This is a genomic window from Streptomyces sp. NPDC041124 (genome assembly GCF_055592385.1).
Genome location: NZ_JBVIYR010000009.1, coordinates 49,179 through 106,849, shown reverse-complemented (window position 1 = coordinate 106,849; position 57,671 = coordinate 49,179). Strand labels below are relative to the sequence as shown.

34 protein-coding genes, 1 pseudogene and 2 riboswitches (1 of these 37 only partly in view) are annotated in these 57,671 nt (G+C 73.1%); of the genes and pseudogenes, 9 read left to right on the top strand and 26 right to left on the bottom strand.

Annotation, left to right across the window (positions count from 1 at the left end; all coding sequences use genetic code 11):
- The 5 genes from ligA to ACZ6A9_RS24130 all read right to left on the bottom strand — a co-directional run.
- Positions 1–671: the 5' end (the start) of an NAD-dependent DNA ligase LigA gene (gene ligA, locus ACZ6A9_RS24150; protein ID WP_468988840.1), read on the bottom strand. It extends 1,525 nt beyond the left edge of the window; 671 of the gene's 2,196 nt are visible here — the first part of the coding sequence; it begins with the start codon at positions 669–671; the stop codon falls past the left edge of the window.
- A 14-nt stretch (positions 672–685) separates the two neighbouring features.
- Complete coding sequence (locus ACZ6A9_RS24145) at positions 686–1,693, bottom strand: methionine synthase (RefSeq protein WP_468988838.1); 1,008 nt, start codon at positions 1,691–1,693, stop codon at positions 686–688.
- Positions 1,694–1,878: 185 nt separating this feature from the next.
- Positions 1,879–2,577: an SDR family oxidoreductase gene (locus ACZ6A9_RS24140; RefSeq protein WP_468988835.1), complete on the bottom strand. Its 699-nt coding sequence runs from the start codon at positions 2,575–2,577 to the stop codon at positions 1,879–1,881.
- Positions 2,578–2,595: 18 nt separating this feature from the next.
- A complete protein-coding gene (locus ACZ6A9_RS24135) occupies positions 2,596–3,135 on the bottom strand; it encodes an LOG family protein (protein ID WP_468988832.1) in 540 nt (179 codons plus the stop codon).
- Positions 3,132–3,935: a class I SAM-dependent methyltransferase gene (locus ACZ6A9_RS24130; protein WP_468988830.1), complete on the bottom strand. Its 804-nt coding sequence runs from the start codon at positions 3,933–3,935 to the stop codon at positions 3,132–3,134. The genes ACZ6A9_RS24135 and ACZ6A9_RS24130 overlap by 4 nt, the downstream gene beginning before the upstream one ends.
- A 73-nt stretch (positions 3,936–4,008) precedes the next feature.
- Between ACZ6A9_RS24130 and ACZ6A9_RS24125 the strand changes: the two genes are divergently transcribed.
- Both ACZ6A9_RS24125 and ACZ6A9_RS24120 read left to right on the top strand, forming a co-directional pair.
- Positions 4,009–4,332 carry a DUF427 domain-containing protein gene (locus ACZ6A9_RS24125; RefSeq protein WP_468988827.1) on the top strand — a complete coding sequence of 108 codons (324 nt, stop codon included), beginning with the start codon at positions 4,009–4,011 and terminating at the stop codon, positions 4,330–4,332.
- 89 nt (positions 4,333–4,421) lie between these two features.
- Entirely contained in the window at positions 4,422–5,201 is a 780-nt protein-coding gene (locus tag ACZ6A9_RS24120; protein WP_468988825.1) for an alpha/beta fold hydrolase, read from the top strand.
- Here ACZ6A9_RS24120 and ACZ6A9_RS24115 read toward each other — a convergent pair.
- Positions 5,191–6,459 carry a globin domain-containing protein gene (locus ACZ6A9_RS24115; protein WP_468988822.1) on the bottom strand — a complete coding sequence of 423 codons (1,269 nt, stop codon included), beginning with the start codon at positions 6,457–6,459 and terminating at the stop codon, positions 5,191–5,193. The two genes, ACZ6A9_RS24120 and ACZ6A9_RS24115, sit on opposite strands and share 11 nt — an antisense overlap.
- 287 nt (positions 6,460–6,746) lie before the next feature.
- Positions 6,747–7,883, bottom strand: coding sequence for a tRNA 2-thiouridine(34) synthase MnmA (gene mnmA, locus ACZ6A9_RS24110; protein WP_468988820.1), 1,137 nt, complete (start codon positions 7,881–7,883; stop codon positions 6,747–6,749).
- 59 nt (positions 7,884–7,942) lie between these two features.
- On the opposite strand from mnmA, the gene ACZ6A9_RS24105 reads away from it, so the two are divergent.
- A complete protein-coding gene (locus tag ACZ6A9_RS24105) occupies positions 7,943–8,632 on the top strand; it encodes an N-acetylmuramoyl-L-alanine amidase (RefSeq protein ID WP_468988817.1) in 690 nt (229 codons plus the stop codon).
- 23 nt (positions 8,633–8,655) lie between these two features.
- Here ACZ6A9_RS24105 and ACZ6A9_RS24100 read toward each other — a convergent pair whose 3' ends face one another.
- From ACZ6A9_RS24100 to ACZ6A9_RS24090, 3 genes are all read right to left on the bottom strand, one after another.
- Positions 8,656–9,825 carry a cysteine desulfurase family protein gene (locus tag ACZ6A9_RS24100; protein WP_468988814.1) on the bottom strand — a complete coding sequence of 390 codons (1,170 nt, stop codon included), beginning with the start codon at positions 9,823–9,825 and terminating at the stop codon, positions 8,656–8,658.
- A 69-nt stretch (positions 9,826–9,894) separates the two neighbouring features.
- Entirely contained in the window at positions 9,895–10,161 is a 267-nt protein-coding gene (locus ACZ6A9_RS24095; RefSeq protein WP_468988812.1) for a DUF4190 domain-containing protein, read from the bottom strand.
- Between the two features lie 72 nt (positions 10,162–10,233).
- Positions 10,234–10,401, bottom strand: a complete 168-nt coding sequence (locus ACZ6A9_RS24090) for a hypothetical protein (protein WP_468988810.1) — start codon at positions 10,399–10,401, stop codon at positions 10,234–10,236.
- A gap of 113 nt (positions 10,402–10,514) precedes the next feature.
- Between ACZ6A9_RS24090 and ACZ6A9_RS24085 the strand changes: the two genes are divergently transcribed.
- A complete protein-coding gene (locus ACZ6A9_RS24085) occupies positions 10,515–11,165 on the top strand; it encodes a TetR family transcriptional regulator (protein WP_468988808.1) in 651 nt (216 codons plus the stop codon).
- A 297-nt stretch (positions 11,166–11,462) separates the two neighbouring features.
- Here the strand turns inward: ACZ6A9_RS24085 and ACZ6A9_RS24080 are convergent, their stop codons facing one another.
- Positions 11,463–12,332, bottom strand: coding sequence for a thioesterase family protein (locus tag ACZ6A9_RS24080; protein WP_468988805.1), 870 nt, complete (start codon positions 12,330–12,332; stop codon positions 11,463–11,465).
- A gap of 98 nt (positions 12,333–12,430) precedes the next feature.
- On the opposite strand from ACZ6A9_RS24080, the gene ACZ6A9_RS24075 reads away from it, so the two are divergent.
- Positions 12,431–13,663 carry an alpha/beta hydrolase gene (locus ACZ6A9_RS24075; protein ID WP_468989299.1) on the top strand — a complete coding sequence of 411 codons (1,233 nt, stop codon included), beginning with the start codon at positions 12,431–12,433 and terminating at the stop codon, positions 13,661–13,663.
- Here ACZ6A9_RS24075 and ACZ6A9_RS24070 read toward each other — a convergent pair.
- The 9 genes from ACZ6A9_RS24070 to ACZ6A9_RS24030 all read right to left on the bottom strand — a co-directional run bounded on the left by ACZ6A9_RS24070 (position 13,569) and on the right by ACZ6A9_RS24030 (position 23,531).
- Positions 13,569–14,228, bottom strand: coding sequence for a trimeric intracellular cation channel family protein (locus ACZ6A9_RS24070; protein ID WP_468988803.1), 660 nt, complete (start codon positions 14,226–14,228; stop codon positions 13,569–13,571). The two genes, ACZ6A9_RS24075 and ACZ6A9_RS24070, sit on opposite strands and share 95 nt — an antisense overlap.
- Before the next feature lie 96 nt (positions 14,229–14,324).
- A complete protein-coding gene (locus tag ACZ6A9_RS24065) occupies positions 14,325–15,707 on the bottom strand; it encodes an ABC transporter ATP-binding protein (RefSeq protein ID WP_468988800.1) in 1,383 nt (460 codons plus the stop codon).
- A complete protein-coding gene (locus ACZ6A9_RS24060; RefSeq protein ID WP_468988798.1) occupies positions 15,704–16,705 on the bottom strand; it encodes an ABC transporter ATP-binding protein in 1,002 nt (333 codons plus the stop codon). Before ACZ6A9_RS24060 ends, ACZ6A9_RS24065 begins: the two co-directional genes overlap by 4 nt.
- A gap of 6 nt (positions 16,706–16,711) precedes the next feature.
- Entirely contained in the window at positions 16,712–17,671 is a 960-nt protein-coding gene (locus ACZ6A9_RS24055; protein ID WP_468988796.1) for an ABC transporter permease, read from the bottom strand.
- Positions 17,671–18,675 (bottom strand): ABC transporter permease, encoded by a 1,005-nt coding sequence (locus ACZ6A9_RS24050; RefSeq protein ID WP_228967201.1) that lies wholly within the window; start codon positions 18,673–18,675, stop codon positions 17,671–17,673. The genes ACZ6A9_RS24055 and ACZ6A9_RS24050 overlap by 1 nt, the downstream gene beginning before the upstream one ends.
- A 110-nt stretch (positions 18,676–18,785) precedes the next feature.
- Complete coding sequence (locus ACZ6A9_RS24045; RefSeq protein WP_468988792.1) at positions 18,786–20,456, bottom strand: ABC transporter substrate-binding protein; 1,671 nt, start codon at positions 20,454–20,456, stop codon at positions 18,786–18,788.
- Positions 20,457–20,888: 432 nt separating this feature from the next.
- Positions 20,889–21,638 (bottom strand): enhanced serine sensitivity protein SseB C-terminal domain-containing protein, encoded by a 750-nt coding sequence (locus ACZ6A9_RS24040; RefSeq protein WP_468989296.1) that lies wholly within the window; start codon positions 21,636–21,638, stop codon positions 20,889–20,891.
- A 395-nt stretch (positions 21,639–22,033) separates the two neighbouring features.
- Entirely contained in the window at positions 22,034–22,810 is a 777-nt protein-coding gene (locus tag ACZ6A9_RS24035; protein WP_468988790.1) for an enhanced serine sensitivity protein SseB, read from the bottom strand.
- A 52-nt stretch (positions 22,811–22,862) separates the two neighbouring features.
- The gene (locus ACZ6A9_RS24030; RefSeq protein ID WP_468988787.1) at positions 22,863–23,531 is read right to left on the bottom strand and encodes an AAA family ATPase; all 669 of its coding nucleotides are present in this window, start codon (positions 23,529–23,531) and stop codon (positions 22,863–22,865) included.
- 221 nt (positions 23,532–23,752) lie between these two features.
- Positions 23,753–23,852, top strand: a riboswitch (glycine riboswitch).
- Positions 23,853–23,976, top strand: a riboswitch (glycine riboswitch).
- 41 nt (positions 23,977–24,017) lie between these two features.
- On the opposite strand from ACZ6A9_RS24030, the gene gcvT reads away from it, so the two are divergent.
- The 4 genes from gcvT to ACZ6A9_RS24010 all read left to right on the top strand — a co-directional run bounded on the left by gcvT (position 24,018) and on the right by ACZ6A9_RS24010 (position 28,446).
- Complete coding sequence (gene gcvT / locus ACZ6A9_RS24025; protein WP_468988784.1) at positions 24,018–25,145, top strand: glycine cleavage system aminomethyltransferase GcvT; 1,128 nt, start codon at positions 24,018–24,020, stop codon at positions 25,143–25,145.
- A gap of 111 nt (positions 25,146–25,256) precedes the next feature.
- Entirely contained in the window at positions 25,257–25,634 is a 378-nt protein-coding gene (gene gcvH, locus ACZ6A9_RS24020) for a glycine cleavage system protein GcvH (protein WP_468988781.1), read from the top strand.
- Between the two features lie 14 nt (positions 25,635–25,648).
- A complete protein-coding gene (gene glyA / locus ACZ6A9_RS24015; RefSeq protein WP_468988778.1) occupies positions 25,649–26,905 on the top strand; it encodes a serine hydroxymethyltransferase in 1,257 nt (418 codons plus the stop codon).
- A gap of 173 nt (positions 26,906–27,078) precedes the next feature.
- The gene (locus tag ACZ6A9_RS24010) at positions 27,079–28,446 is read left to right on the top strand and encodes an L-serine ammonia-lyase (RefSeq protein WP_468988776.1); all 1,368 of its coding nucleotides are present in this window, start codon (positions 27,079–27,081) and stop codon (positions 28,444–28,446) included.
- A 75-nt stretch (positions 28,447–28,521) separates the two neighbouring features.
- Here ACZ6A9_RS24010 and ACZ6A9_RS24005 read toward each other — a convergent pair whose 3' ends face one another.
- The 6 genes and pseudogenes from ACZ6A9_RS24005 to ACZ6A9_RS23980 form a co-directional block, all read right to left on the bottom strand.
- Positions 28,522–29,760 carry a DUF6236 family protein gene (locus tag ACZ6A9_RS24005; RefSeq protein ID WP_468988774.1) on the bottom strand — a complete coding sequence of 413 codons (1,239 nt, stop codon included), beginning with the start codon at positions 29,758–29,760 and terminating at the stop codon, positions 28,522–28,524.
- A gap of 41 nt (positions 29,761–29,801) precedes the next feature.
- The gene (locus ACZ6A9_RS24000; protein ID WP_468988772.1) at positions 29,802–30,392 is read right to left on the bottom strand and encodes a type VII secretion system-associated protein; all 591 of its coding nucleotides are present in this window, start codon (positions 30,390–30,392) and stop codon (positions 29,802–29,804) included.
- Between the two features lie 29 nt (positions 30,393–30,421).
- Positions 30,422–54,964 carry a lonely Cys domain-containing protein gene (locus ACZ6A9_RS23995; protein ID WP_468988769.1) on the bottom strand — a complete coding sequence of 8,181 codons (24,543 nt, stop codon included), beginning with the start codon at positions 54,962–54,964 and terminating at the stop codon, positions 30,422–30,424.
- Complete coding sequence (locus tag ACZ6A9_RS23990; protein WP_468988766.1) at positions 54,965–55,312, bottom strand: hypothetical protein; 348 nt, start codon at positions 55,310–55,312, stop codon at positions 54,965–54,967.
- Between the two features lie 2 nt (positions 55,313–55,314).
- Positions 55,315–55,785, bottom strand: a complete 471-nt coding sequence (locus ACZ6A9_RS23985) for a YbaB/EbfC family nucleoid-associated protein (protein ID WP_367422303.1) — start codon at positions 55,783–55,785, stop codon at positions 55,315–55,317.
- A 16-nt stretch (positions 55,786–55,801) separates the two neighbouring features.
- Positions 55,802–57,671: pseudogene (locus tag ACZ6A9_RS23980) on the bottom strand (hypothetical protein); the annotation flags it as partial.

Below are 57,671 nucleotides of genomic sequence, written 5' to 3'. Positions count from 1 at the left end.
CGCGGGTCCTTCTGCCGCAGCGAACCGGCCGCCGCGTTGCGCGGGTTGGCGAAGGGCTTGTCGCCGGCCGCGACCAGCCGGGCGTTCAGCTCCTGGAACTTCTCCATCGGGAAGTAGACCTCGCCGCGGATCTCCACCAGGCCGGGCACCTTCTCGCCCGTCAGCCGGTCCGGGATCTCGGCGATGGTGCGGACGTTGGGCGTGATGTCCTCGCCGGTGCGGCCGTCGCCGCGGGTCGCCGCGCGGACCAGCCGGCCCCGCTCGTAGGTGAGGTTGACGGCGAGGCCGTCGACCTTCAGCTCGCACAGGAAGTGGAACTTCTGCTCGCCCAGCTCCTTGTGGATGCGCTCGGCCCAGGCGGCGAGGTCGTCGTCGTTGAAGGTGTTGTCGAGGGAGAGCATCCGGGAGACGTGCCGCACGGAGGTGAACTCCGTCTCGTACGCGCCCGCGACCTTCTGGGTCGGCGAGTCCGGGGTGCGCAGTTCCGGGTGCCGGTCCTCCAGCGCCTCCAGGTCGCGCAGCAGCGTGTCGAAGTCGGCGTCGCTGATGACGGGGGCGTCGTTCACGTAGTACCGGAAGCGGTGCTCCTCGATCTGCTCGGCGAGCCGGGCGTGCTGCTCCCGCGCCTCGGCGGGCACGCTCGTCGTCTCCGCTTGCTTGTCGCCGGCCACCGTGTGTCCTCCCGTTACTCTGGGTTGTCCGCGAGGGATCTCGCCGCCCTGACGCAGTGTGCGTAGGCCGCGCGCGCGTACGCGGGAGAAGCCCCCGCGAGTCCGCACGCCGGAGTGATCGTGACCGCCTCCGGGAGGAGTCCCGGCCGCAGCCCCAGCCTGCGCCAGAGCGTCCTGACACCCATGACGCTACCGCCCGGGTCGGACAACGGTCCGTCCGTGCCCGGGACGACACCGGCGAACAGCCGCATCCCGCCCTCCACCGCTTCCCCGATCGCCTCGTCGTCACGCTCGGTGAGGAGGGAGACGTCGAAGGAGACCGCCGCCGCGCCCGCCCGGCGCAGCAGGGCGAACGGGACGTCCGGTGCGCACGAGTGGACCACGACGGGGCCGCCGTCGTGAACCCCGACGACGCCGCGCAGTGTCGCCTCGACGATCTGCCGGTCCACCGCGCGGTGGGTGCGGTAGCCGCTCGCGGTGCGCACCTGTCCGCGCAGTACGGCGGTGAGGGAGGGCTCGTCGAGCTGGAGGACGGGGCGGGCGCCGGGGATGCGCCGCCGCAGTTCGTCGAGGTGGAGGCGGAGCCCTTCGGTGAGGGAGGCGGCGAGGTCGCGGCAGGCGCCGGGGTCGGAGAGGGCGGACTCGCCGTTCTTCATCTCCAGGGAGGCGGCGAGGGTCCAGGGGCCGACAACCTGGACCTTGAGCGGGCCCTGGTAGTCCTGGGTGAACTCCTCCAGCGCGTCGAGGTCCTCGCGGAGCCAGGAGCGGGCGCGTCTGGTGTCGCGGCCGGGGTGGTCGCCGATGCGCCAGCCGCTGGGTTCGACCCGGGCGTACAGCTCCACGAGCAGGCCGGCGGTGCGGCCGATCATGTCGGCGCCGGGGCCGCGGGCCGGGAGTTCGGGGAGGTGGGGGAAGTCCTCGAAGCTGCCGGTGACCGTTTTGGCGGCTTCCCGGGCGTCGCCGCCCGGGAGGGAGCCGACGCCGGTGGCGGGGCCGAAGGGGGGCTGGCTGTTTTCGCTCACGCGAGAAGCGTACGGTCGGCTTCGCGGCGGGGGGGTCTCGCCCCCGCCGCCCCTTCCCGTCCCGTCCCCCGGGGGCTGCGCCCCGGAGCCCCTTTCGGCCCCGGACGGGCCTCGTCCTCACACGCCGGACGGGCTGGGTGACCTGCCCGCCCCGGACAGGGCTGGTGACCCGGGCGGGCTGGGGGTCACCGTCCCGGTCGTACGGTCAGGTCGTTGATCTCGGCGTCCCTCGGGAGGTCCAGGGCCGTCACGATCGTCGTGGCGACCGACTCGGGGTCGATCCACCTGCCCGGGTCGTAGTCCTTGCCCTCCTGCTGGTGGACCTTGGCCTGCATGGGGCCGGCGGTGCGGCCGGGGTAGACGGAGGTGACCCTGACGCCGTTGCCGTGCTCCTCGTGGCGCAGGGAGTCGGCGAGGGCCTTCAGGCCGTGCTTGGAGGCCGCGTAGGCGGACCAGCCGGCGTGGGCGGCCAGGCCGGCGCCGGAGTTGACGAAGAGGACGTGGCCGCGGCTCACGCGGAGCTGCGGCAGGAAGTGGCGGGTCAGTTCGGCGGGCGCCACGAGGTTGACGTTGAGCTGGTGGCGCCAGGTCTTCGGGGTCAGCTCGCCGACCGGGCCGAGGTCGACCACGCCGGCGACGTGGAGGAGGGAGTCCACCTGCTCGGGGAGCGGCTGGTGGGAGAAGGCCCAGCTCAGCCGGTCGGGATCGGCGAGGTCGCCGACGAGGGTGCGGGCACCGGGGAACCGGGCCGCCAGTTCCTTCGCCCGGCCCGCGTCCCGCGCGTGCAGCACGAGGTCGTCCCCGCGCGCGTGCAGGCGGCGGGCGACGGCCGCGCCGATGCCGGAGCCCGCTCCGGTGATCACATGTGTAGCCATGCCCGCCATGCTCGCATCACCGGGCGCTCACTCCACGCCCAGGCTCTCCTCCAGGTACGCCAGCGCGCCCACCGGCTCCTCGGCGAAGAAGACCAGGTCGGTGAGGGGGCGGGGCAGGAAGCCCTCGGCGTCCATGCGGCGGAACTGCTCCTTGAGCCCGTCGTAGAACCCGGCGGTGTTCAGCAGCACCACCGGCTTCTCGGTGTGCCCGTGCTTCTTCAGTTCCAGGATCTCGGTCGCCTCGTCGAGGGTGCCGGTGCCGCCGACCATGACGACGACCGCGTCGGCCTTCTCCAGCAGCAGCCGCTTCCGCTCGGCGAGGTCCCCCGCGATCACCATCTCGTCGACGCCGTCGCGTGCCTTGGCCGCGAGGAACTCCACGGAGACGCCGCACAGCCGGCCGCCCGCCTCCTGCACCCCGTCGGCGACGACCTTCATCAGACCGGTGTCCGAGCCGCCCCAGACCAGGGTGTGCCCGCCCTTGCCGAGCAGCCGTGCGAAGTCCCGCGCGGGTCCGGTGTAGCGGTCGTCGAGGTCGGCGGCGGAGAGGAAGACGCAGATGTTCACGGCCCCACGGTACGGGCCCGGTCGGACATCACGGTCAGCCGCATCTTCGACTGCCGGTGCGGCAGCTCCTCCCAGTCGTCCATGAACCGCGCCGACAGGCCGTGTCCTGCGGCGAGCTCCGCCAGCGTCTCGGTCCGGTAGTAGAAGTCCTCGTGCAGCACCTGGTGCTCCTCGCCCTCGGTGCGGTCGAAGGTGAAGTCGAAGAACCCGCCGGGCGCCAGCACCCGGCCGACGTGCGCGAAGCACTCCTCGACGACGTGCCGGGGCGAGTGCGAGAAGACGCTGTGCGCGTGCACGACGTCGAAGTGGGCGTCGGGCAGGAAGGCGAGGGTGAGGTCGTTCGCCAGGGTCAGGTGGGGCAGCTTGGCCTGGAGTCCGTCGCGTACGAGGGTGTCCTGGGCGGCGAGCAGGATGTGCGGCGAGATGTCGATGCCGTAGTAGTGGCCGGGTGCCAGGTGGTCGATGAACAGGCGCCCCGCGCGGAGGTTGCCGCAGCCGATGTCCAGCATCCGGTGGTGGGGCCGCAGACCGTGCCCGACCAGGTAGTCGAACTGCATCCGGCCGATGCGCGCCCACTGCTCGCGCGAGGGGTTGTGGCCGACGGCGGCCTCGGCGCTGCGGGCGGCGTCGGAGGCCATGACCGCGCGGTAGTAGGCGATGTGGTCGCGGTGGAGCAGCCGCAGCCAGGCGTCCCGCAGGGCGCGGCGCGCGTGGGCGGGGACGCGCCGCGGGTGGCCCAGGGCGTAGCGGGCCCGGTGGGTGAGACTTCCCCGGTTCCTGCCGGTGTTCCTGGCTCCCATGGGACCTCCTCGGGAAGAACTCCGCTCCAGCGTGCGCTGTCATCTCCGAGTCGGCTACTCGTGAGGAGCGATCGTGACCAAGGGCCACCGCATCACCGTCGAGCCCAGTGACCGGCACGTGCGCGTCGTGCGCGACGGGCAGGTGCTGGCGGAGAGCGACCGGGCGCTGGTGCTGCACGAGACGGGCTGTCCCGCCCGCTACTACATCCCGCCGGAGGACGTACGGCTCGATCTGCTGACGCCGTCCGCGACCCACACGCACTGCCCGTTCAAGGGCACCGCCTCGTACTGGTCCCTGCCGGACGCCGCGGACCTGGTGTGGGCGTACCCGGAGCCGAAGGCGGACGTCGCGGAGATCAGGGACCACCTGTGCTTCTACGACGTGGAGGTCGGCTGACGGCGTCGCTCGCGTAGAAGGGTTGCGCTCGGCGGACGCGCCGCCCGCCTCCCCGACGAACTCCGCGCCGTGCGGCAGTCTGTCGAGACATGGACGAGAACATCTCTTCGCGCGACGGCACCTCGCTGGCCTACGAGAGCGCCGGCCGGGGTTCCACGATCGTCCTCGTCAGCGGTGCGATGTCGACGGGGGCCACGGTGGCGCCGCTGGCGGCTCCCCTGTCGGAGCGGTTCCGGGTGGTCGTGTACGACCGCCGGGGCCGGGGCGCGAGCGGTGACACGGCGCCGTACGCGGTGGAGCGGGAGGTCGAGGACCTGGCGGCGTTGATCGAGGCGGTGGGCGGTGAGGCGGCCCTGTACGGCGTGTCCTCGGGGGGTGCGCTGGCGCTCCGGGCGGCGGCGAGCGGGCTGGCGGTACGTCAGGTCGCGGTGTACGAGACGCCGTTCGCGATGTCGGCGGAGGATCGGGAGGAACGCGCCCGGTACACCGAGGAGTTGACGGCGGCGCTCGCGGAGGGGCGGCGCGGGGACGCGGTGGAGCTCTTCCTGCGGCTGACCGGGCTCGGTGAAGCGGTCATCGAGGGTGCCCGGCAGTCCCCGATGTGGGCCGCGATGGAGTCGATGGCGCCGAGCCTGGCGTACGACGACGCCGTGATGGGCGACGGGAGCGTGCCGCGCGAGATGCTGGCGGGGATCGGGGTGCCGGTGCTGTCGATCGCGGGGGACGCGAGTCCGGCGTGGATGCGCGAGGCCGCGCGGGCGATCGCGGAGTCGGTCCCCCGGGGCGCGTACCGCGCCCTGGGGGGACAGACCCACATGGTGGAACCGGACGTCCTGGCGCCGGTGCTGGCGGAGTTCTTCAAGGGGTGAGGCCCGCCAGGGGGCGGTCGGGGACCGGGTCGTGCCGGACGCGGTCGGCGGGCAGCCCGAGTACGGAGAGGTGCCGGGTCACCGCGGTGACCATGGCGGGCGGGCCGCTGACGTACGCGACGTGCCCGGTGAAGTCGCCGTGCCGGGCGACCGCCGCGCCCACGGGGCCGTGCTCGCAGCGGCCGGAGCCGTCCTCGGTGACCCGGACCACCCGCAGCCAGGGGCAGCGGTTCTCCAGTCGGACGAGCGCCGGCTCGTCGTACAGGTCGTCAGCGGTACGGGCGCCGAGGAACAGGTGCGCGGAGCGGCCCGGGACGCGGCGCGCGGCCAGGTCCTCGAGCAGCGCCCTGGCGGTGGCCCAGCCGGTGCCGCCGGCCACGATCAGCACGTCCCGGGCGGGGTCGTCGTCCAGGGTCGTGGTGCCCTGGGCCGGTCCCAGCAGCAGGGTGTCGCCGGGGCCGGTGCCGGTCACCAGGGCGTCGCTCACACCGCCGGGGCCGGTGCGCCGGATGTGGAACTCCAGTTCGCCGTCGGTCCCCGGCCGGCCGGCCGGGGTGTACGGGCGCCAGGTGTGCGGGAGCAGCGGACTCTGCAGCCGCACGTACTGACCGGGCAGACAGGGGTACGGCTCGGACGGGCGGAGGCGGAGAACGGCGAGGTCCGGGCGGAGGCGCTGGTGGTGGGTCACCGTGCCGCTCCAGTAGGCCGGTTCGCCCAGCGCGTCGTTCGCGCCCCGCACCATGGCCGCGGCGGCGAACCGCACCATGCGCAGCCACGCGCCCGTGACGTCGCCGCCGAGCCGTCCTCCGGCCTGCCGCCGGAGCGCCTCCTGGAGCGACTCCCCGAACACCTCGTAGTGCACCGGGAGCACACCGAGTTTGCGGTGGTCGCGGCCGAGGCGGGTGAAGACGGCGGTCACCTCGTCGGGATGGTCCAGGTTCTCGATCAGGTACCGGAAGGCCCGCTCCAGGTGGGCCATCTGGAACTCCATCGACGCGGGGAACAGCTGCCGCAGGTACGGGTGCCGCTCGAACATGGCGTCGTAGAGGTGCTCGATGAGCGCGCCGAAGGGCGTGACCTGCGCCAGGTTCCGGACGATCGCCTCCTGGTCGGCGGGCCCGGTGGGGACGGCCGGGAGGCCGGCCGGCACGGGGACCGGGGAGGCGTGTGCCGGCGCGTGCCCGGCGGGGGCGCGCAGCCGGTCACGCAGGCGCATGGCCTCCTGCCGGGCGAGCAGACCGTGGTAGTCGGTGGTCACGCGCCCACCCGCCGCACGCTCCGGGCGGGGCACACCGGGGAGCCGGCACGCACCGGGCGGACGGCTGGGGCGGGGACGGCTGTGCGGGGCATCGCGGCGTTTCCTGTCGGCTCTGTGTCAGGGTGCGCGCGCTCCGGCCCGGTGCACGGTGGCCGTGCGCAGGCCAGAGGGCGCGTCCGCAGCACATCACGGCGAGGGGCGGGCGGGGCGCCGCCGGAGGTCCCCCGGCCTGGGGCCGGAGGTCCCTGCCGCAGAGGGCCGTTCGGCCGCACGGAGGCCGGACCGCGTCAGACCGCCGTGGCCGCTCCGGTGGCCCGCACCGTGGACGCGATGGTCGCCGAGCCGACCACACGGGTGCCGTCGTACAGCACGATCGCCTGGCCGGGGGCGACGCCGCGGACGGGCTGGCTGAAGGACACCCGGAGTTCCCCGTCGACGAGTTCCGCCGTCACCCCGGTCTCGCCGCCGTGGGCGCGCAGCTGGGCGGTGTAGGTGCCGGGGCCGGTGGGGGCGGCGCCGCACCAGCGGGGCTTGATCGCGGTCAGGGCGGTGACGTCGAGGGCCGCCGCGGGGCCGACGGTGACCGTGTTGTCGACCGGGGAGATGTCGAGGACGTAGCGGGGCTTGCCGTCGGGGGCGGGGGTGCCGATGCGCAGGCCCTTGCGCTGGCCGATGGTGAAGCCGTAGGCGCCCTCGTGGGTGCCGACCTTGGCGCCGGACTCGTCGACGATGTCCCCCTCGGCCTTGCCGAGGCGGCCGGCGAGGAAGCCCTGGGTGTCGCCGTCGGCGATGAAGCAGATGTCGTGCGAGTCGGGCTTCTTGGCGACGGCGAGTCCGCGCCGCTCGGCCTCCGCGCGGATCTCCTCCTTGGTGGTGACCGTGTCACCGAGGGGGAACATGGCGTGGGCGAGCTGGCGGTCGTCGAGCACGCCGAGGACGTAGCTCTGGTCCTTGGCCATGTCGGAGGCGCGGTGCAGCTCGCGCGTGCCGTCCTCGCGCAGGATCACCTGGGCGTAGTGGCCGGTGCACACGGCGTCGAAGCCGAGCGCGAGCGCCTTGTCCAGCAGCGCGGCGAACTTGATCTTCTCGTTGCAGCGCAGGCACGGGTTCGGGGTGCGGCCGGCCTCGTACTCGGCGACGAAGTCCTCGACGACGTCCTCGCGGAAGCGGTCGGCGAGGTCCCACACGTAGAACGGGATGCCGATGACGTCGGCGGCGCGGCGTGCGTCGCGCGAGTCCTCGATGGTGCAACAGCCCCGCGCGCCGGTACGGAACGACTGGGGGTTCGCGGAGAGCGCGAGGTGGACTCCGGTCACGTCGTGGCCCGCCTCGGCCGCGCGGGCGGCGGCGACGGCGGAGTCGACTCCGCCGGACATGGCGGCCAGGACGCGGAGGGGGCGGGGGCGCTGCGGGATGTCAGTCATAGCCCTTCAAGGGTACGGGGCGCGGGAACCAGGGCGGCCGGGTATCCGTTCACGCTCACATGGGGGAGAACAAGACTTCCGGGGACACGGACCGGCGCATCGGGCGGCGGGCCCTGATCGTGGGCGGGGCCGCGGCCGCGGCCGGCACGGCGGTGCTGGCCCGTGACGAGCTGGCGCGGCTGTGGTGGCGCGTGCCCGGCGTCGAGAAGCCGCGCGAGCCGGGCGCGGTCGACTTCACGGGCGCCCGCTGGGTGGCGGCCTCGGACGCGAACTGGCGGCGGGCCGACCGGCCGGACGACTTCGGCATCGACATGGTGATCGTCCATGTCACCCAGGGCAGCTTCGACAGCGCGGTGCGGGCGTTCCAGGACCCGGGACACAAGGCGGCGACGCACTACATCGTGGGCCAGGACGGCCGGGTCACGCAGATGATCCGCGAGCTGGACGTGGCGTACCACGCGGGCAACCGCGACTACAACGAGCGCAGCATCGGCATCGAGCACGAGGGCTTCGTGGACCGCCCCGGGGACCTCACGGACGAGATGTACGAGGCGTCGGCCCGTCTGACGGCCCGCATATGCGCCCGCTATGACATCCCCGTGGACCGGGAGCACATCATCGGCCACGTCGAGGTCCCCGGCACCGACCACACCGACCCGGGACCGCACTGGGACTGGAACCGCTACCTCACACTCGTCCGCGCGGCCCGCACCACACAGGCGACACCGGACGCCAAAGCACTGTCCTAGGGGCGGAGGGGCGAAAGGACCCCTTACATCAGCCCCGCGGCCCGAGCCCTCTCCACCGCCGGCCCGATGGCCTTCGCCAGCGCCTCGACGTCCGCCTCCGTCGAGGTGTGCCCCAGCGAGAAGCGCAGTGTCCCGCGGGCGAGATCGGGGTCCACCCCGGTGGCCAGCAGGACATGGCTGGGCTGGGCCACTCCGGCGGTGCAGGCGGAACCGGTCGAGCACTCGATGCCCTGGGCGTCGAGCAGCAGCAGCAGCGAGTCCCCCTCGCACCCGGGGAAGGTGAAGTGGGCGTTGGCCGGCAGGCGGCCGTCCGGGGCGGGATCGCCGCCGAGGACCGCGTCGGGGACGGCCTCGCGGACCGCGGCGACCAGGTCGTCCCGCAGCCGCCCGATCTCGCGGGCGAACCACTCCCGCTGTTCGGCGGCGAGCCGTCCGGCGACCGCGAAGGAGGCGACGGCGGGGACGTCGAGGGTGCCGGAGCGGACATGGCGCTCCTGGCCGCCGCCGTGCAGGACGGGCACGGGCGTGTGCTCACGTCCCAGGACCAGCGCGCCGATGCCGTACGGGCCGCCGATCTTGTGGCCGGAGACGGTCATCGCGGCGAGCCCGGACGCGGCGAAGTCGACCGGGACCTGACCGAAGGCCTGGACCGCGTCGGAGTGCAGAGGCACCCCGGACTCGGCGGCCACCTCGGCGAGTTCGCGGACCGGCAGGACGGTCCCGATCTCGTTGTTGGCCCACATGACGGTGGCCAGGGCGACGTCGTCGGGGTTGCGGGCGATGGCCTGGCGCAGGGTGTCCGGGTGGACCCGCCCGTGGGAGTCGACCGGAAGGTACTCGACGGTGGCGCCCTCGTGCTCGCCGAGCCAGTGGACGGCGTCGAGGACGGCATGGTGCTCGACGGGGCTGGCCAGAACCCGGGTGCGAGCCGGATCGGCGTCGCGGCGGGACCAGTACAGGCCCTTCACCGCGAGGTTGTCGGCCTCCGTGCCGCCCGAGGTGAAGACGATCTCGCTGGGGCGGGCGCCCAGCGCTTCGGCGAGGGTCTCGCGGGCCTCCTCGACGGTGCGCCGGGCCCGGCGTCCGGCCGCGTGGAGGGAGGAGGCGTTGCCGGTGACGCCCAGGTGCGCGGCGAGCGCCTCGACTGCCTCGGGAAGCATCGGGGTGGTCGCGGCGTGGTCGAGGTAAGCCATGGTGGGGCCGATTCTACGGGGCCGGGCGCACCGGGCCCGGGTCGCCGCCGGCCGGATCGCGGCGCCGGCTCACAAACTCCACGACATCGTGCCGTCCGCCTGCATGAACGCCACGAGGACGAGGAGGTCGGCGACGCCGAGCCCCAGGCCGAGGAGGGCACGGCCGCGCCGGTGCGTGCCCCGCCGCAGGGCCAGGGCCGCCAGCACGATGGCGGTCGGGCCGAGGAAGACGTTGAGGACGAGCAGGCCCAGCAGGCCCAGGACGAAGGACGCGACGGCCATTGCGTCGGTGTCGTGGATTCCGGTGCGGCGGCCGGCCGGTGCGGTGAGGTGCATGGTGATCGGCTCCCACTCTCGGGTTTCGGGTCTCGGGTCGGTCGGGGTGCTCGGGGCCGGTGTCCGGGCGGGTCAGCGTGCCGGGGTGCCGCGGCGGCGGCCGTGGCGCTCGCGCAGGGCGAAGACGCCCAGCCAGACGGCGATGACGGCACCGGCGGTGACGGAGAAGGTCAGCGGCGCGTGGGCCACGGCGCCCAGGGCGACGCCCAGCAGCAGAAGCGCGGCGACGAGGAACAGCATGAGTGGATCCCCCACGTTCGGTGAACGCTTGTAGGTACAGTTGTTCACTGAGTTCCCAGCCTAGCCGGACTTCTCACTTCCCCATTCCGGAGAACAGTTGTTAACTGGATGGCATGAGTCACCTCTCCGGCGTCCGGCAGGCCCAGAAACAGAAGACCCGGCAGGCACTGCTCGACGCGGCGCTGGAGTTGCTGGAGGGGCAGAGCCTGAGCAGCCTGGGGCTGCGCGAGGTCACCCGGGCCGTGGGCATCGCCCCGACCGCCTTCTACCGGCACTTCCGGTCGGTCGAGGACCTGGGGGTGGCCCTGGTCGAGGAGGCGCTGGGCAGTCTGCACCCGATGATCCGGACCATCGTGTCCACGACGGGGGACGGGGAGGAACGCATCGCGCGGGCCGTCGAGCTGATCGCCGGTCATGTGGACGCGCATCCGGCGCACGTGCGGTTCATCGCCCGCGAGCGGCACGGCGGGGTGCGGGTGGTGCGGGAGGCGATACGGGGGCAGCTCGCGCTGTTCACCGCGGAGGTCGGGGAGGCGTTGGCCTCGGACGCGGTGTCCGCGGGGTGGGGGGAGGAGGATCTGCTGATGCTGGCGCAGGTCTATGTGGATCAGATGCTGATGACCGCGTCGCTGTTGCTGGAGGCGGCGGGGGGTGGGGCCGGGGAGCGGGAGCGCGAGCGGGTGGCGCGGGTGGCTGCGCGGCGGTTGCGGCTGATCAGTGTCGGGCGGGCGCACTGGCTGGATCGGGCGGGTGGGAGTGGGTGAGCCGGTTGTCCGCCCCCGCCGCCCCTTCCCGTCCCGTCCCTGGGGCTGCGCCCCAGACCCCCTTTCGGCCCTGAACGGGCCTCGTCCTCAAACGCCGGACGGGCTGGGAGGGCGAGGCCTCGCCCACAAGGGCCGGACCGGCCGGGAGGGCGAGGCCTTCTCCACAAGGGCCGGACCGGCCGGGAGGGCGAGGCCTCGTCCGTAAGGGCGGGACCGGCCCGGAGGGCGAGGCCTCGTCCACAAGGGCCGGACCGACCGGGAGGGCGAGGCCTCTTCTGCCGGGCCGGCTGGAGTGGGTCAGGGCAGGCGGACCCTGGCCAGTTGGCGGGACTGGGCGACCAGGCGGTCGTCGGTGTCCCACACTTCGGCGTCCTCCTCCAGGAATCCGCCGGCGAGGTTGCGGGTGCTGATGGCGACGCGTAGGGGGCCCGGGGCGGGGCGGCAGCGGACGTGGACGGTGAGTTCGACCGTGGGGACCCAGCCGGTCAGGCCCAGCTCGAAGGCGGTCGGCGGCAGGGCGTCCACCGCGAGCAGCAGGGCGAGCGGGTCGGGATCCCGGCCGTCGGAGAGGCCGAACCAGGCTCGCATCTCCCCCTTGCCGGAGGGCTGCCCGAGCGCCCAGCCCAGGGTCGACGGGTCGAGCTTGAGCATCAGCCGGTCGGCGATGGCGGAACTGCCGTCGACGGGCGCGGGCCCGTCCTCGGGGCCGAAGCACTGCCCCATCGGCGGTATCGCGGGCGGCTCGGCCGCCGTGCGGACGTCGTCGGGGAGGGAGTCCAGGTCGCCGTAGGAGGCGAGGACGCGGATGCGCTCCACCTCGTTGCCCCGCTCGTCGAACTGGAACAGGGACGCCTGCCCCGTCGACAGGGTCCGCCCGGTGCGCACGGTCTCGGTGCGGACGACCGCCGGGCCCGGCTGGGAGGCGGTCAGATAGTGCGCGGAGACGGTGAACGGGTCGGAGTGCGGCAGGGCGTCCGCCAGGGCACGGCCCAGCACGGCCAGCAGGTAGCCGCCGTTGACGGCGTTGATGATCGTCCAGCCGGCGGAGAGGTCGATGTCGTAGACGCCGGGCGACCGCCGGGTGAGAGCGGTGTCGCGGTCGAACTCACTGGCGCCGATCGTGGCCCGGGTGGCGTCGGTGGCCTGGGCGAGGGCTGCTTCTGGCATGGATGAACAGTACAAGAAGAGGATACTAAGCGGTAGCTTTGCGAGAAGGGGCCGGCGACCGCGTGAACCCGGTGCACGGTTTCGCCCTCTATCGGGACATGAGCCTCACCGGGACCCCGTTCCTCTGCACCCTGGCCGTCCTGGCCGTCGTCGCCCTCGGTCTGCCGCTCCTGCTGTGGACCCGGGTGCGCGGGCCCCGCGCCGTGCGGGCCGTCACCCGGGTGGCCATGCTGCTGTTCGCCCAGCTCACGGCGGTCACCCTGGTGTTCACCCTGGTCAACAACTCCAACCAGCTCTACGACAGCTGGTCCGACCTGCTGGGCACCGGCGACCACGTGGAGCACGCCGCGGACCTCGGCGCCGACGGCACCGGCGGGGTGGTGCTGGAGCGGCTGCCCAAGGTCCGCCAGACGTTCCGGCCCGCGGCCGGACCGGGCATGCGGGCGGCGGGCGGGGTCCGCGTCACCAGGATGACGGGCCGGGTCTCCGGGGTGAGGGCCGAGGTGTACGTCTGGCTGCCGCCGCAGTACGACGATCCCGCCTGGGCCGACCACGAGTTCCCGGTGGTGGAGCTGCTGCAGGGCTACCCGGGTTCGGCGAAGGCCTGGTTCGGCACGCTGGACGCGCACGAGCAGCTGATGCCGCTGATGCGGGACGGCCGCATCGCCCCCTTCGTGCTGGTGGCACCGCGCACCGCTCTGGTCCCCGGTGCCGACACGGGATGCGCCAACCTTCCCGGCCGGGTGAACGCGGAGAGCTGGCTCGGCGTCGACGTACCGCGCATGGTGATCGACAACTTCCGTGTGCAGGACGCCCCGCGGGGGTGGTCGGTCGCCGGGTACTCGGCCGGCGGGCACTGCGCGACCCGGCTCGCCGTCGCGCACCCCGACCGCTACAGCGCGGCCGTCAGCCTGTCCGGCTACAACGACCCGGCCGTCGAACGCGCCTCCCTCACCGGACGCGATCCGGTCCTGCGCGCCGCGCACGATCCGCTCCGCATGCTGCGCGAGGCGGCGACACCGCCCCGGATCTCGCTCTATCTCTCCGGCCAGGAGAAGGACGGCTACGAGGACGCGATGGCGCTCGGACGGGCCGCAAGGACGCCGACGAACGTGCAGGTGGTGAAGCTGCCGCGGAGCGCAGGCGGACACACGATGGCGCTGTGGCGGCCACAGGTGATCCCCGCCTTCCGCTGGCTGACCGAGGAACTGGGCGGTCACCGCACGGCGGGCGGGACTACTCCTCCTCCCGGACCGTCGAGCGGCGGTGCCACGCACGGGGCGCCCGCCAGTGGTAGCGCATCGCCAGCAGCCGCAGCACGAAGGCCGTGACCACGGCGAAGGAGCTGGTCATCGCGTTCAGCACGTCGTAGCGGATGCACAGCGCGACCATGGTGGCGCCGACGATGGCCGGAACGGCGTACAGGTCGCGGTCCCAGCGCAGCAGCGAGGGCACCTCGTTGGCGAGCACGTCCCGCAGGACGCCGCCGCCGACCGCGGTCGCCAGGCCCAGACAGGCGGAGGCCGTCAGGCCGAGCCCGTAGTCGTAGGCCTTGGTGGTGCCGACGACGCAGAAGAGGCCGAGCCCGGCCGCGTCGAAGACGTTGACGGCGACCTGGATGCGCTCCACGTGCGGGTGGAGGAAGATCACCAAGGCTGCGGCGAACAGCGGGGTGACGAAGTAGCCCAGGTCCGTGAACGCGGCGGGCGGTACCGCGCCGATGACCAGGTCGCGGAAGAGTCCTCCGCCCAGTGCGGTCACCTCGGCGAGTACGGCGATGCCGAAGACGTCGAAGTTCTTGCGCACGGCCAGCAGGGCACCGGAGATCGCGAAGACGAAGATGCCCATCAGGTCGAGCACATGCAGGACGGACGGACTGAACAGTTGCTGCAGCACCCGTACATTCTCACTCAGCAAGCACCCCTCGCCTTGCAATAGAAGGCGAGGGGTGCGGCGAGCTTGCTGTCTCCAGCGAGACAACGGACGGACGGGCTATACGGCTTCGTCGGCCTTCTGAGCCTTCTCGGCCTCGGCGGCCCTCTCGACCTTGGCGTCCTTGGCGTCCTTCTCGGTCGCGGCGGCCTTCTCGGTCGTCACGGCCTTGTCGGGCTCGTCGGCCTTGTCGGGCTCGTCGGCCTTCTCGCCCTCGACGGCCTTCTCGCCCTCGACGGGCTCCGCGGCCTTCTCCTCGGCCGTGTCCGCCTTCTCGGGCGCGTCGGCCGCCTCGACGGTGTCGGCCTTCTCGGCCTTCACCGCCTTCTCGGCCTCCTCGGCCTCGGCGACGGCGGCCTCCGCACGCTCCGCCTGCTCCGGCAGGGTCGGCGGGGCGTCCTCGACGCCTTCGCGCGTGGCCGACACGACCTCACCGGCGGTCAGCTTCAGCGATCCGGCCGCGATCTCCTCGGCGAAGTGGCAGGCCACCCGGTGACCGCCGCCGACGTCCCGGAGCTCGGGGCGTTCGGTCGAGCACCGCTCGGCCTGGGCCCACGGGCATCGGGTGTGGAAACGGCAGCCGCTCGGCGGGTTCGCCGGGGAGGGCAGGTCGCCGACGAGCAGGATGCGCTCGCGCTGGTCCTCCACCTCGGGGTCCGGCACCGGCACGGCCGACATGAGGGCCTTGGTGTACGGGTGCTTCGGCTCGGCGTAGAGCGCGTCGCTCGGCGCCTCCTCGACCAGCGAGCCCAGGTACATCACGCCGATCACGTCGGAGATGTGCCGGACCACGGCGAGGTCGTGGGCGATGACCACGTAGGTCAGGCCCAGTTCCTCCTGGAGCTCCTCCAGCAGGTTGATGACCTGGGCCTGGACCGACACGTCGAGCGCGGAGACCGGCTCGTCGCAGATGATCACGTCGGGTTCGAGGACCAGGGCGCGGGCGATGCCGATGCGCTGGCGCTGACCGCCGGAGAACTCGTGCGGGTAGCGGGCGAGCGCGTTGGAGGGCAGGCCGACCTTGTCCAGGATCGACGTGATCTTCTCGCGCCGCTCCTCCTGGTCCTTGCCGATGCCGTGGGCGATCATGCCCTCGGAGAGGATCGACTCGATGTTCTGCCGGGGGTTGAGCGAGCCCAGCGGGTCCTGGAAGACCATCTGGAGCCGGCGCCGGAAGCGGCGCATCTGCTCGCCCGGCAGCTTCGCCAGGTCGGTGCCGTCGAGGACGACGGAACCCTCGGTGATGTCGACCAGCCGCAGCACGGACCGGCCCAGGGTGGTCTTGCCGCAGCCCGACTCACCGACCAGGCCGTAGGTCTGGCCGGCCTCGACCTTCAGGGAGATCCCGTCCACGGCGTAGACGTGGCCGACCGTGCGGTCGAACAGGACACCCTTCTTGATGGGGAAGTGGACCTTGACGCCGTCCAGTTCGAGCAGGCTCATGCGGGGACCTCCTCGGCCTTCGCGTCGTCGAGTACGGGATGGACGCACCGCACCTCATGACCGGCGGCGCGCGGCTCGGTGAGCGGCGGGGTGCCGGTCAGGCAGCCCATCTCGTACCGGTCGCAGCGGGGCGCGAAGGCGCAGCCGTCGGCCCAGGCGATGCGGTCGTTGATGGAGCCGCGGATGGGCTTGAGCGCCTCGCCCCGGGGAGCGTCCAGACGCGGGATGGAGCCCAGCAGTCCGTGCGCGTAGGGGTGGGTGGGGTGGGCGAACAGCTCGCGGCGCCCGGCGGACTCCACGACCTTGCCCGCGTAGAGCACGTTGACCTGGTCGCAGAGACCGGCGACCACACCGAGGTCGTGGGTGATCATCAGCAGGGCGGTGCCCTCCTGGTCCACGAGCTCCTTGAGCAGTTCCAGGATCTGCGCCTGGATCGTCACGTCGAGCGCCGTGGTGGGCTCGTCGGCGATGAGCAGGCTCGGGGCGCAGGCCACGGCCATGGCGATGAGCGCGCGCTGGCGCATACCGCCGGAGAGCTGGTGCGGGAACTCCTTGAGCCGGCGGGTCGGGTCGGGGATGCCGACCCGGTCCAGCAGGTGGGCGGCCTCCTTGCGGGCGGCCTCCCCCTTCATTCCGCGGTGGCGCTCCAGGATCTCGGTGACCTGCACCCCGACCGGCACGACCGGGTTGAGGGAGGACAGCGGGTCCTGGAAGATCATCGCCATCTGGCTGCCGCGCAGGTCGCGGCGGGCGGACGGGCTCATCGTGAACAGGTCGGTGCCGTCGAACTCGGCACGGCCGCCGATCTTGACGCCCTTGTGGGGCAGCAGGCCCATCAGGGCCAGGGAGGTGACGGACTTTCCACAGCCGGACTCACCGACCAGGCCCACGACCTGGCCCTGGTCGACCTCGAAGGAGACGCCGTCGACCGCCCGGGACTCCTTGCGGCCGCCGCCACCGAAGGTGATGGTCAGTTCGTCGACAGAGAGCAGAGACATGGTGGTTCAGCCCCTCAGCTTCGGGTCGAGGGCTTCCCGCATGGCCTCGCCGAGGAGGGTGAAGCCGAGGGCGGTGATGATGATGCCGACGGCGGGGTAGACCGCCATCATCGGCGCGTTGTCGAAGAAGCGCTGCGCCTGGGTGAGCATGACGCCCCACTCCGGGATGGCCGGATCGGGGTTGCCGAGACCCAGGTAGGACAGGGCGGCCGCCTCGATGATCGCCGTGGCCAGGGAGAGCGTGGCCTGCACGATCACCGGGCTGAGCGAGTTGGGGACGATCTGGGAGAGCACGATGCGCCGCTTGCGCACACCGAGGGACTGGGCGGCGAGCACGTAGTCCGCGCTGCCCTGCACCAGCATGGAGCCGCGCAGCAGCCGGGCGAACACCGGGATCTGCACGACACCCACGGCGATCATCACCGTGGTCAGCGACTGCCCCATGACGGCCGCGATGGACACGGCCAGCAGCAGCGAGGGCATCGCCAGCATGATGTCGATGAAGCGCATGATGACGGAGTCGATGCGCTTGCCCCGCTCGCCACCGAGGGTGGCGAAGGCACCGGCGAGGCCGCCGATCACGAAGCCGATGATCAGGCCGATCGTGGTGGCGACGACGCCGACGAGCAGTGTCTGACGGGCACCGACCAGCATGCGGGAGAACATGTCCCGGCCGAGGTGGTCGAGGCCGAACCAGTTATCGCCGCGCATGCCGACGAACTGGCCGCGGTTGGCGAAGACCTCGTTGCGCCAGGTCTGGGCGGTCGGGGAGTACGGGGCGATGTACGGTCCGACGATCGCGAGGACGATGAAGATCGCGATGACGATCGCGCCGATGATCGCCATCTTGCTGCGCTTGAGGCGTCGGAACGCCTCCCGCCACAGGCTGGCGCCGGTGCTGGTCTCCTTGGTCGCGGCCAGTTCGGCGAGGCGCTGGATCTTGTCGGTTTTGGTGGCGACGCTCATTAGTGCACCCGCACTCTCGGGTCGATGAGGCTGTACGCCAGGTCCACCAGCAAGTTGATCAGGACGTAAATCAGCGCGATGAACATGATGAATCCGACGAGCACCGGGTAGTCACGGCCGTCGATCGCGGTCCGGATGAAGGAGCCGATGCCGCCGAAGGAGAACACGGACTCGGTCAGGACCGCACCCGACAGCAGGGAGCCGGTGAGCAGGCCGACCGCCGTGATCACGGGGAGCAGCGCGTTGCGCATCACGTGCCGGCCGCGCACGACACTCCGCTTGAGGCCCTTGGCCTCGGCGGTGCGGACGTAGTCCTCGTCCTGCACCTCGAGCACGCTGGCGCGGGTCATGCGCACGATGACGGCGAGCGGGATGGAGGCCAGGGCGACGGCGGGCAGGATCAGGTGGATGATCGCGTCCCAGGAGGCGTCGAACTCACCCGTGAGGATGCCGTCCAGGACGGCGAAGCCGGTCACGTCGGTGGCGTTGATGCCGGTGTCCTGGCGTCCGTAGCTGGGGAAGATCCCGAGCTGGACGGCGAAGATCTGCTTGAGGATCAGGGCCAGGAAGAACACCGGGATGCAGATGCCGACGAGCGAGCCGGAGACCGCGGTGACGTCGAGCCAGCCACCGCGGTTGCGGGCCGCGAAGTAGCCGAGGGGCACGCCGACCACGACGGCGATGAGGATCGCGAGGAGCGACAGCTCCACGGTCGCGGGGAAACGCAGGACGAACTCGTCCCACACCGGCTGTCCGGTCTGGGTGGAGGTGCCCAGGTCGAGTTCGACGATGCGCTTGAGGAAGCGCCAGTACTGAACGTAGACGGGCTGGTCCAGCCCGAGCGCACGGTTGATGCGCGCCACTTCGGCCTCGGTGGCCTTTTCCCCCAGGATCGCTGAGGCGGGTCCACCGGGCAGCCGGTCGAGCCACAGAAAAAGAAGAACCGACAGGCCGAGCAGCGTGGGTATGAGCTGGAGCAGTCTTCGTACGACGAGACGCAGCACCCCGCATGCCCCTTTCTAGCGTGATGTCTTACATGAATGGACCCGCCCGGCCGCCGAGTTGCGGCGGCCGGGCGGACCCCCCCGTTGGGTTTTCGGTGCCGATCAGGCGCTTACTTGAACGAGGCCTCGGCGAAGACCTCCTGCGTCAGCGGGGAGACGTTCGGCGGGTTCACGTTCTTGGCGAAGGCGATGGCCGGCGGGGAGGACGACAGCGGCACACCCGGGAGGTAGGCCATGATGGCCTCGTTGGCCTTCTCGTAGGCCGCGACGCGCTCCTCGGCCTTGCCCAGCTTCGAACCGGCGTTCACGGCGTCGAAGACCTTCTGGTCCTTGAAGCCCCACTGCTTGTCGAACCCGGCGAACCAGGTGCCGATGAAGTTGTAGCCGTCGTTGAAGTCACCGGTCCAGCCGAGCATGTGCAGGGCGCAGGAGCCCGCCTCGGTGGCGTCCAGGTAGTCCGGGGCCCACTTCATGGCCTTCGGGGTGACGGTGATGCCGGCCTTCTCCAGGTCGGCCTTCATCAGCTCGAACAGGTCCTGCGGAGCAGGCATGTACGGGCGGGTGACCTCGGTCGGGTAGCAGAACTCGATCTTGAGCTTCTCCTCACCGGCCTTCTTGAGGAGGTTCTTGGCCGCGGCCGTGTCGAAGGGGTACTTCGTCACGTTCTTGGAGTAGCCCGCGATGGTGTCCGGCATGAACTGGTCGGCGACCTTGCCGCCCTCGGGCAGCTGGGTCTTGACCAGGTTCTCCTTGTCGATCGCCTGCGCGATGGCCTGGCGGACTTCCTTCTTCTTCAGAGCCGGGTTGGCCGACTGGCTCATGCCCAGGTAGAAGAGGTTGAAGACCCCACGGGTCGGGACGACGTAGCCCTCCTTCTCGAGGGTCTTGACGTCGGCCGGCGCGACGAGGTCGTAGCCGTCGATGTCACCGGCCTGGAGCGCCTGGCGGCGTCCCTCTTCGGTGTCGATGGTGCGGAAGACCAGGTTCTTGATCTTCGCCTTCTCGCCCCAGTAGTCGTCGAAGCGCTCAAGGGTGACTTCCTTGTTGCCCTTGTTCCACTTCTTGATCTTGTACGGGCCGGTACCGGCGACCGTGCCGGCCTCCTGGCTGTACTTGGGGTACGTGATGGCGTCGCCCTTGGCGGAGGCGTCCTGCTTCTTGTACGCCTCGATGGCCTTCGGCGAGTGGATCGCGAGGGCGTTGAGGGAGAAGCCGCCGGGGAGGTTGGCGGAGGGCTTCTTGACCTCGATGACGGCGGTGTTCTCGTCCTTCGCGGTGCAGGACTTGTAGTTCGCCTCGGGGGCTTCCTTGTCCTCGTTCTTCGCGAAGCCGCCCATGATGGTCTGCCAGTAGTAGGAGACCGCGCTGGACTGGTAGGTGCCCGTCCAGTTGAACCAGTGGTCGTAGTTGGCGCACACGGCCGCGGCGTTGAACGCCTCGCCGTCGTGGAACTTCACGCCCTTGCGGAGGTTGAAGGTCCAGACGGTGCCCTGGTCGTTGCTCGACCAGGTCTCGGCGAGGCCGCCGACCAGGTCGGTGCCGCCGGACTCATGCTCCAGCAGGGCCTCGAAGGCCTGCCGCGTCACACGGAAGGTTTCACCGTCGCTCGCGAGGGCAGGGTCCAGGGAACCCGGGTCTCCGGCACCGGCGAAGACGAAGGTGTCCTTGTCGCCGCCGCTCTCGTTGTCAGCGTCCCGTTCGCTGGAGCAGCCCGTGGCGATCAGACCGACCGCCACCGCGGCCGTGATCGCCCGAGCGACTCGGGACTTGGTTATGCGCATATTGGGGCCACTCCGGGTCCGCTATGTGGATGCATCTTGACCGGCCGAACACTACCTACGTTCGCAGTCAGTCAGGAACAGTCCGGATAGCGGTGATACCTACCTGAGATCTGAACACTTGACATATCGGACTGTTCAGGCGCCCCACCGCCGAGATTTAACCCGGGGGACACATCCGACGGCCCCGCAAGAGGCGTCCGACGGCGGCCCGATGGCGTGGAGAACGCGTGAAACCGCAGGTGACAGGGGGTCAAGGCGCGGTCGCGCAGTGCGCATGGCTGAAAATCTGACGTGAAATCACCCCCGGCCGACCGGCGCCCGCGGCATGTCGGTGCATGTGTCCACATGGTGGACATGGTGACGCTGAGTCAGCACGGCACGGGGTACGGCACGGCCCGGGGCGCGCGTCGGAAAAGTGCGGGTACGTCCCGTTCAGCGGTGCTGGGCGGGCGGGTAGCCGTAGCCCGGGGCGGGGGGCCGGCCGGCGCCGTGCGCCTCGCGGTCGTAGAAGGGCCGGGCGTTGGCGCGCAGCCACATCGCGACGGGGTCGTGCTCGTCGGACATCGCCACGGTCGACACCGGCAGTCCGTCCGGGACCGCGCCGAGGGACTGCTGCATCATCGCCCGCACCGCGTCCACGGCGGGCGGGGAGGCGTCGTACACGTCCAGGCCGATGGCGAGGTACGGGGCGCCCAGCGCGGGCTGCACCCAGGCCCTGCGCAGGGCGCGCACGGGCGGGGTGCGGTGGGCGTTCTGCGCGAGCAGGGCGTAGAACTGCGGGATCTCGATGGCCGGTTCGGACAGTCTCAGCGGCCCGGCGGGCCGGCGGTCCAGGCCGCCGGCGATCCGGCGCAGGTCCAGCCAGGGGATGCCGACGCCGCCGCCCGGGGCGTGCGGGTTGAGCCAGAGCCCGTAGCGGTCGGGGTAGAGCGCGCGGGCCGCTTCGAGGCCGTCGACCACCTCGTAGGACCGGTTCCAGCCGCTGGCGGACAGCTCCTGCGCGGAGGTGACGCAGGGCGCGTAGCCGAAGCCGTCGACCTCCATGTTCCCGTACTGGGCGTCGGGGGAACCGGCCTGGCCGTGCCACAGCAGCATCCAGACCTGGCCGGAGGAGGGGGTCGCCAGGGCGCGCAGCAACGCCTCGTAGGCGTCGTAACGCCCGGGCGTCACCTGGCGCAGCATGTGCTCGACCTGTCCGGCCGCCGCGGTGCCAGCGCTCACTTTGTATCGCCCCTCCGTACAACGCCCTCGCCCGAGCCAATGAACCTAGCGTAAGCCTCCGGCGGGTGGGCGAGGTGGGCTGTGCGGCGCCGGGGGTTCGACGGGGTGGGCGGGGCGGGGGCGGGGTGGGGGCCGAGACGGGGCGCGGGAGGACTCGGGGGTGCGGGTCGTGCGGCGGGTGCGGGTGCGTCGGGGCTGGTCGCGCAGTTCCCCGCGCCCCTGAGGGGGTTGCCGCACCCGCGCGACGGGACGGGCGCGGTCCCGCCGGCGCGGCGGGTGCGGGTGCGTCGGGGCTGGTCGCGCAGTTCCCCGCGCCCTGGGGGTGGCGTATCCGCGCGGTGGGAACCCCTGGCGAGTTACGGCCGGCGTTCGTAGAAGGGGCGGACCTGGGTGCGGAGCCAGTCGGCCACCGGGTCCTGGGCGATGTCCATCAGGATCAGGTTGACCTGCCAGGGGGCCGCCGTGCGTCCCAGGGCCCGGCCCAGGGCGTCCAGGGGCAGCGTGCGGACGTCGCCCTCGCCGTGGGCCAGCTCCACGCCGATGAACAGGACCGGGTCGGCCGTCTCGATCGCGGCGAGGCAGCGACGGGCGGTCGTGACCACGCCGACGGCGTCGAACTCCTCCGAGGCCGCGGCGAGGAAGTCCACCGGGTCGTCCTGCCAGTCGGGCTGGAACAGCCGGACCCGGCCGCCGCTCGCGGCGCCGTCCAGCGGGGTGTGCCCGGCCCGGCACAACTCGGCGACGGCCGCCGGCGGCAGCGGTACGGCGACCACGCCACCGGGGTTCACCACGATCCCGGCCTGCGGCGGCAGACCGCGGGCGAACTCCACGGCGGGCGCGACCGTGTACGACATGTGGGAGCCGACGACCTGCCGGAACTGCTCCTCGGAGGTGAAGACGGGGACGTAGGCCTGACCGTCGATCTCCAGGGTGGGCAGGTCCAGGGGGCCGCTGTGCGGGCCACCGCCGTTCGGCAACGGGACCCAGACGAAGCTGCGGCCCAGCACCTCCACGATCCTGCTGCCGGCCGAGGGGACGCCGAGCGACGCGGAGAGCACCTCCTCCAGCTCGTTGCCGGGCCATCCGCCGTGCGGATGGGGGTGTGTCGGGGCCGGGAACGCCGGGAAGTCCATCTCTCGCCTACCGCCTGCCTGGAACCGCTGCTGTGGCCGAAAGGTTATCCGGTCAGCCCGCGAAGCCGATCCTGCGCAGGGTGTCCGCCGCGGCCCGGTCGATCAGCACCGCCGAGCCGCTGTGCGCCGGCGGCCGGCCGCGCTCCACCGCGCGCAGCAGCCGCTCGCTCGCCGCACGGTGACGCCGGAAGGCGTACCGGGAGACGCCGCGCCCGCGCTCGCGCTGGCCGGCCAGGGCCTGCTGCGGGGTGACGTCGAGCAGCAGCAGGTGCAGGCCCGCCCCGCGGCGGCGGGCCTCGCGGGCCAGCCAGCGCCGCACCCATGCCTGTGTGCCGCAGTCGTGGACCACGACCGCCTCTCCGGCGCGCAGCGCGCGGCGCAGGCCGGCGTAGTGGGCGAGACGGACCAGGGGGCGGTAGACGGCGTAGGGCAGTAAGCCGGACAGGCGGCGGTCGAAGCGGTCGCGGGTGTCCTGGGAGTCGATGCGGGTGCCGCGCACCGTACGGCGCATCAGCGTGGACTTGCCGCTGCCGGGCAGTCCGGTGACGACGACGAGGTCGCGGGGCCCGAAGAGCAGTGCGCGCGGGCTGCGGCCGTCCCGCCCGCGCAGATCGCGGACGACGGGCGCGGGCAGCGCGCCGCGGGCCCCGCGGACCCGGTCGGCCGACTGCGGGGGCAGCGCGACGCCCGAGGTGGTGGCGCACGCCGTGGTCCTGTTCACCGTGTTGGTCCTCCCCTGGGACCGGCTGTGAGTCCGGGTCCCCGCTGAGTGTAAAGAGAAGGTAATGCCCGGGTCTCCCGTTTCCGTGCCTTTCCTGAAACAGGCCTGTCACAGCTCCCCGTGATGGTGCCCGTACACCCTGTGCATCCCAGGAAAGGGTCCCCCTGCCGCGCCCCCGCGATGCGTGCAATGATGGGCGCGCCAACTGCATACCGGCCGTTTGAATCCGCGCGGGAGAGTCCCCGGCACCATTGCCGCCGGGGCGCCGAAGGAGCAAGTCCCTCCCTTGAATCTCTCAGGCCCCGTTACCGCGCGGGCGAGGCACATCTGAAAAGCGGGCCGCCGCAGCCGTGCTCCGGCGGCCCCACCCAAGGTGCAAACCGTGGTCTCCCCTGTGCGGGCGTTCACGGCGAACCTCTCAGGTTCCGATGACAGATGGGGAGGAATCGCCCTCGCCTTCCCCCATCGCCTCTGGGAGACCGACCGATGAGCAGTACCGAACCCCGCCGGACCGCGCTCGATGCCCTGCATCGGTCGCTCGGCGCGACGATGACCGACTTCGCCGGCTGGGACATGCCGCTGCGCTACGGCTCCGAACGCGACGAGCACAACGCCGTGCGCACCCGGGCCGGCCTCTTCGACCTCTCGCACATGGGCGAGATCGCGGTCACCGGCCCGGCGGCCGCCGCCCTCCTCGACCACGCCCTGGTCGGCAACATCGGCGGCGTCAAGCCCGGCCGGGCCCGTTACACGATGATCTGCCGCGAGGACGGCGGCATCCTGGACGACCTGATCGTCTACCGGCTGGGCGACGCAGGCGCCCCCGAGTACCTGGTGGTCGCCAACGCCTCCAACGCGCAGGTGGTCCTGGACGCGCTGCGGGAGCGTGCGGCCGGCTTCGACGCCGAGGTCCGCGACGACCGGGACGCCTACGCGCTGCTCGCCGTGCAGGGCCCCGCGTCGCAGGGCATCCTCGCCTCGCTCACCGACGCCGACCTGGAGGGCCTGAAGTACTACGCCGGTCTGCCCGGCACGGTTGCCGGCGTCCCCGCGCTGATCGCCCGCACCGGCTACACCGGCGAGGACGGCTTCGAGCTGTTCGTGAAGCCGGAGCACGCGGTGGAGCTGTGGCAGGCGCTGACCAAGGCCGGCGAGGGCGCGGGCTTGGTCCCGTGCGGGCTGTCCTGCCGGGACACGCTGCGCCTGGAGGCGGGCATGCCGCTGTACGGGAACGAGCTGAGCACCTCCCTCACGCCCTTCGACGCCGGGTTCGGCCGGGTCGTGAAGTTCGAGAAGGAGGGCGACTTCGTGGGCCGCGCGGCACTGGCCGAGGCCGCCGAGCGGGCCGCCGCGCAGCCGCCCCGCGTGCTGGTCGGCCTGGTCGCCGAGGGCCGCCGCGTCCCGCGCGCCGGGTACGCGGTCGTGGCCGGCGGCGAGGTGATCGGCGAGGTCACCTCCGGTGCCCCCTCCCCCACCCTGGGCAAGCCGATCGCCATGGCCTACGTGGACCCGGCGTACGCGGCGCCCGGCACCGAGGGTGTCGGTGTGGACATCCGCGGCAGCCACGAGCCGTACGAGGTCGTGGCGCTGCCGTTCTACAAGCGGCAGAAGTGACACCGTCGTAGACGGCTTCCCGCGCACAGGTGAGCATGTCGTGCCTGCTCACGTGCGCCGTACGCAGTCCCCTCAGTCATCCGTCATCCCCCGTACAGGAGAATTCAGGCCATGAGCAACCCCACGCAGCTGCGTTACAGCAAGGAGCACGAGTGGCTGACGGCCGCCGAGGACGGCGTGTCGACGGTCGGCATCACGGAGCACGCGGCGAACGCGCTCGGTGACGTGGTGTTCGTCCAGCTCCCCGAGGTCGGTGACACGGTGACCGCGGGCGAGACCTGCGGCGAGCTGGAGTCGACCAAGTCGGTCAGCGACCTGTACTCCCCGGTCAGCGGTGAGATCACCGAGGTCAACGAGGACGTCGTGAACGACCCGTCGCTGGTGAACTCGGCGCCCTTCGAGGGCGGCTGGCTGTTCAAGGTGCGCGTCAGCGACGAGCCGGCCGACCTGCTGACCGCCGCCGAGTACGACGCCGAAATCGCCGGCTGAGGAGTCTGTAGCGCATGTCCGTTCTGAACACGTCCCTGCACGAGTTCGACCCGGCGGTGGCCGCCGCGGTCGACGCCGAGCTGCACCGTCAGCAGTCCACCCTCGAGATGATCGCCTCGGAGAACTTCGCCCCGGTCGCGGTCATGGAGGCCCAGGGCTCGGTCCTCACCAACAAGTACGCCGAGGGCTACCCCGGCCGCCGCTACTACGGCGGCTGCGAGCACGTCGACGTGATCGAGCAGATCGCGATCGACCGGGTCAAGGAGCTGTTCGGCGCCGAGCACGCCAATGTGCAGCCGCACTCGGGTGCGCAGGCCAACGCGGCCGCGATGTTCGCGCTGCTCAAGCCCGGTGACACGATCATGGGCCTGAACCTCGCGCACGGTGGGCACCTGACCCACGGCATGAAGATCAACTTCTCCGGCAAGCTCTACAACGTGGTCGCCTACCACGTCGGCGACGACGGCCAGGTCGACATGGCGGAGGTGGAGCGGCTCGCCAAGGAGAACAAGCCGAAGCTGATCGTGGCGGGCTGGTCGGCGTACCCGCGTCAGCTGGACTTCGCCGCGTTCCGCCGGATCGCGGACGAGGTCGGTGCCTACCTGATGGTCGACATGGCGCACTTCGCCGGTCTGGTCGCCGCGGGCCTGCACCCGAACCCGGTCCCGCACGCCCATGTCGTGACGACCACCACGCACAAGACCCTGGGCGGTCCGCGCGGCGGGGTGATCCTCTCCACGGCCGAGCTGGCCAAGAAGATCAACTCCGCGGTCTTCCCCGGTCAGCAGGGCGGTCCGCTGGAGCACGTGGTCGCCGCCAAGGCGGTCGCGTTCAAGGTGTGCGCCACCGAGGAGTTCAAGGAGCGTCAGCGCCGTACGCTGAAGGGCGCCCGGATCCTGGCCGAGCGCCTGGTCCAGGACGACGTCAAGGCCGTGGGCGTGGACGTGCTGTCCGGCGGCACGGACGTGCACCTGGTCCTGGTGGACCTGCGCGACTCGGAACTGGACGGCCAGCAGGCCGAGGACCGGCTGCACGAGGTCGGCATCACCGTGAACCGCAACGCGATCCCGAACGACCCTCGCCCCCCGATGGTCACCTCGGGTCTGCGGATCGGCACGCCCGCGCTGGCCACCCGCGGCTTCACCGCCGAGGACTTCACCGAGGTCGCGGACGTGATCGCCGAAACGCTGAAGCCGTCCTACGACGTCGCGGCGCTCCGGGCCCGGGTGACGGCTCTCGCCGCGAAGCACCCGCTGTACCCCGGCCTGTAGTACTTTCGTACGCTTTCTCACGTACGGACATCAGGGGCATCGCGCACACTGGTCGGTGGGCGCGGTGCCCCGCACCATGCACCCCGCATGAACGTTTCCCCTTCCGTGTCCCTGTCTGCGAACCACCCCTCCCGGTGGACAGCGTCGTCCGCCGAACCCTTAGGAGTCCCCCCGTGGCCATCTCGGTCTTCGATCTGTTCTCGATCGGCATCGGCCCGTCCAGCTCGCACACGGTCGGCCCGATGCGGGCGGCCCGGATGTTCGCCCGGCGGCTGCGCAACGAGGACCTGCTGGACTCCGTCGCCTCGGTGCGGGCGGAGCTGTACGGCTCCCTGGGCGCCACCGGCCACGGCCACGGCACGCCCAAGGCGGTGCTGCTGGGCCTGGAGGGCGACTCGCCGCGCACGGTGGACGTGGAGTCGGCCGACGAGCGGGTGGAGAAGATCAAGGACGGTGGCCGGATCCGGCTGCTCGGCGAGCACGAGATCGCGTTCTCCTACGACGACGACATGGTGCTGCACCGCCGCGAGACGCTGCCGTACCACGCCAACGGCATGACGCTGTGGGCCCACGACGCCACCGGCGCGGAGCTGCTGTCGAAGACGTACTACTCGGTGGGCGGCGGGTTCGTCGTGGACGAGGAGGCGGTCGGCGCGGACCGCATCGTGCTCGACGACACCGTCCTGAAGTACCCCTTCCGCACGGGCGACGAACTGCTGCGCCTCACCCGGGAGACCGGCCTGTCGATCTCCGCCCTGATGCTGGAGAACGAGCGCGCCTGGCGGAGCGAGGAGGAGATCCGCGAAGGCCTGCTGGAGATCTGGCGCGTGATGCGGGCCTGCGTGGACCGGGGCATGTCCCGCGAGGGCATCCTGCCGGGCGGGCTGAAGGTGCGCCGCCGCGCCGCGAACACCGCGCGCAAGCTGCGCTCCGAGGGCGATCCGCAGGCGCTCGCCATGGAGTGGATCACCCTCTACGCGATGGCCGTGAACGAGGAGAACGCGGCCGGCGGCCGGGTCGTGACGGCGCCGACGAACGGCGCGGCCGGCATCATCCCGGCCGTCCTGCACTACTACATGAACTTCGTCCCCGGCGCGGACGAGGAGGGCGTGGTCCGCTTCCTGCTGGCGGCCGGCGCGATCGGCATGCTCTTCAAGGAGAACGCCTCCATCTCCGGCGCCGAGGTCGGCTGCCAGGGTGAGGTCGGCTCGGCCTGCTCGATGGCGGCGGGAGCCCTCGCGGAGGTGCTGGGCGGCTCCCCGGAGCAGGTGGAGAACGCCGCCGAGATCGGCATGGAGCACAACCTCGGCCTGACCTGCGACCCGGTCGGCGGCCTCGTCCAGATCCCGTGCATCGAGCGCAACGGGATGGCAGCGGTCAAGGCGGTCACGGCGGCCCGGATGGCGATGCGCGGCGACGGCTCGCACAAGGTCTCCCTCGACAAGGTCATCAAGACGATGAAGGAGACCGGCGCGGACATGTCGGTCAAGTACAAGGAGACGGCCCGGGGCGGGCTGGCGGTCAACATCATCGAGTGCTGAGGCCCGCCGTCGGGCGGCGGTCAGCGGACCCCGGTCATGGTTCCCCGCCCGTCGCACGCCGGCTCCGGCGCCCCGTCACACGCCCGCGCCGGCGCCCCGTCGCAGGGCGCGGCCGATCCTGCGGACCGCGGTGGCGGGGTTCAGCCCGTTCTCGACGCGCAGCAGGAAACTGACCGGGGAGGCGGCGAGTGCTTCGTCGCGCCGGCCGCGGGCTCCGCCGAGGATGCCCACGGCTGTCGCGCCGACGCCGGCCACGATGCCCGCCGCGCTGCCCGCCACGGTGCCGCCGACCGTGCCGATCAGCCCGCTCAGCAGGGCCGCCGAGGTGGGCGTGTCGAACGTGGTGCTGACGGAGGTGGTGATCGTCTGGAGGCCGACGCCGTTCATGGCCTTGCGCAGCTTCGCCAGCTCCACGTCGAACTCCCGGTGCACCGCCTGCCGCACGTACGTGTCCAGTGCCTGCCGGCTGCGGATGCCGTCCAGTTCCTCGCGCAGGTCCGCCGCCGTCCGGGCGACGGCGTCCGTGTAGGCGAGGAACTCCGGCTCGTACTTCTTGCGCAGCGTCACGATCTTCTCCGCGGGCACCTCGCCGAGCCCCGCGGGAAGCACGCAGCGCACGGACAGCACCCCGATCCGTCCCGCGAGGTCGCCGGTTCCGGCCGGTGCCGGGGCACCGCCCAGGAGGACCGCCGCCATCCGCTCGGTGTCCCAGGGGTCGACCGCGGTGTGGGCGGCCTCCTGGTCGGTGACGGGGAGGAAGGCCGTACGGGCCGCGAGTTCGGCGGTCAGCGCGCATTTGTAGACCCAGGCGAGCGCCGGGTCCAGGCCCAGCCACACTCCGGGCGCCCCACGACTGAAGCTGTTGCGCACGCGCCGCGCCGCCAGTCCCGCGTCGGACAGGGCCTGTCTCAGCTCCGGTGACATCTCCCCCGGGTAGAGACCCGCCAACGGCCGGTCCCGGGGCGAGCGGGAATGATGCGCACCGTCGTCGGCCGGCGTCCGGGCGTCGGGCGGCGAGGGTTCGGCGTCCACGACGTCCTGCTCGACGGTGACACCGAAGCGGTTGCGCAGTTCCTCACCGCGCTCGTCCACGACCCGCAGCAAGTGCCGCGACGCCGCCTCGACGGCGTCGGCGGGGTCGATGTCCTGGACGAAGCCGAGCCCGTCCCGCAGGACACGGACGTGGTCCGGGTCCGACACGCGGAAGCCCTCGGGCACCACACGGGCCATCTCCGGGAGGTAGAGCGCGGCGGCTTTGATCCACGCCGGGTCGCGGAAGTGGACGTACGGGTAGTACAGACCGGTGCGCTGCACGGACACGCTCCTTCGTGGAAGTCCCCGAGCCCTGTGGGCCGTCACCCGGTGATGTTATGGGGACCAGGTGCGTCGTCGGGCCGTGTTCCGCCCGTGATCGTCTCCGCGAGCGGGGCGGGTTCCAGCACGGTGCCCGCGGGGCCGGCCGGGTTGACGTAGAGCGCGTGGCCGGGGGGCAGGCGGTCCAGGAGGGCCGGGACGGTGACGCGTTCGAAGGCGAAGCCGCCCACCGCGTTCCGGTGGGGCAAGGCCGTGAAGACCGGGACGACGGGCCTGCCGTCCTCCACCGCGGCGGTCACCGGGGCGCCGTCCGGCAGGGTGAGCACCGCCACCTCGGCGGTGGCCAGGGCGCGCAGGGCGTCCTCGACCGGTCCGTAACCGGTGACGGCGAGCTGGAGGGCCGCGTCGACGTCGTCGGTGGGCTCGGGCCAGCCGAGCGCTTCCGGGGAGGGACGGTACGCCTCGTTGTCCTCCCACTCCTCGATCTCGCCGGTCGCTCCCGTGCGCCAGCGGCCGACCACGACCCGGTCGGGCGGCACGCCCTCGCCGTCCCAGCCGGGGTCGATCATGCTGATCCAGTGGTCCGGCGCGAGCCGCGCGGCCTCGACGATGTCGTCGGGGGGCGTGGGCATCGCTGCCCCACTCCGCTCACTCATCTCGTTCACCCATGTTCGCTCTCACCCGTGGTCACTGTCCCGAGGGGCGGCAGTCCGAGGATCTCCCGGAGCCGGGCGGCGAGGCGCGCGACCGTCCGGGGGTCCGTTCCTTCCGCCGCCAGCAGGCCGGCGAGGCGGCGCACCGCGTCGCGGTACGCCTCTCCCGCGTACCGCCAGTCCGCGCGCGCGGAGTGCGCATCGCCCGGCAGGAGCAGGCCGAGGGCCGTGTCCCACGCTTGGGCGGCGTCCGTGTCCGGGAAGGCGCTCCCGAAGTCGGTGAAGGCCGAGTGCCAGATCCGGCGCGACACCGCGGCCGCGACGGTGTCGAGGGCCTCCGGCCACGGTCCTGGGCGGGCCAGCAGCAGCCGCACCTGGTCGAGCGGTGCCAGTCCGCTGCCCCGGACGCCTCCGCCGAGCTGTGCCTCGACGTCCATTCCGGGAGTGATCCCGATCCCCGCGTCCCTCAGTTCGGCCAGGGTGACGGTCTCGGCGCCGGTGAACCCCGGCGGGTTGCCCGGCAGGTCGTCCGCGCTCACCTGACCGGCGATCCACTGGCGTCGGGCCTCCTCGGAAGGGGGTGCCTGGGGCAGGGGGCCGTCGTCGGGGGCGGGCCCGGAGGACTGGGCGGTCGGCCCGGGCGGACGTGTCTCCGACCAGTTCACCGCGTCGTCCTGGGGCGAGGTCAGCACGAGGAGGCTCTCGTTCACCGCCGGCCGCCGGTCGAGGAGCCGGAGGGGCCGCGTCGGCAGCCACACCGTCCGGGCGGCCCCCGTCCGGGCGGCGATCGCCTCGGCCAGGGCGGTATCGCCTGCCCCCGCCCCGACGGGGACGACCGCGACGTCCTGGTCGAGCTGCGCCAGAACGGGATCGTGGGAGAGGAGCTCGGCGATCTCGTCGTAGGGCACCGGGCGGGTGGTGCCGTCCGGCCAGGGCATGTCGGCCTGTCCCGGAGTGGTGCCGCTCAGGTCCAGTACGTACCCGCCGGGATGGGCGCTCTTCCCGGCGCCCTTCCTGTACCAGGGCGCCAGAGCCCCGTGGCTGTTGCTCAGGCCGCCGTCGGGTGAGATCGCATAGCGGTCCGCCCACATGCGGCTCGGGGTGGGCCTCCCCGTCCAACTGCGGCCGGTACTCGCGCCGTTCACGGAGGTGATGAGGGTGCGGTCGTCCAGCGCCCCGTGGCGTTCGAGGTCGTACGCGGCGAGCGCGGTGGGGTCGTAGGCGTCGCGGCCGAGGGCCGCCGCCGTGGCAGCCGTCCGGAGGAGCTCCGTCCGCAGGGTCTCGTCCCGCGGGTCCTCGCCGGTGGTCAGGTGGAGCGCCTTCGTCGTCAGGGCGTCGGGGTCGGGATGGTTCTCCACGCTCTCCACGGCCTTGACCGTGGCCCACAGCGCGTTCTGCCGGTCGGCCGCGGTGACGGGTGCCGACGTGCGCAGCCCCAGCACCTGGCGGGTCCACCGGTCCGGGTCGTGGCGGCCGATCAGTTCGCGGGCCCGGTCCACGGAGGGCAGGGGGGCGAAGTCGGACAGCGCGGACTCCGGGTCGGTGGACAGGCGCGCCGACGCGGCGTCGAGCATCGTCCGTACGGCGTCGGGGTCCGGCGGCGCGGGCCGGGTGCCGGGGGCGGTCGTCAGGCCGTGGTGCGCGCGGGTGACCCGGTCGAGCAGATCGAGCGTCAGCTCGCCGTACTCCCGCGGGTTCCCGTCCCCGCGGCGCATGACCTCCAGGGCGCCGATGCCGCGCAGCAGCCGGTCGTACGTGCCGGCCGGGTCGTCCTTGTCGTTCTCCGCATCGACGCCGAACGTGGCCCGCAGGGCGCGGACCAGTCGCAGTGCCGTGTCCCGGGCCATCGCCGGGGTGAGGTCCGGGACCGCCCCCAGGCCGGCCCGCTCGGCCAGGGCGTCGAGTTCACCGGGGAGCGGTTCGGGGCGCAGCCTCCTCATGTCCACCGGGTCGTTCGCCGGTGTGGTGCCGATCCCGTGGTCGTACAGCTTCCCCTTCTTCCCCTTCGTATAGCGGCTCAAGTGCCGCCTGTCGGGGGCGTAGACGTCGCGCCGTGTGACGTTGGAGACGTCCTGGGCCGCCGACGGGACGGCGAGCGGGTCGGGGACGAACGGGCTGCTCCGCTTCAGGGCGGCCTCGGTGTGTCCTCCCGGTCCGCTCCCCCAGCAGGACAGGAACACGAGGGGAGTGCCCCGGTCCAGCCGGGACACGCTCGGGCGCCGCCGGAGGTAACCGCCGGTTTCCGAACCCCGGACCGGGACGTTGTTCTGGAACATCCGCTCGACCATGAGGGTCTGCCCCGGAACGCCGTGGACCATGAAGAAGTAGGGCTTCCGGCCCTGCCACGGCACCGGCCGGGGGTCGCCGATCGGCTCACCGGTGACCGGGTCGTAGACGGACCACTCCGTCGACCGGATCAGATCCTGGAGCCACGGCTCGCGCTGGAGCAGGTCGGCGCTGTTGACCACCGCGCGGCCGACGGGCCGGCCCTCGTCGGTGAGGGCGACCGACTTGACGTCCGCGTCCCGGAGGGTCCTCCCGTCGATCGTGCGCAGGACGCCTTCTCCGGGTCCCGGCCCTCCCTCGTCCGGCCCCAGGTCGTCGGGGTCACTGGCGATCCACTCGCCCATCGGCTCGCCGATCCACTCGCTCACCGGCTCGCCGATCGGCTCTCCCGCCGGCTCGCCCGTCGACTCGTCGCCGAAGGCCCGGTCGTCGGTCACCTCGATGCGGTGCCGGCCGGTGTCGGGGTGCGGCTTCAGAGCGGTCTCACCGCTGTGCGACCACAGCGTCCTGTCCGTCCGGGCCGCGGCCCTGCGCGGCAGGTCCAGTCCCATGGCGCCGGCGTACGGCGAGACGAGCACCACCTCGGCGGCGTCCTCACGGCCCGCCAGTTCCTCGTCCTGCGCCAGCAGTTCGGTGAACTCCTCCGGCGAGAGCCACCACCGCTTGCTGCCGTCCGGCAGGGCCAGCCGGACCTTCGTGTGGTCGCCGTCCTTCGTCCCGATCACGTACGGGAGGGGAGCACCGGGCCGGCGTGCCCACGGTGACGGCCGGGGGTCCCGGTCGTCACCGTCCACCACGTCGTACGAGGAGGTGTCCATGTCCTGGGCGGACCGGCCCGTCCAGTTCCGGCCCAGCGGGGTGCCGTCCTGTGCGGTCATTCGCGTGGCGTCGGACAGCAGGCCCTGCTTGCCCAGGTGGTAGGCGGTCAGCGCCGCTGGGCCGGTCGCCCGGCCGGCCGCCATCGCCTCGGCCACCAGCTCGTACAGCCTGCGTACGCGGTGCGACAGGTCGTCGGTGTCGAAGCGCACCGGTGCGGGGGCGGGGGCCGTGGACCCGCCGTCCGAGTCGCTGTCCGACCCGTCGTCCGAGTCGGGGTCGTCGCCGGGGTTGTCGTCGAGGTGCAGGAGTTTCCCGGCGAGCCGGTCCGGGCCGGTGAAGTAGTCCGGCCGGCCGAAGTCCTCCGGACTCAGTTCCGCCAGCCGGGCGACGGCCTCCGACAGGGGGGAACGGTCGACCGTGACGACCGCCTGCCGCCGTGCCGCCCGCCCGGTGGCACCGTCGATCGGGCCGACGGCGCCGATGTCCCGGCCGCCGCTCTCCGCGGTGATCGTGAAGTCCTCGGCCCGGACCGTGCCGCCGCGTACTTCCGCGACATCGCGCACGGTCTGCTCGTTGAGCTCCAGCTGACGCCGGATCTCGCCGAGGAGGAGGCCGCGCACGGCGTCCGCCCGCTGCCGGCCGACCGTCCCGGCGTGCTCGACGGCCTCACCGGACAGCGCGAAGCGCGGGCCGTTGCTGTAGCCGGTGACCGTGATCGTGGGGAGCCGGAGACCGGCCCTGAGGTCCCGCAGGCCGGACAGCACGATCTGCTCGGCCAGGTCGGCGAGTCGGCGGCGCTGGTCCGGATCGGTGACGTCCCGGTGGCGGTACTCGAAGGCGACCCGGGACCGGGAGGAGGACGAGGGAGCCGGCGGGGCGGGTCCGTCGTCGTCCGGCACCGCCACGCTCCCGGCCTCGTCGTCGAGGCCGAGGTCGGGGACGGTGTCCGACAGCGCCCCCCGACCGGTCGGCCGCGGCACCGTGTCCGTCGGGGCCGGGGTGTCGGTGGAGACCGGCGGCGCCGCGGGGGCGGTGGGGCCCAGGGCGTCGGAGGGGCTCAGCCGGCCGGTGCGTGCGGCGTGCAGCAGGTGTGCCAGGGCGCCGGCGGTCAGCGACCGGTCCCAGCCGTGCCCGGCGGCGTACCGGCCGACGGTGTGCCGGAGCCCGCCCCAGGTGAGCAGGCCGGGGTCGCTGTTGCCGGCCGCTTGGAAGCGCAGCCCTTCGAAGGCGCCGAAGCCCTCGATCAGCTCGTGGAACTCCGCCTCGCGGTCCGGGTCGGAGTCGATGTGCACGCCGTGGGTCTGCCGCAGGGCCCGCACCCAGTGCCGGGCGCGGTCGGCGCGGTCCGGCAGCCCGGCGGGCAGTCCGCCCAGGTCGGCGAGCGCGTCGAGGGCGACGGTCCTGGGCTCGGGGGGGAACTCCTCGATGTGGCCCACAGGGTTGTCGGGGTCGTCGTCCAGGACCAGGCGCGGCGGCAGGCCGCCCTCGGCCTCGCTCGGCGAGATCTGCCGGTCCACGGTGAAGGCGGTGCGGCGGGTCTCGTTGGCGACGTACTGGGCGGCGGGGGGATGGGTGAGCAGGTCCTGGTCGGCGCGCGTCATGGACATCTCGCAGATCAGCAACCACACCGGCGCCTCGGGGGACAGCGCCCGCAGGCTCCTGCGCCGCGCCAGCATCCGGCCCAACTGCCGGGGGTGGACCGCCTGGTTGGCGCGGGTGCTGCGGCGGGGCACGGTGGTGCGTCCGCTGTCGCCGTGGCCGACGAAGACGTAGGAGTCGGCCAGGCCCCGCGGCAGGGGCAGCAGGTCGCCCTGCCGCCCGGCGTAGACACCGGGCAGCCCTTCCACTTCGTTGGTGTAGTGCCGGATGGCGGACACCACCCGCAGGGCCTCCTCGCGCATCGCCATGTCGTGCGCGTCGAGGAACGCCCGCCCGGTCAGGGCCTGCCCGTCGACCGTGACCAGCGGGTACGAGTGGATGTCGGCGTCGGGGAAGACGGTGCCGTTCGCGGCCCTGACGGTGGCCGCCGGGTCGTCGGGGACCAGTCCCGGGTCGGCGGGGATCCAGGCACCGGCCGGATCGCTTCCGGTGGCCGGCGCGGCCAGGACCGGCACCCGGCGGCCGTCCGGGGCGGCTTCGAGCCGCAGGTCGCCGTAGGTGAACCAGACGCGGGTGCCGGTGCGGTCGGCGATCACCCGTGCGAGGGACTCGTTGCGGCCGTCCTCCTCCCCGATCAGGAGCACCACGGGCACGTTCGGCCGCCGCCCGGGGTCGTGCAGCACCAGTTCGGCGAACTCCTCGTCCGACACCGGCCGTCCGTCCGCCAGTACCGCCCCCTCGGCGTCCCGTTCGGCCACCACCGCGTGGGCGGCGGGTCCCCAGGGCGCGGGGTGGACGCCCCGGGGGTCGGCGACCATGTTCGTGTGCAGCTGGACGCCGGAACGTCCGGTCCAGTTCCTGCCGTGCGGCGTGCCGTCGTCCCCGGCGAGCACGGACTGCTCCGGGTGACCCTGCCGGGTCAGCCCGTAGGCGGCGATGGCGGCCAGGCTGCCGCTCCGGCCCCGGCGGTGGGCACTGCTCACGAGGGTGAGGGCGTCGTAGTGCCGGGCGGCGTCCACCGGTTCGTCCGGCGCCAGGTGCAGCAGCATCCGGGTGATGCCGTCGAGGTCCAGGGCGGCGCCGAAGCGGGGGTGCCCGGCGCGCACCGCCTCGATCACACGCAGGGAGTTGAACAGCCCGTTGCGCAGCTCCGGCGGGAGCGGCTGGGAGCCGAAGGTGGCGTCGACGAGTGCCCACAGTTCCTGGAGACGCTGCTGGACCGCGCTGTCGGTGGGCGGCGGTGCGGCGGCGGACCCCACCGCCGGCAGCGGAGTGGGGTGCGGCAGCGGCAACGGGGCGGGCGTGTGCGGCTGCGGCGCGTGCGCGCCGGTGGTGCCGTCCCACAGGGCGCGCACGGCCACGTAGGAGTCACCGCCGTCGTCCGGGCCGCCCTCGGCGACGTCCCACAGGGCACGGGCGCGGGCCAGCGCCTCGTTCTCGGTGTCGGTGGCCTCGACGGGGTTGACGTCCGCGGGACGCGGCCCGCGGGGGCGGGCCGGTTCGACGCTGCGCGGATGGCGGGGCTCCGGCCGGGGGCCCTCGCCGTACAGCCGGCGCAGCAGGGGGTACAGGGCGGGCTGGCGGGTGCGCACCCACTCCGGTCCCGCGTTGTTGCGGGGCAGCCCGGTGTAGGGGTCGGTGCCGCCGTTGGCCATGAGGTAGACGTTGCTGAGCTGGGCGAAGAACTCCAGTTCGTCACGGCTGCTGTAGTTGGGGGCGCTGCGGCGGCCGTCGGCGTCGTAGCCGTGGAGGGGGCCGTCGGGCCAGTTGCCCGCCTCGCCGGCCCGTGTGGTGGTGCGGAAGGTGTTGGTGATGCGCTGCCGGTCGACGGGGCCCAGACCGTGCAGGTGGATGGTGTGGGCGAACTCGTGCAGGGTGGTCGAGTAGCCGTCGGGATAGGCGGACTTGCCGGTGCCGACGGTGGTGCGCTCGCCGAGCAGGTTCTCCTCGGTGACGGCCGCGGTGCGCGTGCCGACTCCGCGGACGTCGTCCCAGGGGCGGCCGTCGCCGGTGACGGCGCCCCGCAGGAAGCGGAAGGCGTCCAGGGAGGTCAGGGCCTCACCCCTGGGCACCACCACGACCCGTGAGCCGCCCTTGAGCAACCGGGCCGCGACGTCGGGGTCCCGCAGCATCCGGGCGATCTGGGCACGGGCCCGGTCACCGGCGGAGACGGGCTGTTCGACCCCGTCGGGCACCTGCGTCATGAGGCGCGCCGCGACCGAGGCGAACTCGGCCGGGGCGAGTCCGGCGCGCAGGGCGTCCACGAGCACGGGGTCGGCGGCCAGCCGTTCGCGGTGTGCGGGCGGCAGCGACGCCAGCTCCGCGTCACGGTCGGCGGCGGACAGGCCGGGCAGCCGCGCGGCGAGTGCCCGGACCGGGTCCGCGGTCACCTCCGGGCGGGCCCGCAGCCCGTCGGCGAGCGCGGTCAGTTCGGCGCGCAGCGCGGGCAGCTCGGCGTCGGTGACGCCGAGGGCGCTCCAGGTTTCCTCGTGGCGGGCGAGGGCGTCGGGGTCCAGGGCGGCGGAGTCGAGCAGTTCGCTGAGCCGTACGGCGAGGGAGCCGGCGGCGCCGGCGGGCCGCGCGGCACGGTAGGCGTCCTCGCGCGCGAGAACCGGCGTGACCGTGCGGGGGCCGTCGGCGGGGGTGCGGTGCAGCGCCCACAGCAGGTCGAGGAGGTCGCGTCCGCGCAGCTCCGGGTCGGTCCCGGTGGCCAGGGCGAGGGCGGCGTCGGCCAGGGAGTCCTCGGGCCGCGGCACGGTGAAGCCGTCGACCACGACCGTGCCGGGCGCCGGCCGGTCCACCGCCGTGACCGTGATGTCGACGCCGTCCACCGACAGGTCGAGCACCCGGCCGCCGCCCGTGCCGGGCCGGAGCCGCACCGACGCCCCGGGCAGTTCCCGCTCCAGCGCCGCGCGGATCCCGGCGGCGGGGGGCAGGGTGGCCGCGGAAAGCTGGAACTCCACCGCCCCCAGTGGCCGGGACCGGCCGAACTGCACCCGGCCGCGGGCGGCTCCGGCCAGCACCACCGGGTGGCCGAGGCCGTGCAGCACGGCGCCGAACCGGCGCGCGACGTCCAGCTTGCCGGTGTCGTCGCCGGACGGCGCGGGCTGCGTGGCCGAAGGGGCCGGAGCACCGTGGTCGGCCGCGGTGGCGGTGGGTGCCGACGGCGGAGGCGGGGGCGCGGGCTTCGGCGGAGGTGCGGGGACGGCCGCGGCGGTCTTCACCTGGTCGGTCCGGACGACGACGCCCAGCCGGTCGCTGAACAGGGCCGCCACGTTGGTCAGCCAGCCGGCGGCCTCCGCCGCGTCCAGACCCGGACGCACCGACTCGCTCATGTAGCGGCCCGACTTGTCGTTCACCACCCAGGAACGCAGCTTCTCGCTCCAGCGGAACTCGCCGGACACCCGGCTGCGGCCCGGCAGCGTCCGGCCGGCCGTCTTCCCGTCGCCGTCGACGAAGCCGGCGGCGATGCCGGTGTGGCCCAGTCCGTCCAGCGTCCTGCGCAGCGACTCCGCCGTCAGACCGGGGTCCTTCTCCCGCATCCCCGCCAGCAGCGCGTCGAACTGCTCCGGCGTGACGATCCCGCTCGGGTCCTCCGTGCCGAGGATCACCCGCCCCTCATCGGTGACCGTGTACAGCCACACCGCGTCCCGGTTGCCGGTGATCAGCAGGTCGGGATCGACCTCGTCCAACGGCACCCACAGGGGGTTGAGCCGTACGTCGCCGTCCTGGTCGCGTTCCTCGTCCTTGATCCGTTTCGGGAGGACCGGGTCACCGAACCGGTCGCGGGGTCCGGCGTCGCTGCCGTCGTAGTGGTCGACGCCGTTGTAGTAGACCTCCGTCTGCCGCGTGGCGCTGTCGGGCCCGGCACCGCTGACCCGTCGGGGGCCCGACGGGAGCGACCGCACCACGTCGACCCGCAGGTCGAACGCGTGCGCGGCGAGGGGCAGGAAGGTCTCCCCCTCCGGCGTCCCCCAGCGCCGCTCCCAGTTGACGACGGCGTCCAGGAGCGCGGGCAGTTCCGTGTCGTCCAGCGGCGCGGCGCTCTGCGCGTAGGCGGTGGTGAGCAGCCGGCCCAGTGCCTCGTCGTCGAGGTCGCGGAGCGCCGGCAGCAGGTCGTGCCGCTCGAGGTGCTCGAACATCTGGCGCGGGCTCAGGTTCTCGGCCTCCGCCCGGAGCACGGCCCGGGCGTCCTGGGGGGAGACGGCCGGGTCACGGGGCTGCGACGCCAAGCGGGCGTCGACGTACCGCTCGAGCAGATCGGCGGGGTCGAGGGCCTCGGGGACGGGGACGCGCCGGACGTCGTGGTGGGCGAGGAGCGCGAGCATCCCGGCCCGGTTCATTTCCCGGACCCGTGCGGCGAACGCGTCGGTGGCCGTCTGCCGGAACTGGCCGGCGATCTGCGGGTGCAGCCGCCCCGAGCTACGGCGCACGTAGTCCTCGATGTGGGACCGCATGGCACGGAGCGCGGCCCGCGACGGGCCGGACCCGGTGGTGGACCCGGCCTGACGGCGCAGGTCGTCGCGGACCGCTCCGGGGTCCCCGAGCCAGTCGTACGCGGCGCGGTCGGTGACGGCGAGGCCGCCCAGACGGCTGCGGACGTGCACGGGATCTCCGGCCATGAGGGAGTACAGGAGGCACTCCCCCGTGCCGGGCACCGGAACCCGGCGCCCTCTCGCCCGACCGCTGTCGCTCTCCGGCGCGGCGTCTTTCCTACCGTCCCCTTGGGGCGTGTCCGCCTGCGGGGCCGGGGGCTTGAGCTCCGGAGCCGCAGGCTTCAACTCCGGGGCCGGGGGCTTCGGCCCCGGCCCCGGAGCAGGCGGCTTCGGTTCCGGGTCCGGCTTCGGGTCGGGGCTGGTCGGCAGGGCCAGTTGGTAGTGGCGGTCGTCGAGGCTCAGGACCACGTGTGCGCCGGAGTGGGGGGATGCGCCGACGAGTCCCCGGAGGCTCCCGAGTCCCGTCGGGTCCTCGGGGGCGAAGTCCTGGAAACCGCCGTCGCTCCCGACCACCGTGACGCGCACGCCGAAGGCGCGTGCGGCGAGCAGCGGGAGCAGGTCCGCCGCACCGTGGTTCCAGCCGGCCTCCGACGGGGCGTCGCCCCGCCGGAGGAGTTGGGTGACCGCCAGTTCGGCCCGTACCCCGGGGGTCGGATCGGCGACGTGCGGGATCAGACCGCCGAGGCCGTCGAACTCGCGGCGTGCGGGGGTGTCCGTTCCGAGGTCCAGGCCCGCCGCGGCGATCTCCTCCGCGCTGAAGGTGTCGGTGTGGTCGGGGGCGACGGCGGCCAGCAGGTCCTCGTCGGCGTGGTCGGTGAGCCAGGAGGCCATCCTCCGGCGCATCTCGGACATCGCCCGTGGGCCGGCGAGGTCGATGCCCTGCGCGGCCAGCAGCCCCGGAGCGACGCGTTCGAGGCCCTGGGCGAGCGCGCGGAAGAAGGCGTCGCCGTCCTCCGGCACGTCCTGGAGCGTGTACGTCTCGTTCGTGGGGGACGTGAGGACGGTGCCCTCTCCCTCGGCCTTCCTCGTGTAGCGGGGCGGGGCCGGGGGCTTGGCCACGGGTGCCTTGGGCGGGGCCTGATAGGTCACCTCGGGCGGCTCGGCGAGACCGTCCAGTTCCTCCCGGCCCTCCGCGGTGGCCGCGAGCCGGTGCCAGCGGGTGAGCTGGTCCGCCCCGGACCGTACCCGGTGGTACTCCGCCGCGGCCTTCTCCGCCGTGTCCCTGAGTGCGTCCAGCTCGGCGCGCCGGGTCTCGAAGGCGTCGCGTGCCGTGTCCCGGCGGGCGGTGGCGTCGTCGAGGTCCCGGCCGGGCACCCTCGCGGAAAGCAGGGCCGCGTCGAGCCGCGCGTCGGCCGCCGCCTTCCCGGTGCGCGCGGTGTCCAGCCGCAGACCGGCGGCCTCCCGCAGTTTCCCGGCGGCTTCCCGCGCGTCGGCCAGGCGGGCCAGGGCGGCGTCCTCCTCCTCCCGCAGGACCTGCGCCCAGCCGTCGTGTTCGGGTGCGAAGCCGTACTCGTTCCCGGCGAACGCGTCGGCCTCGGCCTGCGCGGCGGCCACGGACCCGTCCGCGAGCTCGTGGTCGCGGCGCGCGTCGCTCTCGGCCTGCCGCAGGGCGGTGTCCGCGGCGTCGACGTCCGCCCGGGCCAGGCCGACCGGGCGCGCGGCCGCGCGGGCGACCCGGTCGGCCCTGTCGAGGGCGGCCTGCGCGGCGTCGAGGTCCGCGCGCAGCCCGCCGGAGGCGCGCCGCTTCTTCCAGTAGGCCTTGTCGGCGTCGACCCACGCCTTGCTCGCCTTCTCGACCGCGTCCCACGCCTTGGAGACGCGCTCGGGGAAGTTCGCGTCGGTGATGATCCGCAGTTCGCGGGCGACGTCCTCCCGGATCCAGGTGACGAGGTACGCCTCGGACCTCATCGCCTGTGGACCCGACCTGGCCCTGGCGAGGGTTCCGCCCCTGACCCGGTTCGCGAGCTTCGAGTCCAGGATGCTGCGGTGCACGTCGCCGACGCCGATCCAGGTGGCCGGGACGGCGAAGAGGAAGGACCGGCCCGTCTTGGGCTTGAGGTTGCGCGAGGTCAGGTGGTCGTCCCCGACCGGCATGCCGTCGCCGTCGAGGTCGTTGGGGCCGGGACCGAAGGCTCCGATCTGGTTGAGGCCCGCCTTGTCGGGAGAGTCGTACAGGAAGGCGCCGCCGAGGCTCGACGACTGGCTGTGCTCGACGGACGACGAGGTGCCGGCGTTGTCCCCGTACCGTCTGAGCACCTCCAGCTTCTTGCCGTCGGCGACCGTCAGCAGCAGCGCGCGGCTGAAGTCGGGCGCCGAGCGCAGCGACAGCTGTCCGGTGTCGGTGCCCATGAGGGACTTCTCGGTCAGCCCCGCCACCTGGTAGCCGCCCGGCTGGGTGGTGTGCGGGAAGAACGCCGTGACCGCCGTGGAGCTGGTGCCGTCCTCCAGCGCCTGCGCCGAGCCGGTGCCGAGGCGGGTCAGCCCGGTCCGCCTGGTCCTGCGGAGGAGGTCGGTGAGGGCGGCGGCGTCGGGACCGCCCTCGGCCTCCAGGGACTGAAGGGGGAAGCCTGCGTCGTACGCCTTGGTGAGGAGGAGCTCGCCGGCCGTGCGGATGTTCTCGACGCCGATGATCCCGCGGGGGTGCATGCCGTTCTCGGGGAAGGTGAACGGCCGTGTGACGCCGTCTCCGTCCCGGACCGTCAGTTCCTCCCCCGCCCTGGAGAGGGGTATCGGCCGGGGCGGACCGGCCAGGGCGGGGTCGGCCGCGGGGTCGGGCGCGGGCAGCAGCCGGCCGGTCCCTTCGTCCTCCCGCGGCCGCACCGGCTCCATCAGGCTGAGCGGCACGTGCTCGCGCAGCTCGCCGACGTCGCCCTCCTCGACGATGCGCAGCCGGCCCCGGAAGCGGCCGAGGGCCGTGGACTTCGCCTCCGCCGGCTCCGTGTCGGCCGGCGCGCCGGTGTTCGGGGTGTCGTCGGCCTCCAGGGTGATGCGCATCCGGTACGGGGTGACGACCTCCGCGTGCGGCTCGGTGGACGCCGCCCGGTAGATCGTGACGGTGGTGACCGTGTGACTGGACGAGACCGTCTTCCGGTTCGAGCCGCCCTCGGTGTACGTGGGTCCGGCGGCCGGGACCTGCGTGTTGCCGGTGTACACCAGCTGGCTGGTCAGCAGGCCCAGGTCCGCCCCGGAGGAGGCCTCCGAGTTCTCCTGGGCGGTCTCGATGGCCCGCCGGTTCTCCTCCAGCTCCGCGCTGTGGTCGAGTCCTTCGAACACCGGCGTCCCGGGGATCAGCTCGACGCGCGCCCGCACCTGCCGGCTGCCGATCCGGACGCTGTCCCAGCCCCAGCCTCCGGCCGTGACCAGCGTCGACGGGGCGGTGGTCGTCATCTCCCCCTTCAGTGCCCGCGTGGCGCGGGCCGTCACCAGCTGCCGGATCCGCTCGCGGCTCGCGTCGTCGAGCCCCAGTTCCGCGATCCGCCTGTCGAACGCGAGCAGGGCGTCGGTGGGGTCCAGCGGGTTCACCGCGTACGTGCCGAAGGCGGTGCCGCGCATCCAGGGCTGCGGCGCCCAGAGCTGATCCGTGTAGCGGGGGACGTCGCCCATGCCGTCGTCGATCAGTCCCATCCGGTGGGCGCTCTTCTCCGGCAGGTGCCCCAGCAGTCCGCCCTGGCCGGTCAGCGCGGTCCCCGCCGCTCCGGCGAAGAGGCTCGGCACGAAGGTCCTGGTCGCCGCGGCCGTTCCGGTCCGGCCCGTGCCCAGCCGGCTGGTGAACAGCGCGAACCAGTGCTGCACGTCGCCGGCGACCAGCACCTGGTGGGTGAACCCCTTGCGGTTCATGTCCGCGACGACCGTGCGCACGACGCTGCGGCTCTGCGCGTGGGACGTCGACACGGGGTTGGCGACGAGGCCGTACGCGCCCATGAGGCCGTGTCCCGGGTTCTGGGCGACGGAGTAGATGAGTTGCCCGCCGAAGACGAAACTGGTGCCGTTGCTGACCTTGCCGGCCGCCTGCCGGGTCCCGCCGAGCGTCATCTCGGTGTCCATGGACATCGACGGGGTGAGGGCCCGCAGGTTCCCGACCGTCGTGGCGTACCGGAAGGTCCCCCACAGCTCGCCGTACGGCCCCTTGCCCAGCAGGCCGCTGCCCACCAGGCCCAGCGGTCCCGAGCTCTGGTCGAAGCCCGACGTCAGGGACTGGGGGGTGAAGGAGCGGACGATCGCGTCCCGGGTGGCGGCGCCTTCCTTTGTCAGCTGCCAGGCGTCGCCCGACGCCGCTCCCAGGACCCGGTCCACCTCCGCGAGGAGGACGGGCGACACCACCATGTTCACGATGACGAACGGATGCTGCCGGAAGGCCTTGAACTGCTCCGTCCCGCGGTCGGCGAGCCGTCCGGCGGGCCGGCTCGCACCGGGGTCCGCGGGCAGCACGAGGTCGCCCTTCGCCAGGGCGAGGGCCCCCTCGGTGGTCATGTGCGCGGGGGCGGACTCGTCGGACAGGTAGGGGTTGGGTGCCCCGTCCGCGTGCGGGTCCGCGTCGGGGGTGTGCTGGACGGGGACGCCGATGAGCACCTGCCCGGTCCTCGGGCCGCCGCCCCGCAGGTGGCCAGGCGGCGTCCGGCCGAAGAGCACGTTGACCGGCTCGTCCAGGACCAGCAGGCCCGGCAGCCCGAGGCCGAGACCGCGGATCAGGCCGCGGGGCCGCCAGTAGCCGCTCATGGCCGCGGTGAGGGACAGGTCGTAGCGGTACAGGTGGGTGGGCTGGTTGCTCACCGACATCGGCTCGTTGGTGACGGTCGAGCCGAAGCCGGTCTCCGTCTCCCACTGCCAGCCCCCGCGTACGCCCAGGGTCAGCCCGAGCGTGTTCCGGGGCAGGCCGGCGAGGTCGTCGACGGTGTTGTCACGGCCCGAGAAGGTGCCCTCGAAGCCCAGGTCCAGACCTCGTTTCGCGCTCGTCTGGCCGTCGATGCGGTCGACGCCCTGGGCGCTGAAGCGCATGCCCTCGCTGTCGTCCCTGCCCTCGTACCGCCGTCCGGTCAGCGTCCCGTGGACCCGGACGGTGTAGTAGGTCTGTCCGACGGAGTCGGGATCGGTGAGTCTGATCGGCAGGCCGACCGTGGTCAGCCCTTCCAGGTTCCCGGTGACGTTCTGCTGGGACAGCACGCCGAGGACCTGCAGGGTGTTCTGGAGCGCGATGCGGTACTTGACGGGGTCGGTCCACCGGGGCGGCACGGGAAGGCTCTGGGCCGCCCGGAGCACCCGGCCGGGATCGCGTTCGAGCAGTTCGCCCAGGCGGGCGCGCCAGCCCTTCGGCAGGTTCGGCGGCAGCAGCTGGTCGAGGGGCACCACCAGGCCTTGGCGCAGGTGGGAGATGGCGTCGACCACGTCGTCGGCGAACGCGTCCAGCAGGGTGCGGCCGACGCCGTCCGCCGCGTCCGGGGTGACACGGGTGCGCCGGCCGTCGTCGAAGGCGAACTCCTTCACCCGGTGCATGCCCAGGGTGCGCGGCCGGTCCACGGTCAGGTAGGCGGGCACGAACGGCGGGGCGACGCCGTTGCGCAGGGCGAACGTGGTCCCGTCGTCCCATCCGGCCAGCCGTCGCGCCTCGGAGCTGGTCATCCGGTCCAGGCTCCAGGTGAGGAAGCGCGTCGGCGGTGCGTCGTCACCGGACCGCCGCACCCGCACCGACTTCACGACCAGGTAGAGGGCGGTCCTGGGGCCCTTCACCTGCCCGGCCGACTTCAGGGTGCCGGCCGCGCCGAGCCCGGCCGACCAGGTCTTCGCGAACGAGGCCTGGAGGGTCGGCCCGAGCTGGAGCCGCAGGTCGAAGGGGGCCGTGCCGGGGTCGTGGAAGTTGAAGGCGGGTCCGGCGACGGCCTGCAGCAGCAGGCTCCTGCCGTGGGCCCGGCTCCGCTCACTGCGGACCGTCGAGGTGTTGATGTCCCGCATCTCGGCCTGGTCGGTCTCGCCGACGAGCACCGCAGCCCGCGGGATCAGTTCCTCCACCACGAAGGCGCCCAGCGGTGACTTCTTCTTGTCGTCGGCGAACAGCTGCGGGGTGGTGATGCGGCCGCGCGCCATCGTGCCGCCGTGCCGTTGGAAGCTGTCGCCGGAGAAGAAGCTGTCCAGCTCGGTGTAGGCGGAACTGCCGGGCAGGGCTCCGATCCGGGCGGCCGCCCAGTCACGGATCGCCGCGACGGGGCCGAAGCCCTCGATGCGGACGAAGCGGTACTGGGAGTCGCGGTCCAGGGTCATCGTCCGGGGGATCCGGCCCGGCTCCGGCATCCTGGTCACGCTGTCGGGCAGGCGCACGCGCAGGCCGCCCCGGATGCCGAAGGCGAACCGGGCGGGCGGGGCCGGTTCGGTCCTGGTCTCGGTCCTGGTGTCGGTCGTGCTCTCGTCCGTACGGGTGTCGGTGCCCGTGATGTCCCGTCCGGCGGCGTCCGTGACGCGCATCTCGTAGTGGATGTCGTCCAGGTACGCCCGTGACGTGTCCAGCGTCCGGGTCTCCATCTGGTTCATGCGCTGGTCGGTCAGGGTGTAGCCGACCTTGTTGATGAAGCCGAACCGCACGGCGAGCCGGCCGAAGCCGCTGAACGCCGCGCTGCCCGCCGGGCCGATCGGCCCGCCGAGACCGTACTGGGAGTTGGCCTGCATGTTCTTGGTCAGTCCGAAGGCCGCGGCCGCCCGGTGCATGCTGTCGATCTTCGTCGAGTCGCCGACGCCGTCGTCGAACGGGGTCCAGTTGCCGTAGTGACGCGCTCTGACCCACAGGACGCGCTTCTTCCCGTCCGCGTTGACGTACGGGAAGGGGCGCCCCTTGCCGTCCGCCAGCGTCTTCGGCTTGTCCCGGAGCGTCTGCCGGATGTCGTCCAGCAGTCGTGCGCCGTCCTCGGGCCGGGCGTTCGGCCGGCTCCCCAGTTCTCGGTCGATGGCGTCCAGGGCCTGTTCGTAGCCCCGCAGGACGACCGTGCTCTGGCCGAAGGTGCCCGGGCTGGCGAGGAGTTGTTCGAGTTCCGCGGGGGACAGGTCGGACGGCAGCAGCGACCGGAGGTCGTCGACGTACGCGGGCATCCGCCTGCCGTCCTCGAACCGGGTCGGGGTGCGGCGTACCGGCGGGGGCGTCATGGCGGGGTCGAGGCGGGGGGCGTCCGGGGACGGCGGGTCCGGCTCCTCGGACGGGAGCGGGCCGCCAGGAGCCACGGTCGTGCCTCCGGCCGTGACCGTGGTGGGCGACAGGCGGGTGTCCGCCGGGGACGCGGAGACCGGCCGGGCGGCCGACCAGTCGTCGGCCTGCTGACGCCGGCCGTCCGCCATGGGAAGCAGGGAGAGGACGTGCGGCAGCGACGGGTCGCTCTGTGCGAGCAGGCCCACGGGACCCGGTGAGGTCCACACACCGCGGGCAGTCCCGGTGCCGAGGAGGGCCCGCCGGTCGGCGGCCGGCGGGTCCGTCGGGGCCGGGGTCGTGGAGGCGAGGACGATGTCTGCCGTGCGCGGGAAGTCGTTCAGCGCCGGGTCCACCGCGAGCAGTTCGGCGATCTCCTCGTAGGGGACCGCGGCGCGGAATCCGCCGGGCAGCTCCATGGTGAGGTGGTTCGGCCCGGCCTCGCCCCGCACCAGGTACGGGGCGGGCTCGGTGGGGTCGGTGGTCCACGGCATCCTCGCCCGGCGCAGCGGGCGGTGGCCACCGTCCGGTGTCGCCGCCATGACGAGGGCGGATGTGACGTCCACCGCCGCACCCGGTGGGCCCGGCGTCCAGCTCCGGCCGGCCGGGGCACCCGAGTCGTCGAGCAGCAGGGTGTCCGGCGCGAGGGCGCCCAGGGTCTCCAGGTGGAACGCGCCCAGCGCGACCGGGTCGTCCACGTCGACGCCGACGGCCGCCGCGCGCGCCACCAGGTCCAGGAGGTCGGGCAGCCGGTCCGGGTCGGGCCGGCCCAGGTGCAGCACCCTGCCGGTGAGGGCGACCGGGTCGGGGGTCCTGCTCTCCCACTCCAGGGCCTTCACGGTCGCCCAGAGGAGCCGGGCCCGCTCGGGCGCCCCGATGACTGCCCGGTCCGGGTCCAGCCCCAGGATGTGGGCGGCCTCATCGTTCACTTCCTCGTCCGTGAGACCGTCCAGCCCTTCGGCCACGGTGGTCACGTGCGGCAGGGTCACGAAGTCGGTGAGTGCGGCGCCGGGGTTCACGCGCAGGGCGTCAAAGGCCCTGGCCAGCAGGTCCCGGTAGGAGTCGGGCGCCAACTCGCTGTCCGGGTCGCCGTGTTCCGTCGCGCGGATCTCGCGGGCCGCGCGCTCGAACAGGTCCAGGCTGAACGGGACGGCTTCGCGCAGCACCGGGTCGGCGGCGCGCAGGGACTCCAGCGCGCCGATGCCCGCGAGAAGTTCGCCGTAGCGGGTGTCGTCCTCGATCGCCACCCCGAACGTCAGCCGCAGCGCGCGCACCAGCCGCAGTGTCCGCTCGCGGACCTCCTCCGCGGCCGGTCCCACCGGATCCGTGTGCAGGCCCGCCACGCGGGCGCGGTCGTCGAGCGCGGCGTCGCCGGGTTCCGGCCGGTGCTCCACCCACCTCCCGCGCCGTCCCCGGGAATCAGTGAGGATGTAGTGGGAGACCCGGCCGTCCTTCTCGAACTTGAAGCCGACCTCCTGGGTGGCGCCGTAGACGGTGCGGCCGGTCTCGTCGGCCACGTGCTGGCTCTGACCGACGTCGGCCAGCGGGTCGGGGGCGAACGTGTCCGTGACCAGCTTGCGCCTGCGGGTGAGGCCCGGCGGTGTCGCGGCGAAGCACTCCTGCATGACGATGGCGTGGTCCTTGGGAAGCCGCGCCACGCTCGGACGGCGCCTGAGCATGCCTCCCGTCGCCCGCTCCCGTTTCCGGTGGCGGGGGTTCGACCGGGTCGGCAGCGCCGTCTCGCCGGGCGAGCCGTGGCCGGCGAAGACGTACACCGGTTTGCCGGCGAACGGTACCGGCTCGTCGTCCTTGACCCAGGTCCCGTCCTGCCGGTTGACGTGGTAGAGCTCGGTCGCCGTCGCCGAGTGCCGGATCCCCGGCAGCAGCCGTGCGCGCTCGCCGTCCTCGAAGACGGCCCTGCCGATCGACCCCTTGTCGGTGACGATGGTGTGGGACAGCAAGTCCTGTTCCCAGAAGGGGGCGCGGGCGGACTCCGCGGGGTCGGGCAGCAGGCCGGGAGAGCTGCGGATCCAGTCGGTGCGGTCGCTGCCCCGGGCACTCCGCAGGGGCACGACGTAGGGGTGGGAGGCGCTTCCGTCCGGGCCTTCGGCGACGTCCGCGACCCCGTTGGCCGCCCAGACGTCCCTGCCTACCCGGTCCGCCGCCCGTCGCGGCAGCTCCAGGCCCCCTCCCCCGGCGTCGGAGACGAGCAGAAGCACCGGCACGTCCGCCGGGAGTCCGCTCAACTCGGTGTCCAGAGCGAGTAGTTCGGCGAACACGTCGAGGGGCACCGCGCGCGGGGCGCCGTCGTGGCCGCGTACGACGACCTGGTCACGGTCGCCGTCCGCCCGCACGACGTAGGGGTCCGGGCCGCCGGGCCGGTGCCAGGGCGCGGGCCCCACCTCGTCGCGTGACAGGCTGCCGTCGGCCCGGGGCCCGGTCCTTCCCGTACGGGTGAGGTCCAGGTCGTCGAGCCTGTCCTTGCCCCGGGTCCAGTCGCGGCCGCGGGGGCGCCCGTCGACGCCGGTGGTCATGGCGTGGGTGGGCGACAACACGCCCTGGCGCTGGAGGTGGAGCGCGGCGAGGGCGGCCAGGCTGCCCACCGGCTCCGCCGTCTGTGCCGTGGCCAGCCCCAGCAGCCGGCCGCGCTGCACGTTGCTCACCGGATCGGCGGGTCCCAGGAGCAGTACCCGGCGGGCCACGGCGTCCAGGTCGAGCGGGCCGGAGTCCAGCAGGGGGTCGGTCCGGCGGAGCCGGTCGAGGCGCGCGAGCCCGTCGCGGATGTCCGGGTACAGGGGACTCGTCAGGACGTCGGGACCGTAGATGTCCTCCAGCAGTCCCCGGTGCCGGACCTCCTCCGGGGTCGGCTCCTCCCTCCGGTCCCCGTCCACGCCGTGGTCCTGGTGGTCGGACGGCGGAGCGTCGAAACCCTCCAGCAGGCCGTCCAGGCTCGGCAACGGGATGTCGAGCCCCCCGACCGGTCCGGGTTCGAGAAGGCCGGCGAGCGCGGCGGGCGGCTCGGACGGGACCTCGCCCCCGTCGCGGTCCGCGAAGGTGACGTCGTCCACTCGGGTGTCGTCGGCGCCGGGCCGGACGGCCGCCCAGTCGGCCGCCGCGGGACGCCCCGGCGCGCTGGGCAGGAGTGAGGTGACGTACGGCCGTGACGGCCCGGTCGGGGCCAGGCTCACACTGCCCTGCGAGGCCCACACGGTACGGCCGGTCCCGGCGCTGACGACGGCCCGCGGATCGGTGTCCGGGGTGCCGCCGCCGGCCGGTCCGGTGGACGCCGTCGGGGCCGCCCTCGGGACGGCCAGGACGATGTCCGTGGTGTCCTGCGGGCGGGTGTTGAGCACCGGGTCGCGGGCCAGCAGCTCGGCGACCTCGTCGTAGGGCACCCGGGCGCGGAAGCCACCGGGCAGGGTCATGAGGAGGTGGTCCCGGCCGCCGCCCGCCCACACCAGGTAGGCCGGCAATCCGCCGGGGGCGCTCCACGGCGGGCGTTCCTGGCCCACGGCCCGGTAGCCGCCGCCCTGTTGCGGGGCGGCGACGACGACACGGTCGGTGAGCGTGGTCGTGGCCGCGTCGGGCGGGGCCGGGGACCAGCGCCGCCCGGTCGGTACGCCGTTGGGGTCGAGCAGCCGGGTCCGTGGTCCGAGGGCTCCCAGGGTCTCCAGGTGGAACGCGCCCAGCTCGGTCGGGTTGTCCACGTCGGCGCCGACGGCCGCCGCTTGGGCGACCAGGTGGAGCAGCTCGGGCCGCCGGGCCGGGTCGGGCCGGTCCAGGTGCAGCACCCTGCCGGTGAGGGCGTCCGGGTCGGAGGTGCGGCTCTCCCACTCCAGAGCCTTGACCGTGGCCCAGAACAGCCGGGCCCGCTCGACCTCCCCGACGGCCGCGGGGCCGTCGTCCAGGCGCAGGACGCGGGCGGCCTCGGTGTCCAGCTCCTGCTCCGTCAGGCCGCCCAGCCGCTGTGCGGCGGCGGTGACGTGGGGCAGGGTGACGAAGTCGGAGACCACGGCGCCCGGCTGTCCGCGTACGGCGCCGGCGGCGTCGGTGAGCAGGTCCCGGTAGGCGTCGGGGCCGGTGACACCCGGCCGGCGGGCGTGGGCCGCGCGTTCGAACAGGTCCATGGAGAACGGGCCGAGGTCACGCAGGGCCGGGTCGGCCGCCCGCATGGTCTCCAGCGCGCCGATCCCGGCGAGGAGGTCGCCGTACCGGCTGTCGTCCTCGATCGCCGCCCCGAAGGCCAGCCGCAGCGCGCGCACCAGCCGCAGGGCCCGCTCGCGGGTGGTGTCCGTGACGGGCTGCGCGGGGTCGGTGTGCAGGCCGGCCGCGCGGACGCGGTCGTCGAGCAGGTCGTCGACGGGTTCCGGCCGGTGCTCCACCCACTGGCCGCGCCGCCCCCGCGAGTCCGTGTAGAGGCGGTGGACGAACGTCCCGTCCGGCAGCGTCGCGAAGCTGACCATGTGGGTGCCGCCGTACGTCGTGCGCCCGGTCTCGTTGGCGACGTGCTGGCTCTCGCTGACGACCGCCAGCGGGTCGGGGACGAAGGTGTCGTCGATGCCCCTGCGGGTGCGGACCACACCCGGCGGCTGGGCGCTCGAACACGCCTCCATCAGCACGGCGTGGTCCGCGGGGAGCTGGGCCAGGCTCGGACGCCGCCTGAGCATCCGGCCGGTCTCCCGCTGGTGGGTGTGGTGCCTCGGGTCCGTCGTGGTCGGCACCCGGACCGCGCCCGGCCGGGCGTGGGCGCTGAAGACGTACGCCGGTTTGCCGGCGAACGGAACCGGCTCGTCGTCCTTGACCGCGTCCTTGGTGACCGGGTTGTAGTGCCACAGCTCCGACGACTGGGTCGCGAGCTTCAGCACCGCGATCCGGCGCGGGGCCTCGGCGTCCTCGAACACGCCTCTGCCGATGGTCACGCCCCCGTCGCCGACGACGCTGTGCGACAGCATCTCGCGCTCCCATTCCGGCGCGTCCTCGCGCTCCGCCGGGTCGAGCACCTGACCGGGGGTGCTGCGGATCCAGTCGGCGCGCGGCAGCCCCTGCCCGAACAGCAGGGAGACGACGTGCGGCTGCGACGGGTCGCGCTGCGGGGACACCTTCACGGTGCCGTTGGCCGCCCAGACCTCCCTGCCGATCCGGTCCGCCGCCCGGCGCGGCAGGTCCAGGCCGCGGGCCCCCGCGTCGGGGACGAGCAGCACCACGGGGGTGCCCGGGGGCAGCCCGGCGAGCCGGGGGTCGCGGGCCAGAAGTTCGGCGAACACGTCGATCGGCACCTGGCGCGGGGCGCCGTCGTAGCCGCGTACGACGATCCGCCGGTGGTCGCCCTCCGCCATGACGACGTACGGCTCCGGCTCACCGGGCCGGTGCCAGGGCGCGGGCTGCACGTCGCCGCGGCCCAGGGTGCCGTCGGGCTGCCGGGCCACCTTCCCCACCTCGGTGAGGTCGAGGTCGGGGATCGTGGCGTTCGTCCAGTTGCGGCCCCACACGCCGCCGTCGTCGGCGGTCAGCGCCTGGGTGGGGGACAGCACGCCGCGGAGTTCCAGGTGGAAGGCGGCCAGGGCGGCCAGGCTGCCCGCCGACTCCACCGCCGGGTCCATCGCCACCCGGAACAGCTCGCCGCGCTGCGCGTCGGTCACCGGGTGGGCGGGGTCCAGGAGCAGCACCTGACGGGTCAGGGAGTCCAGGTCGAGCGGGCCGTCGCGGAGCGCGGGGACGGTCTGCCGGAGCTGGTCGAGGTGCGCGAGGGTGTCGCGGAGGGCGGGGTGGAGGTGGCTCGTCCCGATCGCGGGACCGAACACGTCCGCCAGCAGACGGTCGTACAGCGCCTCGGTGGCCGGGTCCGACTCGGGCTCGGAACCGAACTCGGATTCGGACGCATCCTGGTCGTCCTCCCAGTCCATGATCATGTCGACCGAGTCCGGGGAACCGGGCGCGGAGGACTCCCCGGTCGGGATCCCGTCCGGCGCCCGGGAGCTGAGCGGTGTCTCGTCGACGGTGAGCGGCTGGGCGGCCGGCGCCTCGCGGGAGAGGACCAGGGCGGGCTCCGCCGTGGAGCCGGTGGTGGCCGGCAGGTCCTCGGACTCGGTGCGCACGGGCCGGTAGGGATCCGGATCGTCGGACGTGGTCCGGGTCTCGGCCCTCGGCACCGCGGAGGACGGGCGGGACTGCCCGGACTCCTCGGGCGCGGGGGTGCGGATGTCGTCCGGGTCGGCCGTGTCCGGGTTCGGCGTCCCGGCGGTGACCGCCGGGTCGCCGGACGGTGTGGTCTGGGGCCGCGACGGCGCGGTGGCGTTCGGCGAGGCGTGGCCCGGGGAGGCGGTGGTCGACGGGGTGGGCGCGGTGGAGGTCGCGAGGGGCGCCTGTGCGTTCGGCTGTTGCTGTTGCCCGTCGGGGGCGGACCGGGTCGTGTCGCCGTCCGTGGACCGCTGTCGTTCGGTCCCGTCCGGCGCGAAGTCGCTGCCGCCCGTCCGGGCCGACGGCAGATCCGGGACGGAGGAGCCGACGGTGGTGGTTCCGTCGACCGGCAGGGTGTCGTCCGTGTCGCCGGTCCAGTCGGTCCCCGGGGCCCGGGCCACCGACGGGGTGAGGGTGGAGAAGACGGTGTCGGTCGCGGTGTCGGTGACGTCCACCGGGGAGTCCCGGTAGGCATCCTCGTACGTGTTCGGCGAGGTGGTGGAGGACGACGGCTTGACCGTTCCCGCCGCCCCGGGGAGTCCGTACGCGTCGGTGGTGTCGTCTACGCCGTGGACCGTGTCGTAGTCCGGGAGGGACGAGGAGGAGACGGAGGAGACCGACGAGACGTCGCTGATGCGGCTGGTGTCGCTGAAGACCGACGAGACGTCGCTGATGCCGCTCGTGTCGCTGAGGACCGACGCGGTGTCGCTGGTGTCACCGGCGGAGGTGACGGAGTCGTCGTAGGTGTCCCGGTACGTGCCGCCGCTCGTGTACGGGGCGTTGTGCGTGCCGCCGCTCGTGTACGTGTCGCCGGACGTGTACGTGTCGGACGTGTCGCCGGACGTGTACGTGTCGGACGTGTCGCCGTAGGTGTCGCGGTACGTGCCGCTGCTCATGTACGGGGCGTTGTACGTGCCGCCGCTCGTACCGTCGGACGTGTACGTGTCGCCGTAGAGGTCCTGGTGCGTGCTTCCGCCGTCGTACCGGTTCTCGTACTCGTACCGGTCGCCGCCCGCGCTCGTGCCGCCGTTCCCGCTGCCGCCGCCCGGCAGGCCGTTCACGTCGCCGGATCCGGTGTTCTGGAAGTAGTTCTTGTAGACGAACTTGCCGCCGAACTCCGCCCCGGTGGAAGCCGCTTCGAAGATCAGTCCGCTGAGGCCGGCGCTCAGGAACGTACCGGGGTTGAGGGTGAACGTGCCCAGGAAGATCAGGCCGGTGAAGGCCTCGGCGAAGGTTTCCGCCTGCCCCTCGTTGACGAAGCTGAACGGAAGCTCGGAGACCTCCTTCCAGAAGTTGTTGTTCTTGAAGTACTTGTTGATGAACCTTCCGCCGATCTCCCCGAAGACGCCTCCGAAGAGTCCCGCGAACGCGCCGGCGACCGCCGACTGGCCGATCTCCGTCCAGTCGAACTTGGTGCGCCGGCGCTCCGGGTCGTCCGGCGCGGTCATGGAGATCAGCTGCGAGGCGAACGCGACGAACGCCTCCTGGATCGCCTCCAGCAGCACCGAGAGCGGTGTGGGGACGGCGCGTCCCAGCCGCTGGAGGATCAGCAGGATGGTGAGCGCGGTGCGGGCCTTCTGGATGGCGATCTCGGTGAGCGACGTACCGCCGGTGAAGACCGCCAGCGCGGCGATCAGGGCCAGTTCGATGTTCATCAGGATGAACTCGATGAGGATCTGGTACTTCGCCTCGGACAGCTTGATGGAGCGGTTCACCTGCTGGGCGCCCAGGTCCCGGAGTTCGTCGGAGAACTTCTGCAGGTGGTTCTGGCCGTTGTCGTCGACGAAGAGCTTCATCGCGGCGACGAACTCCTGGGCGATCCGCGGGGGGAGCGAGTTCCCGGCGGTGGAGATCGCCCCCTTCATCGCGTCGGACAGGTCCCTGACGTCGTCCGCCAGCCGTTTGTAGGGGTTACGGCTGTCGAAGCCCCGGTCCTCGTTGCCGGTGGCGACGTTCGCGCCGACCCACACCTCGATGAACTCCCGCAGGCCGGGCGGGAACATGATGGCCATTCAGCGCCTGTTCCCGCTCTCCGAGCCGTGCGCCTCGATGTCCTCCACGGCCTGTGTCTGCGGCCGCTGCACGTGGTCGGCCTCCGCGGCGACCGCGTCGACCAGCGCCATGAACCCCCCGGTGATGGACAGGACCGTGTCCGCCACCTGCTGCTGCTCGCGCCGGACCTGCTCGCCGACCGCGTTGGCGAACTCGTCGTCGCCGCCCTCCTCGCCCCACCAGCCCGAGTACTGCGCGCAGCCGGTCTCGAACCGGGGCAGCATCTCGTCGCCGTAGCGGACGGCGTCGGCGAGGTGCCTGGAACCCTGCAGGATCGCCTGGATGTCGGCGGAATAGTTGCCGGACATGGTTACGCGCCTCCCTGCCGTCCCTTGTCGTCCTCGTCGTCCTCGACGATTTCGTCGCGGAGCCTGCTCATCGCCGTGGGACCCTTCGCCACGGAGGTCTCGGCGATCAGCGAGCCGAAGACGGCCTCCCAGTCGACGCCCATCCGTTCCGGGGCGGCGCCGCGCGCGGTCATCCTGGTGAGCGGGTCGAGCAGGTCGACGACCCGGCGGGCCATCTCGGCCCGCGCCGTGTTCGCGGCCTCCAGCACCGCCGCGGAGAGCTGGGCGGCGGCCATGGTCCGGTACTTGCCGTCGAGGAACTCCAGGCTGGTCAGCTCCCCCTTCGCGCCGACGGAGACCCGCACCGACCGGTCCGCCGAACGTGCGGTGGCAGACGCCGCATCCAGCTCGGCGCGTGCCGAGGCCGCGGCCTCCTCCGCCGCCTTGAGGTGGGCCATCGCCTGGGCCACTCGGTCCTCCATCGGCTGACTCATCCCGTTCTCCTGTCCCTCAACGCCCCAGGGCCTGCGGCGCGCCGCCCTCGTCGGTACCCCAGACGTCCTCGTCCTCGGCCAGCCACGTGGTCCGCTCCCGGTCCCCGCTCTCCGTCTGCGGCCTGTCCCCCGCCCCGCCCATGGGTCCCATGGGCGGCATGAAGGGCGTGCTGCTGCTGGTCTGCGTGGACCGGGGGACGACGCGGTGCTCCTCCTCGTCGACCGTCTGCGGGGCGGCCGTCCGGCCGGAGCGGCCGGCCCCGGGTTCGATGACGGTCCGGGTGCGCTCGCCGGAGCTGCCGCCGGCCTCGCCGCCCGCGCCACGCATCATCGGCGGGTACATCCCCGGCGAGCCCGCTCCCGTGCCGGCTCCGCCGGCGGAAGCGCCCGCCAGGGCGTCGCCGCCCTGCGGACGCCCGAGCGCCGAGGAGAGGTCGTCCTGGTTGTAGAGGTTGTCGTCGAACACGGACGAGTACGCGGAGCCCGCGGAGCCGGCCGGGCCGCCCGGGCCGAGGGCGGACAGGTCGGGGGGCTCAGGGAGGTCGGCGATGCGCTGCCGGATCAGCTCGTCGATGTCCTTCCCGCCTGCGCCGATCCGGTCGTACTCGGCCTGGATGTCGCCCATGCGCCGGTCGTACTCGGCCTTGGCGTCCTTGCGCGCCTGCTCGGCGTCCGTACGCGCCTCGTCCCGCTCCGCCTGGACGTCGGCCTTCGCCCGGTCGTACTCGCGCCTGGCCTCGGCCTCTGCGGCGTCCGCCCGCTGGACGGCCTGCCGTTCGGCGGCGTCGATCTCCGCGATCCGCCGGTCGTACGCCTCGCGGGCATCCTTCTCGTCGGTGCCGGCGGCGATCTCGCGCTCGTACTCCCGACGCGCCTCGGCCCGTTCCTGCTCGGCGTCCTGCCGCGCCCGGTCCCGCTGTTCCTGGGCTTCGGCCTTCTCCTGCTCGTACTCCTGCCGGGCCGCCGCCTCCTGACGGTCGGCGTCCTGGAGGGCGGCGTCGCGCTCGGCGCGGGCCTCGGCCTTCTGCTGCTCGTAGTCGGCCTGCGCGTCGGCCTTGGCGTTCTGGGCGTCCAGCCGGGCCTGCTGCTGCTCCCGCAGTGCCTCGCGGCGGGCCTCCTCCTGCTGGGCCTCCGCCCTGGCCTGCGCGTCGGCCTGATCCCGCTTGGCGGCTTCCCGCTCGGCGGCGGCCTCCGCCTTGGCGGCTCCCTGTTCGCGCTCCGCCTCGGCCCTGGCGGCCTCCTGCTCGCCCTTGGCAGCGGCCTTCTCGTTCTCGGCCTGCGCCTTGGCCGCCTCCTGCTCGGCCTTCGCCTCCGCCTTCGCGGCCTCCTGCTCGGCCTTCGCCGCGGCCTTCTCCTTCGCCGCCTCCTCCTTGGCGGCCTCCTGCTCGGCCTTGGCAGCGGCCTTCTCCTGCTCGGCCTGCGCCTTGGCCGCCTCCTGCTCGGCCTTCGCCTCCGCCTTCGCGGCCTCCTGCTCGGCCTTCGCCGCGGCTTTCTCCTTCGCCGCCTCGTCCTTTGCGGCCTCCTGCTCGGCCTTGGCTTCGGCGCGGTCGGCCTCGGCCTGCGCCGTGGCCCGTTCCCGTTCCTTCTTCGCCTCGTCCTGAGCCTTCTGGTTCTGGGCGAGGACGAACGCCTGCTGCTCGGCGGCTGCCTGCTTGGCCTCCGCCTTCTCCCTCTCGGCCTCTTCCCTGGCGGCGGCCTGATCGGCCTTGGCTTCGGCCTTCTCGCGCTCCTGCTCCGCCTTGGCCTCCGCCTTCTCCCTCTCGGCCTCTTCCCTGGCGGCGGCCTGTTCCGCCTTGGCTTCGGCCTTCTCGCGCTCCTCCTCCGCCTTGGCCTCCGCCTTCTCCCTCTCGGCCTCTTCCCTGGCGGCGGCCTGTTCCGCCTTGGCT

Excerpts from the sequence above, each read along its gene's own strand:
- ACZ6A9_RS24105 (WP_468988817.1), top strand. The coding sequence starts at position 7,943 with ATGGGGGAGAACAAGACTTCCGGGGACACGGACCGGCGCATCGGGCGG.
- ACZ6A9_RS24000 (WP_468988772.1), bottom strand. The coding sequence starts at position 30,392 with ATGCCCACGCCCCCCGACGACATCGTCGAGGCCGCGCGGCTCGCGCCG.
- ACZ6A9_RS24040 (WP_468989296.1), bottom strand. The coding sequence starts at position 21,638 with ATGCTGCGCCAGGTGACGCCCGGGCGTTACGACGCCTACGAGGCGTTG.
- ACZ6A9_RS24095 (WP_468988812.1), bottom strand. The coding sequence starts at position 10,161 with ATGCACCTCACCGCACCGGCCGGCCGCCGCACCGGAATCCACGACACC.
- glyA (WP_468988778.1), top strand. The coding sequence starts at position 25,649 with ATGTCCGTTCTGAACACGTCCCTGCACGAGTTCGACCCGGCGGTGGCC.
- gcvT (WP_468988784.1), top strand. The coding sequence starts at position 24,018 with ATGAGCAGTACCGAACCCCGCCGGACCGCGCTCGATGCCCTGCATCGG.
- ACZ6A9_RS23990 (WP_468988766.1), bottom strand. The coding sequence starts at position 55,312 with ATGTCCGGCAACTATTCCGCCGACATCCAGGCGATCCTGCAGGGTTCC.
- ACZ6A9_RS24055 (WP_468988796.1), bottom strand. The coding sequence starts at position 17,671 with ATGAGCGTCGCCACCAAAACCGACAAGATCCAGCGCCTCGCCGAACTG.
- ACZ6A9_RS24035 (WP_468988790.1), bottom strand. The coding sequence starts at position 22,810 with ATGGACTTCCCGGCGTTCCCGGCCCCGACACACCCCCATCCGCACGGC.
- ACZ6A9_RS24140 (WP_468988835.1), bottom strand. The coding sequence starts at position 2,577 with ATGGCGGGCATGGCTACACATGTGATCACCGGAGCGGGCTCCGGCATC.
- ACZ6A9_RS24045 (WP_468988792.1), bottom strand. The coding sequence starts at position 20,456 with ATGCGCATAACCAAGTCCCGAGTCGCTCGGGCGATCACGGCCGCGGTG.
- ACZ6A9_RS24060 (WP_468988798.1), bottom strand. The coding sequence starts at position 16,705 with ATGTCTCTGCTCTCTGTCGACGAACTGACCATCACCTTCGGTGGCGGC.
- mnmA (WP_468988820.1), bottom strand. The coding sequence starts at position 7,883 with ATGACTGACATCCCGCAGCGCCCCCGCCCCCTCCGCGTCCTGGCCGCC.
- gcvH (WP_468988781.1), top strand. The coding sequence starts at position 25,257 with ATGAGCAACCCCACGCAGCTGCGTTACAGCAAGGAGCACGAGTGGCTG.
- ACZ6A9_RS24065 (WP_468988800.1), bottom strand. The coding sequence starts at position 15,707 with ATGAGCCTGCTCGAACTGGACGGCGTCAAGGTCCACTTCCCCATCAAG.
- ACZ6A9_RS24130 (WP_468988830.1), bottom strand. The coding sequence starts at position 3,935 with ATGGGAGCCAGGAACACCGGCAGGAACCGGGGAAGTCTCACCCACCGG.
- ACZ6A9_RS24080 (WP_468988805.1), bottom strand. The coding sequence starts at position 12,332 with ATGCCAGAAGCAGCCCTCGCCCAGGCCACCGACGCCACCCGGGCCACG.
- ACZ6A9_RS23985 (WP_367422303.1), bottom strand. The coding sequence starts at position 55,785 with ATGAGTCAGCCGATGGAGGACCGAGTGGCCCAGGCGATGGCCCACCTC.
- ACZ6A9_RS24090 (WP_468988810.1), bottom strand. The coding sequence starts at position 10,401 with ATGCTGTTCCTCGTCGCCGCGCTTCTGCTGCTGGGCGTCGCCCTGGGC.
- ACZ6A9_RS24120 (WP_468988825.1), top strand. The coding sequence starts at position 4,422 with ATGGACGAGAACATCTCTTCGCGCGACGGCACCTCGCTGGCCTACGAG.
- ACZ6A9_RS24075 (WP_468989299.1), top strand. The coding sequence starts at position 12,431 with ATGAGCCTCACCGGGACCCCGTTCCTCTGCACCCTGGCCGTCCTGGCC.
- ACZ6A9_RS24100 (WP_468988814.1), bottom strand. The coding sequence starts at position 9,825 with ATGGCTTACCTCGACCACGCCGCGACCACCCCGATGCTTCCCGAGGCA.
- ACZ6A9_RS23995 (WP_468988769.1), bottom strand. The coding sequence starts at position 54,964 with ATGGCCATCATGTTCCCGCCCGGCCTGCGGGAGTTCATCGAGGTGTGG.
- ACZ6A9_RS24085 (WP_468988808.1), top strand. The coding sequence starts at position 10,515 with ATGAGTCACCTCTCCGGCGTCCGGCAGGCCCAGAAACAGAAGACCCGG.